This is a genomic window from Aeromonas taiwanensis (assembly GCF_000820165.1).
GTDB lineage: Bacteria > Pseudomonadota > Gammaproteobacteria > Enterobacterales > Aeromonadaceae > Aeromonas > Aeromonas taiwanensis.
Genome location: NZ_CDDD01000065.1, coordinates 1 through 41559, shown reverse-complemented (window position 1 = coordinate 41559; position 41559 = coordinate 1). Strand labels below are relative to the sequence as shown.

Below are 41559 nucleotides of genomic sequence, written 5' to 3'. Positions count from 1 at the left end.
CTAGTACCCCAGCCATTTTTCTGTTCTCTTCCACTCCGGTGGTTGATAACAATGGCTATGTAGCTCAGTTGGTTAGAGCATCGCACTCATAATGCGGGGGTCACAGGTTCGAATCCCGTCATAGCCACCATTTTTGAAAAACGTTCCTTCAATCAACTGATTGCAAAGAACACTGTTGGGGCATCGCCAAGCGGTAAGGCAGCGGGTTTTGATCTCGCCATACCTAGGTTCGAATCCTAGTGCCCCAGCCATTTTTGCTTGTGTTCGACGAAAGTCGTGCACAAGACGGCTATGTAGCTCAGTTGGTTAGAGCATCGCACTCATAATGCGGGGGTCACAGGTTCGAATCCCGTCATAGCCACCATTATTCTTGCGGAAGTGGCGAAATTGGTAGACGCACCAGATTTAGGTTCTGGCGCCCTAGGCGTGAGAGTTCGAGTCTCTCCTTCCGCACCATCGAAAGCAGTACCAAACAGACCAGCCTAGGCTGGTTTTTTTGTGTCCAGCGTTTGCCTCCCGATGTTTCTCTTCCCCCGTTCACACGCCAGCATATTCCCTGGACCCCCTCTGCCTCTGCCCCTGCGAGTCAGGCAACAAAAAGGCGACCCGCAGGCCGCCTTGGCGTTTGATGCCGTCAGAACGGGAAGAACCAGGGTATGGCGATGACGCTCACCACCATCACCAGCGCCGTGAAGGGCACGCCGATGCGCACGAAATCCACGAACCTGTAGTTGCCGGGCCCGAGCACCAGGGTGTTGACCGGCGAGGAGACCGGCGTCATGAAGGCCGCCGAAGCGGCGATGGCGATCGTCATGGCAAAGGGATAGGGCGAGATCCCCATCTGCTGGGCCGTGCCGAGCGCAATGGGCGCCATCAGCACCGCCGTCGCCGTGTTGGAGATGAAGAGGCCGATGACGGCGCACAGCACAAACAGGCTGGCCAGCATCACCCGCGGCCCCATATCCCCCACCGCCGAGATCAGCGCGCCGACGATGAGATCCACCCCGCCGGTCTGCTGCAGTGCCAGGGCGAAGGGGAGCATGCCCACGATGAGGATCAGGGTCGGCCAGTGGATGGACTTGTAGGCGCTCTCCAGATCGATGCAGCGGAACTTGCCCATCATCAGGCAGGCGATGAGCGCCGCGATGACGTTGGGCACGGGATCCGTCACCATCAGCACTATCATGACCCCGAGCGCGATCAGGGCATGAATGGCCTGGCTGCGGGCCGGCGCCATCTCGTCCACCTCGGCGGGCAGGCCCAGCAGCAGGAAGTCGCGATGATGGGTCTGCAGCTGGCGAATGAGGCTCCAGTTCCCCACCACCAGCAGGGTGTCCCCCATCTGCAGGGCGTCGTCCACCAGCTTGCCGGTCAGCGCCTCGCCAGCGCGACGGATCCCCACCACGTTGAGTCCGTAGTGGGAGCGGAACGCCACCTCGCGGATGCTCTTGCCGAGCAGACGGGAGCCGGGGATAAGCGACACCTCGGCCATGCCCACCTCCCGCGCCTGATCGGAGAAGTACTCCCCGCGCAGTATCATGGGTTCGAGCCGCGCCTCGCTGCAGAACTCCCGCACATCCACCTCGGGATCGGACATGTCGATGAGCAGCACATCCTTGGCCTGGAACTCGGTGACACCGGAGACGGTCACCATCACTCGCCGGAACTTGCGCCAGCGCTCCACCCCGATGACGTTGGCCCCGTAGCGGGCCCGCAGTTGCAGCTCGTCCAGAGTCTGACCGATCAGGGGGGAGTCGGGCCGCAGTGCCAGGCGACGCGCCCGCCCTGCCAGCCGGTAGTCGCGAATGAGATCGCGCATGGTGCTGCGCCCGCTCTGCTTGTGTTTCCCCTCCTCCTCGTCACGCACCAGGGAGGTGCGCATCAGCAGCATGTAGAGGATCCCCATCCCCAGGATGATAACCCCCATGGGAGTGAAGCTGAAGAAGCCGAAGCCGTGAATGTCGTGGCGCATCAGCTCGCTGTTCACCACCATGTTGGGCGGCGTTGCCACCAGAGTCATCATGCCGCTGATGAGGCCGGCAAAACCCAGCGGCATCATCAGCCGCCCGGGCGGGATCCCCATCCTGTTCGCCACGCTCAGCACCACGGGGATGAAGATGGCCACCACGCCGGTAGAACTCATGACGGCGCCCAGGGTGGCCACCGCCACCATCAGCAACACCAGCATGCGGGTCTCGCTGCTGCCGGCCACCTTCACCAGCGCGTCCCCAACCTGATAGGCGATGCCGGTGCGCACCAGCCCCTCCCCCACCACGAACAGGGCGGCGATCAGGATGACGTTGGGATCACTGAAGCCTGCCAGGGCCTGCGGCAGGGTCAGGGTGCCGCTCACCACGAACAGTATGATGATCAGCAAGGCCACCACATCCATGCGTACCTTGTTGGTAATAAACAGGAAGATGGCGCCCACCAGCATGCTGAGCACCCAGATCAACTCGGAATTCACACTCGCTCCTTTCGTTCCTCGCCACCCCGAGCGCACCGGGGCGGATCCCATCAGACCACAGCCAGCTCATCCCCCTTTTGTGACATATCAATAAAGGGGCAGGGCATCATCGCATATCAGGGTGTCATCGGGGGCCTAAAGTTGCCCTTCTCTTTGCTCATTCTTTGAGATGGCTCGGCCCGGGGCGGACAAAAGTCCTGCAAGCGCCCTCGCGTCGCCCCTAGAATACGCCCGGTTCACGCCCCCAATTTTCAAAGGAATCGAAAATGAGCATATTCGAGTGGTTCAGCATCAATCACACCCTGGTGACCATCCCCCTGGGCGGTGGCTACGCCATGTCGTGGATCGAGGCCATCGGCACCCTGTTCGGGCTGGCCTGCATCTGGTGCGCCAGCCAGGAGAAGACCATCAACTACCTGTTCGGTCTCATCAACGTCAGCCTGTTCGCCATCATCTTCTTCCAGATCCAGCTCTACGGCCTGTTGCTGCTGCAGCTGTTCTTCTTCTGCGCCAACCTCTATGGCTGGTACGCCTGGACCCGCCCGGCCAACGCCCAGGGGGATACCCTGCAGATCCGCTGGCTCAGCAAGTCCAAGCTCATCGCCACCGCCGCCGTGAGCGTACTGGCCATCGCCCTGTTGACCCTCTATATCGACCCGGTCTTCGCCGCCCTGGCGCGCACCTCGGTCGCCCTGCTCAACCTGTTTGGCGCCAATCTCGCCACCCCGGAGCCCTCCCCCGATGCCTTCCCCTTCTGGGATGCCAGCATGACGGTGCTCTCCGTGGTGGCCCAGATCCTGATGACCCGCAAGTACGTGGAGAACTGGATCCTCTGGGTGGTCATCAACATCATCAGCATCGGTGTCTATGCCGCCCAGGGGGTCTATGCCATGTCCCTGGAGTACCTGATCCTGCTGTTTATCGCCGCCAACGGTACTCGCCTGTGGATGCTCAGTGCCAAACGTCCGCAACAGGAAGCGATCGCATGAGCCTTCTGCCCCACCTGCAATGCCGCCCGGATCAGATCGCCGAACGGGTGGTGCTGTGCGGCGACCCGGCCCGGGTCGAGCGCATCGCCAGCCAGCTCGATGAGTGTGACGTGCTGGGCCAGCACCGGGAGTTTCGCCTGATCAACGGCCGCCATCAGGGGCTGCCCGTCACGGTGTGCAGCACCGGCATCGGCGGCGCCTCCGCCATCATCGCGCTGGAGGAGCTGGTGCAGGCGGGCGCCCGCACCCTCATCCGGGTCGGCTCCGCCGGCGCCCTGCAGCATGAGATCGCGCTGGGGGATCTTATCGTGGTGGAGGGGGCGGTGCGCAGCGAAGGCGCATCGCAGGCCTATTTGCCGCCTGAGTACCCCGCCTGCGCCGATATCCGCCTGCAGGCCGCCCTGCTCGCCCATCTCGGCACCTGCGAGCATCCCCACTGGCACGGTCTGGTGCGCTCCCACGACAGCTTCTACCGGGATGACGAGCAGGCGGTGTGTCGTTACTGGCACCAGCGGGGGGTGCTGGGGGCAGACATGGAGACCGCCTCCCTGCTCGCCGTGGGGCGCCTGCGTAAGGTGCGGGTGGCCGCCGTGCTCTGCAACGTGGTGGCCTTCGAGCAGGACGTGCAGGAGGGGGTGAGCGACTACGCCGCCAGCGAAGCCGCCATGATGGTCGGCGAGCGGCTGGCCATCGCCGCCGCCCTCCACGCCCTGACGCAATAGAGCGGGTCTGCCGGGGCCGCAACGGCCCCGGCAAAACGTTAAGCCCGGCACATTCGGGGGCACCAGCGCTGGCATCCTGCCCCCGGCCTTGTTAGCCTCATGACCCTCGTCAAGTCGGGCCTTCCCCATGCAGCAACAGCCCTATCCCCTCGGTCGCTTTCACGCCGAGCTTGCCGCACTCGAGCCGCGCTTTGCCGTGGCGCTGGCGGCCTGCACCCTCTATTCGCGCCGCTACCTGCCGGGCGACCCCATCATGCGCCAGGGGGAGCAGTGCGAGCACCTCTATCTGGTGGCCCAGGGCCGCATCTCCCTCAACAGTGCGGTGCACTCGGGGCGGCTGTTTCAGCTCGGCGAGATCGAGTGCCAGCGCCAGATCTTCGGCGAGATGGAGTTCTTCAGCGCCACCCCGGTGCAGTGGAGCGTGGTGGCCGAGACCGAGCTGGATGCCGCCGTCATCTGCGCCGACAAGCTGGCCAAACGGCTGCTGGCCGAGCCCGAGCTGACCCTCTTCTTCGCCGCGGCGCTCGCCAGCGACTATCTCGACACCCTAGACATCACCACCAGCCGGCTGCTGCACCCCATCGCCTACAACATCGCCTTCGAGCTATGGCGCGAGCGCCAGCGCACCCCCATGCTGGGCTCGCGCAAGCGGGCCCACGAGGCGGCGCGCTTCGGCACCACGGAGCGGGTCTACCGGCGCGCCCTCAAGGAGCTGATCGAACAGGGCATCGTCGCCGATGGCCCCGACGGCCCGGTCATCGCCGATCTGGCCAGGCTGCGCGCCTATCTCGAACTTTGACCTTCCTTTACCATCGGAGTCCCCATGCCTGTATCAAACATGTCCGTCTCAAACTACCCCGAGTTCACCTTCTTCAGCCGCTTTGTCGCCGACATCCAGGCCGGCCGCAAGACCATCACCATCCGCGACGAGAGCGAGGCCAACTGGCAGCCCGGCCAGCGCCTGGCCCTGTTCACCAACCCGGAGCTCCAGCCCTTTGGCACTATAGAGGTGCTGTCGGTCAAGGCGGTCACCTTCGAGGATCTGAATGACGAGCACGCCCGCCAGGAGAACATGACCCTGCCCGAGCTCAAACAGGTGATCCGCGACATCTACCCCGCCCTGCCGCCGCTCTATGTGATTGAATTCGCGCTGATTGAAGCCTGATTTTGTGAACCGCCGCATGCCAGCGCCAGCTCATCAGCCTGATCGCCACCCAGCTCAGGGGGATCTGAGTTGGCCCGGGCTCGACGCCGTGCTAAAAGTGTCTCTTTTGAATCAGGTAGGTGCCAAGCGTGTTTGAGATAGCGAGCCTGAGAGAGGCCATGATGCACGGGGTCGAGCTGTTCCAGCTGCTGCTGGAGCTCATCTCCATCGCCTGCGTGGTGATGGGGCTCGGCAAGACCCTCTGGCTGGCGGTGCGGGTGCGGGATCACGAGCCCGGCTTCCCCCGCATCCGGCTCTGTTTCGGCAGCTGGCTCATCCTGGCGCTGGAGTTCCAGCTCGCCGCCGACATCCTGGCCACCACGGTGGCGCCGAGCAAGGAGGAGCTGGTCCGCCTCGCCATCATCGCGGTGATCCGCACCTTCCTGAACTACTTCCTCGGCAAGGAGCTGGACGCCCAGACCGAGCGCCAGCAGGGGCAAGGGGCACAGGCGCGCCAGGATGCTCGGCGCCGAAAAGCGGCGCCCCGTACCGGTACAGCCGTAGCCAAGTGAACGCGAGCGCCCCTGATCGAATGGGCCTCTGGCCTGGGTCACAGCCTATTGTGACCCGGGATACGGCATCTGCGGCCCGGATCTGGTAGGGTGGGCCTTTGCCACAGAGGACGCCCCATGCCTGAACATGCCCCGCTTGAACACTCGCAGCCTGAACACGCGCCATTTGAACGCGCTCAATGTGCAGACTACGACGCCCTGATCTTCGACATGGATGGGACCCTGGTGGACTCCATGCCTCTGCACCTGGATGCCTGGGAGGCGACCAGCGCCGAGTTCGGCCTGCCGTTCGATCGCGTCCAGCTCAACGAGTACGGCGGCATCCCCACCCGCAAGATAGTGGCCATGCTGGCAGAGCAGCACGGGCTGGAGATCGACGTGGAGGCCTTCGCCCAACGCAAGGTTGCCCTCTATCTGGCACGGATCGACGACGTCCGGGTGTTTCCCGCCATGTGGGATCTGGTCAGGCAGTACCACGGCAAGGTGCCCATGGGCATAGGCACGGGTTCATCCCGGGAGCATGCGGCGCACATCTTGCGCCAGACCGGGCTCGATGCCTTCATCCCCGTGCTGGTGAGCGCCGACGACGTCGACAACCACAAGCCCCATCCCGATACCTTCCTCAGGGTGGCCGAGCTGCTCGGCGCCAACCCGGCCAACTGCCTGGTGTTCGAAGACACCCGGATCGGCATTCAGGCGGGCAAGGCCGCGGGCATGACCACCTTGCTGGCCACCGAAGGGGCGCTGCAACGGGTATGACTGATGCGGGCCCGGCCTGACCGGCGGGTCCGCACCAGCTTACTCGGCCTCAGGTTCCCCTTCTTTTCCACCCGTCGGGGCCGGGCCATCCGGCCGCTCAAACCCCAGATCTGACATGCAGTTGTCAAATTCCGACTCCCCCGGTTTGCCATGCTCCTTGCAACTCTCGAACGCCGCCTTCATCTCGGCCGACATCTCACGCGGGGGCTTGGGCGGGGTACGGCTGCCCTGATCGCCCGCGGCGGCAGTCAGGGTGGTGAGGGATAGCAGCAAGGGCAGAACAATCTTCATGACATGACTCCAAAACAGGTGGCATACGCCGCCACGGTGCGGCGATGGCCCACGGCAGCGGGCGGCATCATGCTAGCGGCTCGCCGCGGGCTGATGGGTCAAGGGGAGGTAAAGATCGTGTCAGGCCGGCGAAAATCCATAAAAAAACGCCCCGGGCGGGGCGTTTTGCTCACGGCAGCCATCACATGGCATTGGTGGATTCGAAGATCTTGTCGGCCGAGGCCTCGACGAAGCCCGGGTAGAGCACGCCGTCTGCCTGGGGGTAGCGCAGGGCGAATTCGTAGAAGCAGCTCGGGATGGCGCGCACGCCGTCGCTGAAGGCCACCTCGGCCTTGTCCGCCATGGTGGAGGATTGTTCCAGCATCACCTCGGGATCCCCCTTCACCTCGCCGCCGACGGTGTTGAGCACGAAGCCCGCCGCCTTGAGCGCGGCGTTGACCTGCTCGATGGTGTCGAAGTCAGCCAGGCGGTTGATGTTGACGGTGAAGTGGTTGGCACGGTAGCCCCAGGCCGCCATCCAGGCCGCGTACTCGCTCTCCGCCAGCAGGGTCTGGTAGTCGGAGTGGGAAACCTGCCAGGGCGCGCCGGCATAGAGGAAGGCGGCGGTATCGGTCAGGTGCTCCGGCACCTGATCCACCAGCTTGTGGATGATGGCCTGGGCCGTCTCGGAGAGCTCTTCCACCTTCAGCTCGCTGATGAACACCTTGGGAGCGTCCGGGTCCGCGTGCTCGAAGTGCTTGGCATAGAGCTTCTTGGCCTTGAACACGTACTCCCCCTTCTCCTCGTACCCCAGGGCACGGAAGTGGGCCGCCAGCTTCTCGAGACCGAGCTTGGGCAGGTTGTAGGTCCGGAACGCCACGTGATCGTTGATGATGGGCGCGCCGCCCCCAAGCAGTTGATGTACCTTGTGGGCACTGGGGGTGACCCGAATGTAGTTGTCCCACAGATGGCCAAACAGGGTATCGATATCCTTTTGCATCTCTCTTTCCTTTGATTGCGGGTACAGACAGGGGCACCTCTGGGTGCCCCTCTTTTATTTTCTTGTTATCAGAAGGTCAGGCCGGGAGACAGCTGCTCCGGCATGGCGGCCTTGCTGTCCTCGACGGAGGCAACCGGGTAGGCACAGTAGTCGGCGGCGTAGTAGGCGCTCGCCCTGTGGTTGCCGGAGGCTCCGATGCCGCCGAACGGCGCGGCGCTGGAGGCGCCCGTGATGGGCTTGTTCCAGTTGACGATGCCGGCGCGGATCCGCTTGAAGAAGTGGTTCCAGTCCGCCTCGTTGTCGCCCAGCAGACCGGCCGAGAGGCCGAAGCTGGTGGCATTGCCCTGGTCGATGGCGGCGTCGAAGTCGTCGTAGCGAATGAGCTGCAGCAGCGGGCCGAAGTACTCTTCGTCCGGCAGCGCCTTGACCGCGGTCACGTCGATGATGCCCGGGGAGACGAAACCGGTACCCGCTTCCAGGTGCTTGAGGGAGAGCAGGCTCTCGCCACCGAGGCGCTGCAGGTTGGCCTGGGCCTCGACCATGCCCAGCGCTGCGCGCTCACTGATCATGGCGCCCATGAAGGGTTGCTCGGCGGCATCATAGAGACCGACCTTGATCTGGCCGACCACGTCCACCAGCCGCTTGACCAGGGCATCGCCCCGCTCGCCGCGCTCGACGAACAGGCGACGGGAACAGGTGCAGCGCTGGCCCGAGGTGATGAAGGCGGATTGCACTATGGCGTGCACGGCACCGTCGATGTCGCTCACGTCCTTGACGATGAGGGGGTTGTTGCCGCCCATCTCCAGGGCCAGGATCTTGCCCGGCTGACCGGCAAACTGCTGGTGCAGGAAGTGGCCAGTGCGGGACGAGCCGGTGAAGAAGAGGCCGTCGATGTCCGGATTGCCGGCCAGCGCCTTGCCGGTGTCCACTTCCCCTTGCACCAGGTTGAGCACGCCCTTGGGCAGCCCCGCCTCCTGCCACACCTTGACCATGGCCTCGGCGACCATGGGGGTCAGCTCGGAGGGTTTGAACACCACGGTATTGCCGGCGATCAGCGCCGGAACGATGTGACCGTTGGGCAGGTGGCCCGGGAAGTTGTAGGGGCCGAACACGGCGACCACGCCGTGGGGCTTGTGGCGCACGAACGCCTTGGCGCCCGGCATGGGGTTCTCGACCGTGCCGGTGCGCTCGTCATGGGCGCGGATGGAGATGGCGATCTTGCCCTGCATGGCGGCGACCTCGGTGCGGGTCTCCCACAGGGGCTTGCCGGTTTCCCGGGCGATGGTCAGGGCCAGCGCCTCCTTGTGCTCGCCGAGCAGGTCGGCGTAGCGGCGCACGATGGCCAGACGCTCCTCGAGGGCCAGATCGGACCAATGGTAGAAGGCGCTGCGGGCGGCCTTGACAGCGGCATCGACCTGGGTCTGGCTGGCGGCTTCCCCGTGCCAGATCACTTCATTCCTGGCCGGATCTTTTGATTCGAACGGCTTGCCTTCACCGGCCAGCCACTGGCCATCGATAAACTGGACTAAAGACATCATCAATTCACTCCCTGTGGTGCACAGGCCGCCTCGGCAGCCTGTCTCAATGCGGATTTACCCGTTATTCCAGATCGACGACCCGTACCATGTCGCCATTTTCCACCTTGAGGGCGGCCGCCATCTTGGGCGGAATGATGGCTTCGTGCTTGTCCAGATCGACCCGGATGTTGCCGTAGCAGGCACGGTACTGTTCGAACCTGGCGTTGCAGATGAGGTAGGTGTGGCCGCCGATGGGCTCGCCCACCAGCACCGCCAGCTTCTGGCTGCGGCGCACGCTGCGAATGTTCTTCACCTCGCACTCGACGGTGGGGCCGGCATCGAAGATGTCGACATAGCCGCGGTTCACGAAGCCTTCGTCCTGCAGCATCTTGATGGCCGGACGGGTCTTTTCATGGGTCTGGCCGATGACGGCGCGCGCCTCGTTGCTCAGCAGGTTCACGTAAATGGGGTACTTGGGCATCAGTTCGGCGATGAAGCGCTTCTTGCCGATGCCGGTCAGATAGTCGACGGTGGGGAAATCCATCGAGAAGAAATGCTTTTGCAGCCACTCGTAGAAGGGGCTGTGACCGTTGCCATCGGAGACGCCACGCATCTCGGCAAAGACGGTACTGTCAAACAGCTCGGGGTGCTCGGCCATGAACAGGAAACGGTGCTTGGAAAGCAGGCGGCCATTGAGCCCCTCGCGGGCACATTCACGCAGGAACAGGGTGCAGAGCTCGGAATTGCCGGTGTAGTCGTTGGAGAGGGTGAGTGTCTCCACCACGTTGTAGATGCCGAGCTTGGGTGACGAGTGCACCACCTTGCCGATGTGATAGTTGTAGAACGGTTGGGACAGGCCGACGGCGGCGTCGATGGCGCAGGTGCCGACCATCTCGCCCGTTTCCAGATCCTCGGCCACGAAGAAGTAGAGACAATCTCCCTTGCCGGCCGGTTTGTCCAGGAAGGTCTGGGTCGAGGCATCGATCTTGCGTTGCAGCAACTCATCGTTGACCGGCAGTGAAGTCATGCCGGTGCCGGATTCGATGGCACAGGTTTTGAGGCCGGCGAAGTCGCGCTGCTCGATAGGACGGATAACCAACATAAATGACAACTCCCTTTCATTGACGACAGGTGGGGGCCCGGCTCCTGCCGGGCGGGTTCCCCACCTCAACTAGCCTCAGGCGTTGACCACCTGGGCGACTGCTTTCTCGAACCGGGCCAGACCTTCTTTGATGTCCGCTTCCGGGATCACCAGGGACGGTGTGAAGCGCACCACGTTGGTGCCCGCAACCAGCGCCAGCAGGCCCTGATCGACGGAGGCCAGCAGGAAGTCGCGGGAGCGGCCCTTGAAGTCATCGTTCAGCACGGCGCCCAGCAGCAGACCCTGGCCGCGCACTTCGCTGAAGCAGTGGTACTTGGCGTTGATGGCTTCCAGACCCTGGCGGAACAGCTGCTCGCGCTGCTTGATGCCGCTCAGCACTTCCGGGGTGTTGACCACGTCCAGCACCGCTTCGGCCACGGCGCAAGCCAGCGGGTTGCCGCCGTAGGTAGAGCCGTGAGTACCCACTTTCAGGTGAGCCGCGATCTCGGTGGTGGTCAGCATGGCGCCGATGGGGAAGCCGCCGCCCAGCGCCTTGGCGCTGGTGAGGATGTCCGGCGTGACGCCCAGACCCATATAGGCATAGAGCTCGCCGGTACGGCCGACACCGGACTGCACTTCGTCATAGATCAGCAGGGCGTTGTGCTTGGTGCACAGCTCGCGCACGCCACGGGCGAACTCGTCGGTGGGACGAATGATGCCACCTTCCCCCTGCAGCGGCTCCATCACCACGGCACAGGTATTGTCGGAGATGACGGAGGCCAGCTCTTCCAGGTTGTTGTAGGCCACGTGGGTGATGTCGGCCGGCTTCGGACCGAAGCCATCGGAGTAGGCTGCCTGACCGCCGACGCTGACGGTGAAGAAGGTACGGCCGTGGAAGCCCTGGTGGAAGGCGATGATCTGGGTCTTGTGGGCCCCGAACTTCTCGATGGCGTAGCGGCGGGCCAGCTTGAGGGCGGCTTCGTTCGCTTCGGCACCGGAGTTGCAGAAATAGACCTTCTCGGCGAAGGTGGCGGCGACCAGCTTCTTGGCCAGGCGCAGGGCCGGCTCGTTGGTCATCACGTTGGAGAGGTGCCACAGCTTCTCACCCTGGGTTTTCAGGGCTTCGACCAGCTTGGGATGGCAATGGCCCAGGCCATTGACCGCGATCCCGCCCGCGAAGTCGACATACTCGCGGCCTTCCTGATCCCAGACACGTGATCCCTCGCCGCGGACCGGAATGATCTTGGCCGGCGCATAGTTGGGAACCATCACTTCATCAAACACTTCACGTGTCACTGCCAACAACTCTGACATATTGCTCTCCTGCTATCCCGCGGCAGAATAATCCACCGCCCAAAAGTTAAATCCGTGTAAACGTGGCGGAATTATCACAGAAAAAAAGTAAAAAGTCTGTAACTTGACCGCCTATGAGGAACATTGTTCGATTGCCCGTGAGATTTTAGGCAACCGCATTGCATAACGGCTCAGGGGGTGTTGGCAAGAGATAATTTGGACAGGGAGGAGGGTGAATAAAGTGTCAGGGAAAATTTTTTTCGCCTCATCTCGATTTTGAGGCGCACGTCACAATTTTTTCAGGAAACGGCCAAAAAATTGGCCAATAGCTGGTGGCCCTGCTCGCTCAGGATGCTCTCCGGATGGAACTGAACCCCTTCCAGCGCCAGTGTTTTATGTCGCAGCCCCATGATCTCGTCCCGACTGCCATCGGCGTGCTCGCTCCAGGCGGTGACCTCGAAACAATCCGGCAACGTCTGCGCCTCCACCACCAGAGAGTGGTAGCGGGTCACCCGCAGCGGGTTGTTGAGCCCCCTGAACACCCCCTCCCCCCGATGGCGGATGAGAGAAGTCTTGCCGTGCATCACCTGGCGGGCACGCACCACCCGGGCGCCGAACGCCTGGGCCAGGGACTGGTGGCCGAGACAGACGCCGAGAATGGGGATCTCGCCGGCAAAACGGGAGATGGCCGCCAGTGAAATGCCCGCCTCGTTCGGCGTGCAGGGGCCGGGGGAGATCACCAGATGGCGGGGGGCAAGCCGGGCTATCTCCTCCAGGCTCAGCTCGTCGTTGCGCTTCACCAGCACCTCCTGCTCCAGGGCACCAAAATATTGCACCAGGTTCCACGTAAAGGAGTCGTAGTTGTCGATGAGTAGCAGCATGCAAAAACCCTGGGAGTAAACAGAGACGGTGATCGGACAGCCCATTGCGAGCGTCGGCAGACAAACGCCGCGCATTCTGGCACGTCTGCCCCGGTTAATAAACGCCTGCGGCCCGATAACCGCCGGCAGGGCCGCCCTGGGCGGCCGGCCCCTTGCGGCCGGGATCGCCCCTCCTCTTCCTTGTCGTGATGCTCGCACCTCGTCACGGTCAGGTGCCTCCTGTGGCGACGACGGGGCGAGGCGCTGCGGCCTGACAAGGATCGGCGACGAGCCGGCCCGCATACCATGGTGAATGGCGAGACGCCCCCTTGAAATTCAAAACTGCAATCTTCATCGCAAAAACATAAAACGAAGTTTCATTTTAATTTGATCGCAGTTTTTCATTTTGCTATCGTGCCTTCAACGACAGGATTTCCCGACATATCGTCATCCATGCCGCTTGCGGCCAGGCACTGAGGTTCAACATGCAAACTCGTCAAAGCATCCACAGCGATCACGCCAAACAGCTCGACACCCAGGGCCTGCGCCGTGAGTTTCTGGTGGAGGAGATCTTCACCCCGAACCAGCTGACCATGACCTACAGCCACATCGATCGCATCGTGTTCGGCGGCATCATGCCCCTCGATGCACCGCTCACCTTCTCCGACGAACTCGGCAAGGCGTTCGGGGTCACCTATTTCCTGGAGCGGCGCGAGCTCGGCCTCATCAACATCGGCGGCCCCGGCCTGGTGGTGGTGGATGGCACAACCTATGAAGTGGGCAAGGCCGAGGCCCTCTACGTCGGCCAGGGTGCCCGCGAGCTGAGCTTCGCCAGCGTGGATGCCGCCCAGCCGGCCAAGTTCTACTACAACAGCGCCCCGGCCCACACCCGCTACCCGACCCGCAAGGTCACCCAGGATCAGGCTTCTCCGGCCACCCTGGGGGATGCGGCTACCAGCAACCGTCGCACCATCTACAAGTACCTGGTGCCGGACGTGCTGCCGACCTGCCAGCTCGTCATGGGCATGACCCAGCTCGAAGAGGGCAGCCTGTGGAACACCATGCCCTGCCATACCCACGAGCGCCGCATGGAGGTCTACTTCTACTTCAACATGAAGGAAGACGCCGCCGTCTTCCACATGATGGGCAAGCCGGACGAGACCCGTCACCTGCTGGTGCACAACGAACAGGCCGTCATCTCCCCGAGCTGGTCCATTCACTCCGGCGTCGGCACCCAGGCCTACACCTTCATCTGGGGCATGGTGGGCGAGAACCAGGTGTTCGGTGACATGGACCATGTCGCCGTCCAGGACCTGCGCTGACCGGCTTCCCCCTCGCGAGCCGCCCAGGCGGCTCCTGCGAGACACTTAATCCCACGCCCTCCCGGGGCTTAGAGGTAACAACATGATTCTCAATGCATTCGATCTGAAAGGTAAGGTCGCCATCGTCACCGGTTGCGACACCGGTCTGGGCCAGGGCATGGCTCTGGGACTCGCCGAGGCGGGTTGTGACATCGTCGGCATCAACATCGTCGAGCCCACCGACACCATCGCCAAGGTCGAGGCCATCGGTCGCCGCTTCCTGAGCCTGAAGGCGGATGTCAGCAAGGTGGACACCCTGCCGGCGCTGGTGGATCAGGCGGTCTCCCACTTTGGTCGCGTCGACGTGCTGGTGAACAACGCCGGCATCATCCGCCGGGAAGACGCCATCAACTTCAGCGAGAAGGACTGGGACGATGTGATGAACATCAACATCAAGAGCGTCTTCTTCATGTCCCAGGCGGTGGCCAGGCAGTTCATGGCCCAGGGCGAGGGTGGCAAGATCGTCAACATCGCCTCCATGCTCTCCTACCAAGGTGGCATCCGGGTGCCCTCCTACACCGCCTCCAAGAGCGGCGTCATGGGCATCACCCGCCTGCTGGCCAACGAGTGGGCGAGCAAGGGCATCAACGTCAACGCCATCGCCCCCGGCTACATGGCCACCAACAACACCGCCGCCCTGCGTGCCGACGATGACCGCAACGCCGCCATCCTGGAGCGGATCCCGGCGGGTCGCTGGGGTGTGCCGGACGACATGATGGGCCCCGTGGTGTTCCTGGCCTCCTCCGCCTCGGACTACATCAACGGCTACACCGTCGCCGTGGACGGTGGCTGGCTGGCCCGTTGATCCCCGTTTCATAGACAAGGCGCCACCCGGCGCCTTTTGTCGTTGCTCTGACAGGAAGACACCATGTTCCTCGACAGTCTCTGGTTTGCCCAGGGGGTCGGCCTGCTGGCCTGCCTGGTGGGTGCCACGGCGTTCATGCAGCGCCAGGACAGCAAGCTTCGGCTCCACCTCACCCTCAATGGCACCCTGATGGGGCTGCACTTTCTGCTGCTGGGATCCTCGGTGGCCGCCATCAACTGCCTGCTCTGTGCGGTGCGCAACTGGGTGTCCGGTTACTACCGCGGCCTAGGTGTCATGGTGCTGTTTCTGACATTGGCCTGGCTGCTGGTCATTCCCCAGATTGGCCACCCGGTCCAGATACTCACCCTGATCGGCACGACCCTCAGCACCTATGCCCTGTTTCGCCTGAACGGCGTCGCCATGAGGCTGTGCATGCTGTGCAGCACCGTCTGCTGGTTGACCCACAATATCTGGGCGGGCTCCATCGGCGGCATCCTGCAGGAGAGCATCTTCTTCGTCATCAACAGCCACACCATCTTCCGGCTCTACAAGACCGCCCCCCAGGACGCCCGGGGATAAGTACCAGAGCCAGATGCCGGGGCAGAAACAAAAAGAGCAGGCCGGAGCCTGCTCTTTTGCATTGCGATGAAGCCGCCTCAGCCGCGATGGCCGAAGGGGTAGTCGTGGAAGCCGAGACCGGCAGAGATCCTGGCCGCCGCCTCATGCAGCTGAGCTACCAGAGAGGCCTTGTCCTCCTCGTGGAAGCGCACCAAGGGCAGAGACAGGGAGAGCCCCGCGATGATCCGCCCCATGCGGCTGTAAATGGGCACCGCAAAACAGCGCAGACCGTGTTCCATCTCTTCCCTGTCTTCCGCATAGCCTTGCTCGCGCACCTGGGCCAGCTCCACCAGCAGGGCATCGACGTCCGCCAGGGTGTGCTCGGTGAAGCGCTCGAAGGTCACGCCCGCCAGCATGGCGCGCACCTCGGTCTCCGGCAGCCAGGCCATCATCACCTTGCCAAGGCCGGTGCTGTAGAGCGGGCGGCGGCGGCCGATGCGGGAGTACATCCGCAGGTTGTATTCGGAGTCGATCTTGTGCAGGTAGACGATGCTGTCTTCGTCCAGCATCCCCAGGTGCAGGGTCTCTTTGGTCTGCTTGCCGAGACGGTACATCTGCTCGTCGGCAATCTGCACCAGATCCTGGTGCTCCAGCGCCTTGGCACCGAGCTCGAACAGCTTCAGGCTGAGGGCATACTTGTCCGTCTCCCCCTCCTGGGAGACGTACCCCAGGGTCTTCATGGTCTGCAAGAAGCGGTAGACGGTGCTCTTGGACATCATGATCCGCTGGGAGAGCTCGGTCACCCCGATCTCTTTCTGTTCCCCCAGCGCCTGCAGTATGCCGAATACCTTGAGTACCGATGACACCGATTCTGGTGAGTTGTCTATCATCGACATGATTCATTTCCAAAAAAAATGGTTGGCCGTTTCATTGTATTTAAAATGAACCTGGCATCATAGGGATGCTGACAATTATCCAGCCAAATCCATCATTTATAGGTAGAGAATGTGGTCTTGCTCACGCAGGGTCCCACCGCATCCCGCTCCTCCCGCCGCCTCGCCTCCCCCTGGACAACCTCTCTCCCGCCAGACATAAGACCAATGTCACAAATTTAATGAAATTACGTTTCAATAGTTTTTTATTGAAGCGCCATTAAATAAAATGGCCAGGTCACCAACGCGGATTACGCGGGAGGAGTTATGTCAGTCAAGGTCGCCGTCATCGGCGAGTGCATGATCGAGCTGTCGGAAAACCAGGCAGGCATCGTGCGCCATTTCGGAGGGGATACCCTCAACACCGCCGTCTACCTGGCGCGGGCCAATCCACAGGTCTCGGTGCACTATGTCAGCGCCCTCGGCACCGATCCCATGAGCGAGGCCATGCTGACGCAGTGGCAACAGGAGGGGGTGCACACCGCTCTGGTGCAGCGCCTCGGCCACAAGCTGCCGGGCCTCTACCTCATCGAGACCGACGACAGGGGGGAGCGCACCTTCCACTACTGGCGTAGCGATGCGGCGGCACGCTACTGGTTGCAGACCCCGCAAGCCGTCGCCATCTGCCAGCAGTTGCACGATGTGGACTACATCTACCTGAGCGGGATCAGTCTCGCCATCCTGTCACCGGATGACAGGCTGACCCTGCTGCGGCTGCTGGCCGACTGCCGCGCCACCGGCGTCAGGATCGCCTTTGACAACAACTATCGCCCGCGCCTGTGGGAGAGCCGGGAAGCCGCGCAGCAGACCTATGGCGCCATGCTGGCCCTGACCGATCTCGCCTTCCTGACCCTGGATGACGACGTGGCGCTCTGGGGCGACAGCGATGAAGACCAGTGCCTGGCCCGGACCCAGGCTCTTGGCGTGGACGAGATCGTCATCAAGCGCGGCGCCGAGCCCTGCCTCATCGTCCGCCAGGCGGAGCGCTGCGAGGTGCCGGCCGTGGCCCTGCCCAAGGCGCGCGTGATCGACACGACCGCGGCCGGCGACTCCTTCAGCGCCGGTTATCTCGCCACCCGGCTGGCCGGGCAACCCGTGACCGAGTCGGCCCGCTACGCCCATCAACTGGCCAGCACCGTCATTCAACATCGGGGCGCCATCATCCCCCTGGCAGCCATGCCGCAATCCGTCACGACAGACCAACACTCCAACGAGGTTTCCCATGTCCACACTGCTTGAACAACTCGCCCTGCTGAAAGTCATTCCCGTCATCGCCATCCAGGACGCCGACGACGCCGTTGCCCTCGGCCGCACCCTGATGGAGAACGGCATGCCCAGCGCCGAGATCACCTTCCGCACCCCGGCCGCCGCCGAGGCCATTCGCCGCATGCGCCAGGCCTTCCCCCAGATGCTGATCGGTGCCGGCACCGTGCTGACCACGGCCCAGGTCGACCAGGCCATCGAGGCGGGCGCCGACTTCATCGTGAGCCCGGGGCTCAACCCGCGCATCGTGCAATACTGCCAGGCCCGCGGGGCGACCATCATCCCCGGTGTCAACAACCCCAGCCTGGTCGAGCAGGCCATGGAACTCGGGTTGAACACCCTCAAGTTCTTCCCGGCGGAATCCTCCGGCGGGCTCGGCATGCTCAAGGCCATGAGCGCCGTCTACCCTGTCTCCTTCATGCCCACCGGCGGCATCAGCCCGAGCAATGTGAAGGACTACCTCGCCCTGCCCGCGGTCTTCGCCTGCGGCGGCACCTGGATGGTGCCCGCCAACCTCATCGACAACCGTGAATGGGACAAGATTGGTGCCCTTACCAAGCAGGCCATGATGGCCCTCTGATCCCTGCCGGGCCCGCCGCAACGGGCCCGCCTTCCCTGTTTCCCGACGCCATCCCCGCCGCGGCGATGGCCCCACCCAAGGACATTGCCCATGATCGTTGGCAACCTGAAGCAACTCGACATCGCCATGCTGCCCCCCGCCCTGCTGCGGCTCCTCTCCCGTCCCGAGCTCTCCCTGCAGCGCCTGCAGCAGCAGGAGGAAGGCAGGCACGAGGTCATCGACGACGCCGTCTTCTATCTCGTCTCTAGCCCCACCACAGACGAGGAGGCGAATCTGAGGAGCGAATTTCACGACCGCTACCTGGATATCCAGATAGTGCTGTCCGGGCAGGAGGGGATCGCCCTCAGCCCCACCGTTCCCTCCCCCCACGCCTATCAGGAGACCCGTCCCGACCTTATCTTTTTGGACAACCCGGCGATCACCAGCCGGCTGCTGCTGGCGGCCGGCGACTTCGCCGTCTTCTACCCCGGCGAGGTGCACAGGCCCACCTGCCAGGTCGGCGCCCCGGCCAGGATCCGCAAGGTCGTGTTCAAGATCTGCAAGGAGTGGCTCGCCGCCCAGTGAGGCGCCCCTCTGCTCCCAAGTTCTAGGGGCGTTCGGTGTTCCCGACCGCCCCAGAGCCAAAGCCGGTCAGCCGGCCTCCCCTCACCGCACTTTCTCCCCCCTTTCCGTTGTCCCTTGGGAGCCCAGGCTCCCCTTTTTCTCCCCCGAGAAAAGCCATCTAAAGCCCAAATGAATCGCCCTTCAATACCGGCAGCAATCTGCAATCACAAATTTTGATTTTTGATTTCCACAAATCCGGAACGCCATTTCATTAACTTGAGTTTGATCACTGAAATGGCACCGGATTCGCGTAGCATGAGCCTCATCAAAATAACCAAACCCAGAAGGGGTCACACATGCGTACAATGAATGCTCTGCCCAAGTTGTCTCTGATTGGCACAGTGGTCGCCGCGAGTCTGCTGCTGGCGGGATGTGGTGAAGACAGCAAGGCTGCTGGTCCCGTGATCTTGAAGACGGCGTTCAACCAGTCCGAACACAACCCCCAGTTCAAGGCGCTCGAAGACTTCAGCCAGAAACTGGAAGCCGCCACCGGCGGCAAGTACAAGCTGGAGATCCACCCGAACGAACTGCTGGGTGATCAGCGTGCCGCGCTGGAGCTGGTGCAGTCCGGCGCCATCCAGCTGGCGGTGGTCGCCAACCCCCTGGTCGAGAACTTCAACAAGAACTTCTCCGTCCTCGCCATGCCCTACATCTATGACAACCCGGAGCACCAGCGCAGAGTCTTTACCGGCGATACCCTGAGCGCCCTGTTCAGCTCCACCAAGGGCAACGGCTTCGAGGTACTGACCGCCTATACCGCCGGCGCCCGCAGCATGTACGTCAAGGGTGCCCCCATCCAGACGCCCGAAGACATGAAAGGGAAGAAGATCCGCGTCATGCAGTCCGACACCATGGTCAAGATGCTGGGTTGCATGGGTGGCACCGGCGTGCCCATGGGGCAGGGGGAGGTCTACTCCGCCATCCAGCAAGGGGTTCTGGACGGGGCTGAAAACAACGAGATCACCTACGCCGACCTGAAGCAGTACGAAGTGGCACCCCACTTCTCCTACACCCGTCACGTGATGGTGGCCGATCTACTGGTGGTCAACGAGAACTTCCTGGAGCAGATGGATGCCGCCGATCAGGCCACCTTCCGCAAGCTGGCCAAGGAGAGTACGGCGACCGAGTTCGACCTCTTCGCCCAGGCGCTGGAAACGGCCAAGCAGAACGCCACCAGCCAGGGGGCCACCTTCACCGAAGTGGACATCACCCCCTTCCAGGCGCGCTGCAAGCCGCTGCAAGAGACCCTGCTGACCACCCCGGAGCAGAAAGACATCTTCACCAAGATCCGCGCATTAGCCAACTGATGCCTGCTGCAGTCAGGGGCTGCCATGGTGGCCCCTCCTATAAGGATCCATCATGACATCCCCTCGCCCATCGGCTTCTCACCCTGCACCTCATGAGCACCCCCTTCAGGGCGGTTTCTGCGCCGCCCTGGCCAGGTTCAAGCAGAGGGTGGATCTCGCCGTCGCCTATTTCTGCATCGCCCTCGTGGGGGTGATGACCGTGCTGGTCACCTACCAGGTCGTGACCCGCTATCTGTTCAACAGCCCGAGCGCGGTGAGCGAAGTGCTCTCCCGCTACCTCTTCATCTGGCTGGTGCTGATCGGGAGCGCCTATGTCTTCGGCTTGCGCGAGCACATGGCCATCACCTTCATGCGCGATCGCATGCCCCACAATGTCCGCATCCTGATGGAGATGCTCGGCGAGCTGGCCACCGCGGCCTTTGCCCTGCTGGTCCTGACGGTGGGCGGCTACATCGGCATGAATCGCCAGATGGGGCAGCTCGACTCCGCGCTGCAGATCCCCGTCGGGGTCATCTACGCCGCCATCCCCCTGTGCGGCGCGCTGACCCTCTTCTATTGCCTGTACAACCAGTACGGGTTGGCCAAGCAATTCTCCTTCAAGCAAAAGGTGTAACCATGGATATTGCGGTTGTTGTTGCGCTGGTGATGTTCATCGGTGCCTTTTTCCTGCTGTTCATCGGCGCCCCCATCAGTATCAGCATCGGGCTCTCCTCCTTCCTGGCGATGGCGCTGATCCTGCCGTTTGACGGCGCCATCCTGACCTCGGCCCAGCGGGTCTTCGTCGGTCTGGACTCCTTCGCCCTGCTGGCCATTCCCTTCTTCATCCTGGCCGGCAACCTGATGAACAACGGCGGCATCGCCATCCGCCTGATCAACTGTGCCAAGATCCTCAGCAACTTCCTGCCCGGTCCCCTGGCCCAGACCAATGTGGTGGCCAACATGCTGTTCGGCTCCATCAGCGGTTCCGGCGTCGCCTCCGCGGCGGCCATCGGCGGCATCATGTCCCCGATCCAGAAGAAGGATAACTACGACCCCGCCTTCAGCGCTGCGGTGAACATCGCCTCGGCCCCGACCGGCATGCTGATCCCCCCCAGCAACTCTCTGATCGTCTATGCCACAGTGGCAGGCAGCGTCTCCATTACCGCCCTGTTCATGGGGGGTTACATTCCCGGCATCCTGTGGGGTCTGGGGGTCATGCTGGTGGCCGGCTTCATCGCCAAGCGCCGCGGCTATGTCGCAGACAAGGGCTCCCTCAAGGGGCAGCACCTCAAGTTGCTGCTGGATGCGGTACCCAGCCTGATGATGATAGTGGTGGTCATCGGCGGCATTCTGGGCGGGATCTTCACCGCCACCGAAGCGTCCGCCATCGCCGTGGTCTACTCCCTGGCCCTGGGCATCTGCTACCGCAACATCAAGGCGGCCGACCTGCCCGCCATCTTCCTGGCGACCGCCAAGATGACGGCCATCGTGATCCTGATGCTGGCGGCCTCCTCCATCATGTCCTGGGTGATGGCCTTCACCAAGATCCCGGCGCTGATCGCCTCGGGTCTGCTCTCCTTCACCGACAGCTTCCTGCTCATCCTGCTGATCATGAACCTGGTGCTGCTGCTGGTGGGCACCTTCATGGACCCGACCCCGGCGGTGCTGATCTTCACCCCCATCTTCCTGCCCATCTGCACCCAGTTCGGCATGGATCCGGTGCAGTTCGGCATCATGATGATCTTCAACCTCTCCCTCGGCACCATCACACCACCGGTCGGCCCCATCCTGTTCACCGGCTGCAAGATAGGGGAGATCAAGATTGAGGGGGTCATCAAGCCGCTGCTGCCCTTCTTCGCGGTCATCGCGCTGGTGCTGCTGCTGGTCACCTATGTGCCGGCCATCTCCATGGCACTGCCCCAGGCGATGGGACTGGTCAACTGACGCCAGAGCACGACACGGTGGCAAGATGTCGCCGACCCAGATCGGAAATCAACCGGGTGCACCATGCACCCGGTTTTTTTTCATGATGGTGCTGGCAGGAAGAGAGAACAGGCAGGGAATATGGACGGGCGCTGGCGCATGCACACGGCACACGGCACACGGCACACGGCACACGGAAGAGGATAAGGCAGAAAACTGAGCGGCGGGGAGAGACGCCCGCCACGGAGGATGCTCGGTCAGGCAGACCTCAACGGTCCAGCAGGCGTCCCTGTTCCAGCTCGCGCTCGCGCTGGCACTCGGCCAGGTAGATGGCTGCCGCGATGGCCGGGGTCTTGTGGTGCTTGTCGATGGCGTTGGAGACCATCAGCTGCAGGGTGTTGAGGTTCTTGGCCTTGCGAAACTTGCGTAGCCAGTGGCCCTTGTCACCCAGCTCTTCAGTCAGGATATGTGATTCGACAGACATGCTTTCTCTTGGGGCGATCGCCCGTGTGTGACGCTGAAAAATGTACCGACAGACCGGGGGACGGGTAAAACAAAGAAAGCCAGGCAAATACCCGGCTCTCTACGACTACACCTTCCCAGTATGTCAGGCTCGAGGAACGAAGCCGACGACATCATATACACTGGCCAGGGTTTTTTCAGCCCTTTCCCGTGCCTTTTGTGCGCCAGCCGCCAAAATGGCCTGCAGGTGAGCCTCATCCTGACGCAGCTCGCGGAAGCGTGCCTGGATGGGCTCCAGCAAGGCGACCACAGCATCCGCCGTCTCGCTCTTGAGGTGGCCGTACATCTTGCCTTCGAAGTGCTGCTCGAGCTCGGGGATGGAGCGACCGGTCACCCCGGACATCAGGGTCAGCAGGTTGGAGACCCCCGGCTTGTTCTCGGGATCGAAGCGCACCACAGCCGGCTCGTCGGAGTCGGTCATCGCCCGTTTGATCTTCTTGACGATCTGCTTGGGATCTTCCAGCAGGCCGATGAAGTTCGCCTCGTTGTCGTCGGATTTGGACATCTTCTTGGTAGGATCCTGCAGACTCATCACCCGGGCCCCTTCGGTCGGGATGAAGGGCTCCGGCAGGGTGAACACCTCGCCGTACAGGTTGTTGAAGCGGGTGCAGATGTCGCGGGTCAGCTCCAGATGCTGCTTCTGGTCGTTGCCGACCGGCACCTGATTGGCCTGGTAGAGCAGGATGTCCGCCGCCATCAGCACCGGATAGCCGAACAGACCGACGTTGACGTTGTTCTCGAAGCGGGCGGACTTGTCCTTGAACTGGGTCATGCGGGAAAGTTCACCCATCTGGGTGTAGCAGTTCAGGATCCAGCCGAGCTCTGCGTGCTGGGGCACGTGGGACTGGATGAAGACGGTGCTCTTGGCCGGGTCGATGCCGACCGCCAGATAGAGGGCGGCGGCGTCGAGGCAGGCCTTGCGCAGGGCGGCGGGCTCCTGGCGGGTGGTGATGGCGTGCAGATCGACGATGCAGTAGAGGCAGTCGAACTCGTCCTGCATGCTGACCCACTGGCGCAGGGCGCCCATGTAGTTGCCTATGGTCAGCTGGCCCGAGGGTTGGGCCCCGCTCAATACGATTGGTTTAGCCATGAATGTGTTGATCCTTGTTATTCGGCCAGCAGGGCATCGAGCTGTGCAAACTGCTCGCATACCCAGTCCGGGCGGGAATCTGCAATGGGACGGCCATAGTTGTAGCCATAGGTGAGCCCCACCACCTTCATGCCGGCAGCCTGGGCGGCCAGCACGTCATTTTCGGAGTCCCCCACCATCAGGGTGCGGGAGGGGCTGACGCCGAGCTCGTGGCAGGCGTGCAGCAGCGGCTCCGGGCTCGGCTTCTTGACGGGCACGCAGTTGCCCCCCAGCCAGAGGGCGAAGCAGTCGCCGATGCCGAGGGCATCGAGGATGGGCTGCACGAAGTGGCTCGGCTTGTTGGTCACCACGGCCTGTTGGTAACCCAGGGTCTGCAGGCGACGCAGGCTCTGCTCGACCCCCTCATACATGGCCAGCCCTTCCAGCAGGCAGGCCTGGTAGTGCTGGTCAAACAGGGCGCGGGCGCGGGCAAACAGCGTGGGCGCCTCGCGGTAATCCAGCGCGCGCTGGATCAGCTTGTCGGCGCCATTGCCGACCCAGGTGCGTACCACGGCCTCGTCGGCCTCGGCCAGACCCAGATCCGCCAGGGTACGGTTGACCGCCAGCGCCAGCTGGGGAGCGCTGTCGATCAGGGTGCCGTCGAGGTCGAACAGCACCAGGTCAAAGGGACGCTCAACGGACATGGGACAGCTCCGCCCGCATCTCGTCGATCACCGCCTTGTAGTCCGGCTTGCCGAAGATGGCGGAGCCCGCCACGAACATGTCCGCACCGGCGGCCGCGATCTCGCGGATGTTCTCGACCTTGACGCCACCGTCGATCTCCAGACGGATGTCGCGGCCACTCTCGTCGATCAGACGGCGCACCTGGCGCAGCTTGGCGAGGGTGCCGGGGATGAAGCTCTGGCCACCGAAGCCCGGGTTGACCGACATCAGCAGGATCACGTCCAGCTTGTCCATCACGTATTCGAGGCAGGTGAGCGGCGTGGCGGGGTTCAGCACCAGACCGGCCTGGCAGCCCTGCTCCTTGATGAGGCCCAGAGTGCGATCCACGTGATCGGAGGCTTCCGGATGGAAGGTGATCAGATTGGCACCCGCCTTGGCGAAGTCGGGCACGATGCGATCCACCGGCTTGACCATGAGGTGCACGTCGATGGGGGCCTGGATGCCGTAGTCGCGCAGGGCCTGGCACACCATGGGGCCTATGGTCAGGTTGGGGACATAATGGTTGTCCATCACGTCGAAGTGCACCACGTCGGCTCCGGCGGCCAGCACCTTGGCCACGTCCTCGCCCAGGCGGGCAAAGTCGGCGGAGAGGATAGAGGGGGCAATCAGAAAGTCTTTCATCAGCGTCATCCATTGGCAGCGTGGCAGAAAAAACGGCGCAATTTTATCGCAAAAGGGCGATGAAAACGACCCGCATCTACAACGGAAACAGGCCGCCGTGCTTGCCGCCGGCAGACAGGGCCCACGAATGAGGCAGACAACGCCCCTACCGCACAAACCCCATCCCCCGCCTACGCCACCGATACGACAACGGTCCCCGCAGGGACCGTTGATGACTCAGCCGACGACGACCAGTTCCGCCTCGCCGGGATAATAGCCCTGCTCGGGCTCGATGCCAGGAGGATAGAGCGCCAGCAACTCGGCCACCTTGTTGCGCCCGCCGCCGTTGCGGCTGATGGTGCGCTTGACCAGGATCTCGTCCAGCCGGGCCCCGCGATAGAGCTCCCTGGTCAACTCGATGTCGTGGTTGCTGATGAGTACCGGTACCCCCTTGTGGGCGGCGGTATGGCGTGCCAGCCGGGCCAGCAGGGCCTGATCGTCCAGGGTAAAGCCGCCCGCCGAGTAGGTGGTGAAACTCGCCGTGGTGGAGAGGGGGGCATAGGGGGGATCGCAGTAGATCACCCAGTCTTCCTCGGCGCGCGCCATGGCATCGGCATAGCTCTCGCAGATGAAGGTCGCCTTCTGCGCCTTCTCGGCGAAGGCCCACAGCTCCTTCTCCGGGAAGTAGGGCTTCTTGTAGGAGCCGAAGGGAACGTTGAACCCGCCCTTCTTGTTGTAACGGCACAAGCCGTTGAAACCGTGGCGGTTCAGGAACAGGAACAACTGGGCACGCTCGAACCCGGCCTCGGCCTGGTTGAACTGGGTGCGCAGACGGTAGTAGGCGGTCTTGTGGTTGTGCTCGGCCACGAACAGCTTGCGCGCCTCGGCGATGAAGCGATCAGGCTGCTCCTTGAGATGGTTGTAGAGACCGATGAGATCCGGATTGATGTCGTTGAGCACATAGGCATCATAATCCGTGTTGAGGAACACGGACCCCGCCCCGACGAAGGGCTCCAGCAACACACGCCCGGCCGGCAAGCGCTCGGCGATCTCTTCGACCAGGGAGTATTTTCCCCCGGCCCATTTTAAAAACGCGCGTGTTTTTTTCATGGATATCCGGTGTTGACAAGGCAATGCCCAAAAAAGGGGGGTGATTCTACCCCCTTCTCCGGGCGGCTGGCTATTGCTTCAGTTCTTTTTGTATCTGGGCAAATGACTTGGGCCAGGGTTGTCCCTTCAGCAAGGCGGGGGTGAGTTTGCGAATAGCCGCCTTGGCCTGGGTGCTGCTGGCGTAGTCTCCCTGTACCACCACATACCAGGGACTGCCACGGAAACTCGTCTTGTAGACCCAGACCTTGCCCGCCAGCCCGTGTTCCGCCACGAAGCTGTCGACGGCCTTGGTGTTGCTCGCCCCCATCAGCTGAATGCTGTAGTGACTCTTCGACTTCTGGTTGAGGGTCGCGACCGGCGTCAAGGCCACTCTGGGGGCCGGCGCCGCAGCCGTCGTGCCGGGAGCAGGCTTGGCCACACTCCCCTGCTCGGCCGGTTTGGCTGGCGGCGTGCTGCCTTGCGCCTTAGTCTGCGCATTGGTCTGCATATTGGGCTGCATATTGGGCTGCGTCGTCTGGGTTGGCACCGCCCGGGAGCCCCCCACCAGCTCGTCCACCACCGTCGTGGGCAGGGCGCCGCTGACGCTGGGCTGCTTCATCAGTTTCTCGACCACTTCGTCGGAGATAACCACACGGCGCCCCTCGTAATTGGTCGATTCCGTGGTGACCGTCTCGCTTTCGACCTTCTTGGGCAAAGGCTTGGCATCGGACTGCCAATCCCGGGCGACCTGATTGCTTGTCGAGGTGCCGGTGCTGGCGCCGCTCTCCTGGGTGCCTTGGGCTGCACTCGCCGTGCCGACGTTCAGCGGATCCGTCGTGACGGGGTCGGGCAACGCCATCCCCTGGGACGATGCCTGGGTATCATCCTTGCTCCCTTCATCGAACAGGGGCAGGTAACTCAGGGTCAGCAAGCCGGCCGCCACCAGGGCAAGCACGGTTGCCATCTTCTTGACGGGCAATGGGGCCGGACGTTTCTTGGGCCTTCTGTCGGTCATGATATCCTCCAGTAACTGCATGATGGCGGAAGGGTGTCCGCCCGCCCCACTCAGGATCTCTTCCACTTTCGGCTTGGGCAAGAGGGCCGTCGGTATCTTGAGCTCCTTGGCCTTTTCATACAAGAAGATGCGCTGCTCCGGCGCGCTCAGTGGCGCGACCTCCAGCTCGAGGGCGGGCATGGCTCGTCCCTTGAGGCCACTCTTCTGGGTGCGACACCAGTCGTCACCGCCGGAGAGCAGGATGGCCAGTTTATGGGGAGAAGCCAGGGTGTCATTGTGACGACAGAGCGCCCACAACTCCCCCACCAGCTCGGCAGGCAGCGTGTCGGCGCGCTCGATGATGAGCAGCAAGCTGGCGGGCTTGTCGCCCAGCATGCGGAAGAAACTGTCCGCCAGCGCGTCCTGAGGATTGAACAGGGGACGCACCACCACCTGCTGCAGCAGCAGCTGGCGCACATCTGCCATCTTCATGGCAGGGCTGCCGATGAGGCTCGCTACCCGCACCGACTCGGGCAGCTGGGCAAGCAGTGACTCGCAGAGCGTGCCACGACCGCTGCCCGGTTTGCCAGAGAGGAAGATGAAGGGGTGATTGAACTCAATCAGGTGCAGCAGCCGGTCGACCAGCTGCCGCTGGGAAGGCAGTTTGAGCAGTTTGTTAGTGGTCACGACCAGACTCGATCACCGCCATCAATTGCGCATCCGTCACATCGGCCACGACCTGTGCCCGTCCGATCCCGACCGGCAGTACCAGTCGCAGCTTGCCTTCCAGCACCTTCTTGTCGCGGCGCATATGGCGAATGAAGGCGGCAAAGTCCATCTCGGGCGGCGCCGTCACCGGCAGATTGGCCGCCAGCAACAGGGCGCGGACCCGCGCCACTTCCTCTGCGGTCATGTCGCCACGGGCCAGGGCCGTGTCCGCCGCCAGCATGGTGCCCGCCGCTACGGCTTCGCCGTGCAGCCAGTTACCGTAACCCTGCTCTGCCTCGATGGCATGGCCAAAGGTATGGCCCAGATTCAGCAGTGCGCGCACCCCCTGCTCGGTCTCGTCCTGCCCGACCACCTCGGCCTTGATCTCGCAGCAACGGCGAATGGCGTAGGAGAGTGCATCGGCATCGAGCTCTTGCAGGCGCGTCATGTTGGCTTCGAGCCAGGAGAAGAAGGGCTCATCCCAGATGATGCCGTACTTGATCACCTCGGCCATGCCGGCGGCAAACTCACGGGCCGGCAATGTCTTGAGGCAGTCGGTGTCGATGATCACATGCTTGGGCTGATAGAAGGCGCCCACCATGTTTTTGCCGAGGGGATGGTTGACGGCGGTCTTGCCGCCGACGGAAGAGTCGACCTGGGAGAGCAGCGTGGTCGGCACCTGGATAAACGGAATGCCTCGTTGATAGCTTGCCGCAGCAAAGCCCACAACGTCGCCTATCACGCCGCCCCCCAGAGCGATGAGGGTGGTGTCACGGCCATGGCTGGTTTCCAGCAAAGCGGACATGATCCGCTCGAAGGTCGCCAGAGTCTTGTAGGCCTCGCCGTCCGGCAGTATCAGGTGTTCCACCTGAAAGCCGGGCAACAACTGGATGATCTGCTCGAGATACAGGGGCGCGACCACGGTGTTGGTCACTATCATGACCCGCTTGCCCCTGATCGTCTGCGCCAGTACCTCGGGACGTTGCAACAGACCAGCAGCTATCTCAATCCGGTAGCTGCGTTCACCCAGTTCGACCTTCAACCTTTCCATGGACGTCCTCTAATGGATTACATGCCGATCAACTTGACGATTTGATTGGCGACAACTTTTGCACTCTGATCATCTGTCTGGATGACAAAGTCGGCGACTTCTTCATACAGGGCGTTGCGCTCGAGAGCCAGACGCTCCAGCACTTCCCGGGGCGGCTCTTCGGTTTGCAGCAGGGGGCGACGCTTGTCTCTCTGGGTCCGCGCCAATTGCTTTTCAATGGTGGTTTCGAGGTAGACAACGATGCCACGGGCAGAGAGCTTGTTGCGGGTCTCGCGGCTCTTGATGGCACCGCCACCCGTTGCCAGCACGATACCCTGATGCTCGGCAAGTTCACCGATCACCTTCTCTTCGCGGATCCGGAAACCCTCTTCACCCTCAACATCGAACACCCAGCCGATATCGGCACCACTGCGGCGCTCAATTTCATGATCCGAGTCGAAAAACTCCATGTGCAGTTGTTCTGCCAGATGTCTACCTATGGTGCTCTTGCCCGCACCCATGGGACCTATCAGGAAAATATTGCGTTTCTCAGCCATGTCTTTTCGTTAGTAATTACAAACTGTATGGCCCCGGTAAACTCTCGACCGGGGTACCTATGAACCTTATCTTGCGATGGATCAGGAGGGGGATTATCTCAATAGAAACCAGGACTGGCAACCGCAGCCCTTACGCCCCAGCCTCATCGGGGCGTAAGGTTATATGTGTTTTGCTCTCACATGTAAAGTTTTCAGAGGGCGTCGGTGACTATCCTCGGCGTCACGAAAATCAGCAGTTCACGCTTCTTGTTTTCACTGGTGGTTTTCTTGAACAGATAGCCGAGGCCAGGGATGTCTCCCAGCAGCGGCACCTTGCTGACGTCGCTCTTGATGGTCTGTTGATAGATACCCCCCAGCACCAGAGTCTCGCCATTGTTGACCAGCACCTGGGTGGTGATCGACTGGGCGTTGATGGAAACCGCATCTCCGGTACCGGTCGGCACGGTTTCCCCCTTGGTGTCCTGGGTCACGGTCAAGTCGAGGATGACCCTGTTGTCCGGGGTGATCTGCGGAGTGACCTTGAGACTCAAGACCGCCTTCTTGAAGGTGACCGAGGTCGCCCCGCTGGAAGAGGACTCCACATAGGGGATCTCGGTCCCCTGCTCGATCAGGGCCGGCTTCTGGTTGGCGGTAGTGACCCTGGGGCTTGCAATGATCTCGGCCTTGCTCTCCTTCTCGAGGGCGGACAGTTCCAGATCCAGCAGGGTGCCATTGGCCAGGCGGGCGACCTGGAACGCCAGGGTACCGGCGGCATTGGTCACCGGCAGGTTGACGTTCAGCCTGTCTTCCACACCTGGACGGGTGATGGTGGAGCTGCCGTCATTGTTGCCGGCGCCGTCATTCCCCTCTATGGTGCCCGAAGTGCCGTTGCCATGGCCGTCCGTCTTGGTCACGCCCCAGCGCACCCCCAACGCCTCGTCGAAGCCGTCGTCTATGGTCACCATGCGCGCCTCGATCACCACCTGCTTGACCGGGATGTCGAGGATGTCCAGCATCCGTTTGACATTGCCGATGACGTCTGCGGTGTCCTTGACCACCAGCACGTTGGTACGCTCATCCACACTCACCGCCCCTCTGGGAGAGAGCAGCTTGGTGCTCTCGGAGGAGAGCAGGGCGGCCACTTCGGATGCCTTGGCATAGTTGATCTGCAGGTATTCGGTGTAGAGCGGCGCGAGATCGGCCACCTGGTTGCGGCTCTCCAGCTGCTGCTTCTCGCGGGCAGCGATCTCGTCTGCCGGTGCCACCAGCAGGATGTTGTTGTCCAGCCGCTTGTCCAGCCCCCTCACCTTGAGGATGATGTCGAGCGCCTGCTCCCAGGGCACGCCGTCGAGACGCAAGGTAATGTTGCCGGAGACGGAGTCTGTGGTCACCAGGTTGAGATTGTTGAAATCGGCGATGATCTGCAACACGGTTCTCACCGGGATATCCTGGAAGTTGAGTGAAATCGGCTTGCCCTGATACTGCCTGGCCGCCGTGGTGACCACCCGCTTCTTCACCTCGATGATGAACATCTTGTCGGCCTGATCGTAACGGTAATCGAACTGGCCGTTGACCGAGAGCTCGAACAGGGTGTCGTTGCCCTGGCGGAACACCTCCACCTGGGAGACCGGGGTGGCAAAGTCCTGCACATTGATGAGATTGAGCTGATCGTCCGGAACCCGGGTGCCGTGGAACTTGGCAAACACCTTCTGACCGCGGCTGCTGACGTCCACGGCGGCCGAGCTGTTGTCCAGGGTCACGAGGAACTCCCCCTGCCCCTCCTTGCCACGACGAAAATCAACGCCCTTGACCGAGTTGAAATAGGCGCCTCCCGCGCTGGCGGGCGAGACGGACAACACGGGCTTGCTGGCAGCGGCAGGAGCCGGCACCACGGCCGGGGTCTGTGCTACAACAGGTTGTGCCTGATACTGGGCCTGGTTCTGGGCGACCCGCTGGGTGTCGATCAACGCGGATTGGGTCACCGGCTGACTTCTGACGAGCGCAGACTGGCTGGTCGCTGCAGGGGGGGGCGCAGAAGCCACCGGCTGACCGGCCTTCTCCCCCAGCGACACCAGCAGTTTGTTACCCTGCTGATGAACCTGATAAGGGGTCAGCTGATCGAGCGCTATCCTGATGTCGAGCCCCTGCCCCTTTCCCTCGACCTTGAGATTGTTCACCCCTTGTTGCTTGATGGGCAGCGGGTTGACCGTCAATGCCCCGACCGCTCCGGGCACATGCAACAGCAGCTGATTGGGTTCATACGATAGCCTGTCGGTAAAACCGCTCACGGGCTCGCTGAAACTGAGCTCCAGCAAGAGCTGATCGGCCAGCAGGGGGTTCACCTTGACCTCCTGCAACGCGGGTACCGCCCATACCTGAGTGCATCCGCCCAGACACAACAGCGCCACACCGGTCATCCTTCTTATTGTTGTTCTCATCTCTGCTCATCCCTGATCATAGTTTTGCGTCGAGATTGGCCATGGCCAGCTGGGTTTCTCGGGTGACCCAGCATCCTTTGCCATCCGGTACTGTCTCCATCAAGTCAACATGCGTATTCGTTATCTTGATGACTCTCCCCTGATCCAGCCCCATGTGCTGATTGAGCCCGACACGCACGGCTTGCCCGTCCGGGGTATTGATCAATGCCCATAACTGCCCTTGCTTGCCGATGGATCCCTTCATGCTCAGGCTGGCCAGCGAATAACGTTCCAGCACTTCCTTCTCCCGATTGGCCACTATCTGGGCACAATCAGGCTTGGCCTTGGCATCCATCCTGGAGCTGGTCTCCGGCTGGGGGGCAATGAAGGGGCTGCGCTGATCGTTGCGCTGATAGGCCATGGGCGAGAACGGCTTTATCTCCGGCAAGGGTTCGATCGGAATGGGCTTCCTTGCCTTGGTCTGTCTGACGTATTCATCCATGTCCTCCTGCCCGCCGCAAGCCGTCAACAACAGCGCCGACAAGAGGAGTGCGCTCACTCTCATGCTCATGGCTTCTGCTCCACGCTTTTACCGTTGTATTTGTAGGTTTTGGCCTGCATGGACATGCCGATCACGTCGTCCTGTCCCTTGCCCTGACTGAGCTGAAACGAATCCAGGATCACGATGCGCGGCAACGCGGCCATGTCCGCCGTGAACTTGCCGAGCTCGTGATAGGTGCCCACAACTTCGATGCGCATGGGCAGTTCGGTCGAGAACTCGTGTTTGATCTCCGGCTCCCAGTTGATCCTGTTCAATGTGAGACCGTTGTCGGTGGCAATGAAACTGATGTCATCCAGCAATCCAGCCACTTCATGGGTGTTGGGCAACTGTTTGAGCTGGGCGTCCACCAGCTGCTCCAGCTGCACCATCTGCTTCCTGTATGCCTCCAGATTGGCGGCCAGCATCGCCTTGCTCTCGAATTGGGCTTTTAGCGACGTCTCTTTTTCCGCCTCCTGGTTCAAGGCCGTGAGGGAGCTGGCAATCACATAGTAGTAAATGGCCCCTCCCAGCAGCGCACAGCAGAAGAAAATGAACACGCCCTGGGCGACCCTGGGCCAGCGCGCGATGTCATTGAGCTCCAGTTGGTTGAACTGCTGCAGATTCATTTTTGCCCCTTAGCCGCGCTCGGCATCGTCGTGGCAATCTGGAACATCATGGAAAACTGGCTCAGCGCGATGGGGGCCAACTCCGCCGTGAAGATGGTGCTGAGCTGCGATTGCATCAGCCAGCCCGAACCATCGATGCGCCTCATCATGTTGGCCACCCTGCCATAGGCTTCGGTCTTGCCCATGACATCTATCCTGTTGCTTTGCAGGGCGAGGGTATCAAGGTAGACGCCGTTGGGCACCAAGACGGGCAACTGGTTGAAGAGACGCACCGGGATGTTGCGACGTGTCTGCAACTGCTCGATGAGCTGCATGCGATCGAGCAGCTCCTTGCGCCGCTCCTTGAGCAGCCGGATTTCGCCGAGCTGGGTGTCCAGCATCGCCATCTCCTGCAACAACCGCTGGTTGCGCTGCTGCTGATTCCCAATCTGCTGCTGGACCAGCCAGTCGGCGGCAAAGGCGATCGCGGCGGTCCCGGCCAGGAAAAGGCCGAACACGATGCCAAACTGCTTCTTCTGGCGCTGGGCCCTGGCCACCCGCCAGGGCAGGAGGTTTATATTTGACATGGTGTGAAGCTCCGCAGTGCCAGCCCGAGTGCCGTCATGTACTTGGCCCCGTGGGCCTGATCCGCTTCCCCCTTGGGTTTGCCAAAGAGCACAAAGGGATCGGGATGCAGCACTTCACAGTTGAGCTCGCTGCCTAGCTGTGCGGCGAGACCGGGCAGCAGACTCCCCCCTCCCGTCAGCACCAGCCTGGAGAGCTCCTTGTTGCCCGATGAGCTGCAAAACAGCTGCACATTGCGCTTGATTTGCAGCACCAGGGTAGCGATATGCGGCAAGAGCACATCCACCTCGTAATCCACGGGCAGGGAGCCCTGGATCTTGGCCTGTTCCGCCTCCTCCAGACTCATGCTGTAGAACGAGGCCAGGGCCTGGCTGTATTGATCGCCACCGAAATTCTGCAGGCGGGAATAGATCACCTGCCCCCTGAGCAGGGCGGCAAAGGTCATGGCAGTGGCACCGATGTCGACGATGCCGACCGGGGTCTCCCACGTCTGCAGCTCGGGCAGGCAGGCCAGCACGGCACGCCCGAGGGCGTGGGATCCCACATCCACCACCATGGTACTCATGTCCGCCTCGGCCAGGGCGCTGACCCGGCCGTTGACGCTCTCGGTACGCGCCGCGCTCAACAAGACTTCCTGACGGCTGTTGTCGGCGGTCATGCCGAGGATCTCGAAATCCAGGCTGACTTCGTCGAGAGGAAACGGAATGATCTGCTCCGCCTCCAGATAAACCTGACTCTCCAGCTCGTTCTCGTTGATGCCGGTGTCGACCTGGATGATTTTGGTGATGACATTGGAGCCCGTCACGGCCGTGGCCACGTGCTGGCAATCCCCTTGCACCAGTCGCCTGAGCGACTTGAGGGACTGACCGACCCGTTCAATGTCCTGCAGTTGATAATCGACCAGGGTGCCCCTGGGCATGGGGATCTCGGCAACCGAGCCCAGATGCACCTTGCCGGGACGTCCGCTGATGGTGACGGCCTTGATGGTTTGACTGCCAAAATCAATACCCGCCAAGGAGAGGAGGGATCCTTTACTTAGTAGCCCAAACATATACACATCCATGCGTTATTGGGTTTTAGGACTTATTGTAGGACAGCGCGTCGCTGCCTGATGTTTTAACTCAATATAATGCCCTATCTATCAATGTCATAAAGTTTATGTCAAAAGTTGACCGCCCTCTCCTTTCGCCCTCGATCGCGGCCCCTTGGTAATTGCGTCATGGAGTGCTACCCTCCCGCCTCTTCTCGAGGCCCCTCGTCCACAGACAGGAAAACCTCGAATCCGCGAGGGTAAAAAGGCTATACTCTGCGCCCGTTGGCTAATTTTAAGACGATTGGTAGTTCTTCCATGCTGAAATGGCTCGTTCGCCTGTTTATTGTCATGATGCTGGGTGCAGTGCTGGGTGTTGCCAGCCTCATCGGCATCTACTTCTACATCAAGCCCCAGTTGCCGGATGTGAGCGCCCTGCGCGATGTCAAACTGGCTACCCCCATGAAGGTCTATAGCCGGGACGGGGAACTTATCTCCCAGTTTGGCGAAATTCGTCGCATCCCCCTGCGACTGGATGAAATCCCCCAGTCCATGATCGATGCCGTGCTCGCCACCGAGGATGCCCGTTTCTATGAACACCCGGGCATAGACCCCATCGGCATCATCCGTGCCGCAACCGTCTGGGCCGTGTCCGGTCAGGCGCGTCAGGGGGCCAGTACCATCACCCAGCAGGTGGCCCGCAACTTCTTCCTGAGCAACGAGAAGACCCTGGTGCGCAAGATCAAGGAAGTGTTTCTCGCCTGGCGCATCGAGCAGAACCTCTCAAAGGACGAGATCCTCACGCTCTACCTCAACAAGATCCCCCTCGGCTACCGGGCTTTCGGGGTCGGCGCCGCCGCCCAGGTCTACTTCGGCAAGGATGTCAAGGATCTGACCCTGGACGAGATCGCCATCATCGCGGGTCTTCCCAAGGCCCCTTCCATGCTGAACCCCATCCGTTCCCCGGAGCGGGCCTTCGCACGCCGCAACGTGGTGCTGGGCCGCATGCTGGAGACCGGCAAGATCACCCAGGCCCAGTTTGACGAAGCCTCCAAGATGCCGGTCAAGGCTCGCTATCACGGCGCAGAAACCACGCTGAACGCCCCTTATCTGAGCGAGATGGTGCGCCAGAAGATGGTGGAGCAATTTGGTGAAGATGCCTACACCATGGGGCTGCACGTCTATACCACCGTCACCGCCAAGCGCCAGCGCGCCGCTCGTCAGGCTCTGCTCGACGGCGTCTTCGACTACGATGTCCGTCACGGTTATCGCGGCCCGACCGCCCTGCTGTGGAAGGCCGGTGAAACGCCCTGGGATTACGACCAGATCATGGCCCATCTGAGCAAACAGCCGAGCTATCAGCCGCTGATGGCCGCCGTGGTCACCAAACTCGGCGACCGGAGCGCCACCCTGGTGCTACGCAATGGCAAGCAGGCCGAGCTGGGCTGGGATGGTATCAAGTGGGCGCGCGCCTTCATCACTGACGATCGCCAGGGCTTTGCCCCGAAATCGGCGCGGGACGTGCTCAAGGTCGGTGCCCAGATCTGGGTGAGGGAGAAAGGGGAAGCGCTGATGCTCTCCCAGATCCCCGATGTCAACGCCGCCCTGGTCGCCATGAATCCGCAGGATGGTGCCATCGAAGCCCTGGTCGGCGGCTTCAGCTTCGAGATATCCAAGTTCAACCGGGTGGACCAGGCGCGCCGCCAGGTCGGCTCCAACATCAAACCCTTCCTCTATGCTACCGCGCTGGAGCAGGGGTACACCCTGGCCTCCCTCATCAACGATGCGCCGATCAACCAGTGGGATCCCGCCAAGGGCCCCATGTGGCAGCCCAAGAACTCACCGGCCATCTATGAGGGGCCGACCACACTGCGCCTTGGCCTCGCCAAGTCCAAGAACGTCATGTCAGTCCGGCTGATGCGTGCCATCGGGCTGGACACCTATATCGACGGCCTGACCCGCTTCGGCTTTGCCCGCGACAACATCTCCGCCAACGAATCCCTGGCCCTCGGCGCCGCCGAGTTCACCCCGATGGAAGTGGTGCGCGGCTACTCGGTGCTGGCCAATGGCGGCTTCCAGGTCACCCCCTACTTCATCACTTCGGTGACCGACAGCTTCGGTACCCCTCTGTTTGAGGCCAATCCGGCCGCCGCCTGCCGCGATTGCGGCGTACTGGCCGCCGCCGGCCTCGACAGCGCCGATGCCTATGCCAATACCGCGCCTGACTGGCAGGCCCAGTGTCCGATCGATCCCGTCGTGCCCAACAACATGGCACCGCAGACCATCAGTGCCCAAAGCGCCTTCCTGATCACCGACACCCTGACCACTGCCATCTGGGGTGGCAATGGCTGGCGTGGCACCGGCTGGCGTGCAGCGCGCGACCTCAAGCGCCACGACATTTCGGGCAAGACAGGGACAACCAACGAGTCCCGTGACGCCTGGTTCTCCGGCTATACCCCGAACCTGGTGGCTACCTCCTGGATCGGGTTTGACAACCACCAGCGCGGCCTGGGTCGTGGCGAGTTCGGTGGGGGCGCAGCCCAACCCATCTGGATCGACTTCATGAAGACGGCCCTGCAGCAGATACCGGAGCGCAAGATGCCGGTGCCCGAGGGGATCATGCAGGTACGCATCGATCGCGAGACAGGTCTGCTGACCAATCGCACCGATGGCAGCACCACAGAGGAGTTCTTCAAGGAAGGTACCGAGCCGACCCGTTACGCTAGCCAGCTCTCAGATGGCAACCAGGTGTACGGCGGCGACGGTCTGGCCACCGATGGTCCCGTCTCGACCGACGATATCTTCTAATACAACACACGAAAAAACCGGCGCCCTGGCGCCGGTTTTCTTTTGTGGTGCCTGGCGGCGTTCGCTCAGCCCAGCAGGCTCTTTATCAGGCTCGAGATCCGGGCAGCCAGCTCGTTGAAACAGGGGCGGCGCACCGAATAGTGACGATAGAGCAGAGAGATGGTGCGTCCCGGCACGGGGTCAACCACGGGGCGATAGCTGACGCCCCCCTCCTCCAGGTTGGCGGGCACGGCGAGCCTCGGCACCAGCGTCATGCCGCTGCCGGCCGCCACCATGTTGCGCAGCGTCTCCAGACTGGTGCCCTTGAAGCGCTGATCCTCGCCGATGCCGGCGGCAAAGCAGAATCCCATCGCCTGGTCCCGCAGACAGTGACCATCGGCCAGCATCAGCAGTTTCTTGCCCTTGAGGTTGTGCAGGGGGACCGCCCTGGCGCTGGCCTCGGGGTGATGCTGCGGAACCGCGAGCCACATGGGCTCCTGATAGAGGGGAATGGCGCCAAAGCCCTCCATTCCCTCCAGTTCGGCGAGCACGAGACAGTCCAGCTCCCCTTCCTCCAGCCGTTTGAGCAGCACCTGGGTCTGCTCTTCGTAGAGGTAGAACTCCAGCTTGGGAAAATGTTCGCGCAGATCCTGAATGATGTGGGGCAGCAGATAGGGCCCCACGGTGGGAATGAAACCGATGTGGATCTCGCCGGACATGGGCTCGGCGAAGTGCTGGCCTATGCTCTTGAGCTCGCGCACCTCTTTAAGCACCTTGCGGGCCTGGCTGGCCATGGCGTCGCCGGCCGGGGTGAACAACACCTTGCGGGAGGTACGTTCGATGAGGATCACCCCCAGTTCATCTTCCAGCTTGCGCAGCTGGCCGCTCAGGGTCGGCTGGCTGACGAAGCAGCGCTCCGCCGCCTTGCGAAAGTGTTTCTCCTCTTCCAGCGCTACCAGGTACTCGAGATCGCGAAGGTTCATAGGTACTGCATCCTGCCAATCAATGAGGCCGATAGCATGCACAAGAATGGTGAGGGGAACAAGGGAGGCTCGCTGGCTGGCGCGCATTGCGCACATTATCAGCAATCGGGCCGCCACGGCGAGAGGACAGTGGCGGCCGGGGGATCAACCCGCCATCAGGGAAGCGAGATGATCCGCAAAGGCGGTCGGCTCCCCCAGGAAGGTGGAGACGGAGACGGGCAGCAGGCTCCCCCCACGCATCAGCCCCAGGGTCGGGAATCCCTGACCGCCGAGTCGCTGCAACCAGGCCTGGCTTGTGGCCAGGTGGTCGGAAAGATCTGCCCGGCCAAAGGCCAGGGCGAATGCCTCCGGTGTCACCCCCTGCTCCAGCGCGAGCGCCGCCAGGCGCGTCGGGGAACCGACCCACTCCCCATCCCGGTAGTGGGTCTCCTGGATGCGGTGCAACAAGGTAAGGCCGTCGCCACCAAGCTCGCTCACGGCCAGAACGGCGCGAATGGGCGGCTCGGAGTCGAGGAGCCGCGATTCATCGAGCAGAAGCTCGTCGAAGTAGGGCTTCCCGAAGGGCTGGCCAGTCAGTGCGTGGATGCGCTCGTCATGGGGACGGACATAGTCCCGCAGCGCCTGGCCCATCCGCTGGCGCCGTGCCCCCAGCCAGAGACCGCCCGCATGCAGGACGACTCGCAGATCCGGTATTCCAGCCGCGGCCTGCAGCAGGGGGGCGGCGCCGTAGCACCAGCCACACAGAGGGTCATACACGTAATGCAGGGTGGTGTCGTTCATCGGTTTGCTCCGGGCAGATTGCATGAAAAAAACCGGGCAGCATCTGCCCGGAAAAACACAGGGAAAGGGGCTTGGCCCATCACCATTTCATCTCGCCCGTGTTGACCTTGGCACCGATGTCCAGGCCGTCGTCCACCGGCAGGGAGGGGTAGGCTTGCTTCAGCGCATCGATCAGCGGCCCGGACCCCTTGGTGCTCGCCAGCGCCTGCTCAAAGCGCAGGACATAGTCACGGGTGAAGGTTACAGCCTGGGTCCCCTTGGGGGCCTCTCCCAGGAAATGGCCGGGAATGACCCGCTCAGGCTTGAGGGCCAGCATGCGATCCAGGGCCTTCACCCACTCGGTTCGCGCCGCCTTGCTCTGGCTGTCCGCCATCCAGACATGCACGCCGCTGTAAACCGGCACGCCGCCAAACGCCGTCTTGATGGATGGAGCCCAGAGGTAGGCATTGGGCGTGTTCATCTCCTTGATCTCGATCCGCTCCCCCTCCAGGGTGAGATGGCTGGCGGTCATCACCTGCGGCACTATCAGGGTCTTGGGTGCCTGTTTACCCAGGATGGGGCCCCAGTACGCCAGCTTGGCATCCTTGGTCTGCTTGATGTGATCCACCACGTGCTGGCTGGCCAGTACCTTCACGTCCGGGAAGGCGGCCTTGATGGGCTCCAGCCCGAAGTAGAAATCCGGATCCCCGCCGCTGATGTAGACGGTGGTCAGCTTCTTACCGCTCTGCTTGATCAGCTCGACCAGCGCCTGGCCGTCGTTGACCCCGAACTGGGCGTCGATGAGGATGGCCTCCTTCTCGCCGCTCACCAGCTCGGAGGAGACCGGGAAGATGGCCTTGTCGCCGGGGGTGTAGAGGGTCACGGTCAGGGGCGCCGCCAGGGCGGTGCCCGCGATCAGGGTGATGGCCAGGGTCAGGGTGCGCAGTGCTGTGTGCATGGTATCTGTCTCGTCAGGTCGCGTGTTCATGGAATGGACACAGTTTATTGCAATATTTTTAGCGCAAATACCGCATAATAAGCGCATCACTGTTGCACAAATCGAACATATAGAGGCATGCATGGACAGGTTGACCGCATTGCGGGTCTTCGTCTGCGTGGTCGAGCAGGGCAGCCTGAGCGGGGCAGGCGAAAAGCTGGAGATGTCTCGCGCCATGGTTTCGCGCTACCTGGCCGAGCTGGAGCGCTGGATGGGAGCCCGCCTGCTGCACCGCACCACCCGCAGGCTGAGCCTGACCGGCCCGGGAGAAGAGGCGCTGAACCGTGCCAGGGCCATGCTGGCACTGGGGGATGAGATGGAACAGCTGGCCGTGCGCGGCGACGACGCCCCCAAGGGACAGCTGCGCGTCACCAGCAGCTACTCCCTCTCCGACGCCCTGCTGGTCAAGATGGCGAACGACTATCTGGGCCGCTACCCCGGCACGGCGATCGACATCCTGCTGCTGGACAGGACGGTCAACCTGGTGGAGGAGCGGATTGATCTCGCCCTGCGCATCACCAACGACCTGGATCCCAATCTGGTGGCACGCCGTCTCGGCACCTGCCACTCCGTGGTCTGTGCCAGCCCCGCCTACCTGGCTCGCCATGCACCGCCTCAGCAGGTGCAGGATCTGGCGCTGCACAACTGCCTGACCTACACCTACTTCGGCAAGAGCCTGTGGGAGTTTCAGGGGCCACATGGCCCCGAGTCCGTGCCGGTGAGCGGCAACCTCAGCGCCAACATCTCCAACCTGCTGCTCTCGGCCACCCTGGACGGGGCGGGGATCAGCCTGCAGCCCCGCTACTCGGTACAATCCCATCTGGAGAGCGGCGCCCTGGTGCCCCTGTTGAGTCAGTGGCAACCCAAGCGGCTCGGCGTCTACGCCGTCTACGGTACCCGCAAGCAGATGTCCCCCCTGCTGCGCAGCTTCCTCGACTTTCTCGTCGCCCGGATGGCGGACGACCCTCTGTGGCAGGAGCAGTGAATGCCCATGAAAAAGGGGCCCCACGGCCCCTTGCTCTTTGGATGACGAATCAGGCTTCGAAGCCAAACTCCCTGGACGGTTCGTCCTTGGCACTCCCCTGCTCCTCCAGATAGATGTCGCGATAGGCGGCATAGATGGAGTAGTTGATGGCGGGCAGCACCACCAGCAGGCCCACCAGCATCAGGAGCGCCCCGAAGAAGATCAGCACGGCCCCGAGCAGCCCCCACCAGAGGAAGGGCCACATGTTGCACAGGCACCCCTTGAAGCTGAGCCTGGCCGCCTGCAAGACGCCGACTCCGTGGAAGAAGATCAGGGCGGGGGCGAAGGTGATGGCCATCAGCACGGGCACCAGCAGGGCCAGCCCCAGCAGCATACAGAGCAGGAAGCCCTGTGCCTGGCCGGGGGTCAGACTCAGGGTCTCCGGATCCTGGGACAGCAGGCCGGTCAGCCCCCAGAGATGCAGCAGGAAGGCGCAGATCATCAGGATCCCCATGAACAGGGCGAGCACCAGCAGGCCGCCCAGCATCAGCGGGGTCAGCCGCTGACGGAAACCGGCGAAGAAATCGGCAAACTGCAGCGCGCCCCCCTGGTAC

Annotated in this window: 42 protein-coding genes and 4 tRNA genes; 21 read left to right on the top strand and 25 right to left on the bottom strand. The window is 62.4% G+C overall.

The genetic code is table 11. From position 1 onward, the window contains the following. The first annotated feature begins 53 nt into the window (after positions 1 to 53). The 4 genes from BN1136_RS12100 to BN1136_RS12085 all read left to right on the top strand — a co-directional run bounded on the left by BN1136_RS12100 (position 54) and on the right by BN1136_RS12085 (position 456). A tRNA-Met gene (locus tag BN1136_RS12100) sits at positions 54 to 130 on the top strand. Positions 131 to 176: 46 nt separating this feature from the next. After that, positions 177 to 251, top strand: a tRNA-Gln gene (locus BN1136_RS12095). Between the two features lie 36 nt (positions 252 to 287). Continuing rightward, positions 288 to 364: transfer RNA gene (locus BN1136_RS12090), tRNA-Met, on the top strand. 8 nt (positions 365 to 372) lie between these two features. Then, positions 373 to 456, top strand: a tRNA-Leu gene (locus tag BN1136_RS12085). A gap of 178 nt (positions 457 to 634) precedes the next feature. Here the strand turns inward: BN1136_RS12085 and BN1136_RS12080 are convergent. Further along, positions 635 to 2467, bottom strand: coding sequence for an SLC13 family permease (locus BN1136_RS12080; protein ID WP_043762080.1), 1833 nt, complete (start codon positions 2465 to 2467; stop codon positions 635 to 637). A 266-nt stretch (positions 2468 to 2733) separates the two neighbouring features. Between BN1136_RS12080 and pnuC the strand changes: the two genes are divergently transcribed. From pnuC to BN1136_RS12050, 6 genes are all read left to right on the top strand, one after another. Next, positions 2734 to 3456 (top strand): nicotinamide riboside transporter PnuC, encoded by a 723-nt coding sequence (gene pnuC, locus BN1136_RS12075; RefSeq protein WP_043762081.1) that lies wholly within the window; start codon positions 2734 to 2736, stop codon positions 3454 to 3456. Then, on the top strand, positions 3453 to 4178 hold the full coding sequence (locus tag BN1136_RS12070; protein WP_043762082.1) for a nucleoside phosphorylase: 726 nt from the start codon (positions 3453 to 3455) through the stop codon (positions 4176 to 4178). Before pnuC ends, BN1136_RS12070 begins: the two co-directional genes overlap by 4 nt. Before the next feature lie 127 nt (positions 4179 to 4305). Continuing rightward, positions 4306 to 4977, top strand: coding sequence for a Crp/Fnr family transcriptional regulator (locus BN1136_RS12065; protein ID WP_043762083.1), 672 nt, complete (start codon positions 4306 to 4308; stop codon positions 4975 to 4977). Positions 4978 to 5016: 39 nt separating this feature from the next. Next, positions 5017 to 5343, top strand: coding sequence for a N(4)-acetylcytidine aminohydrolase (gene yqfB / locus BN1136_RS12060; RefSeq protein WP_043762084.1), 327 nt, complete (start codon positions 5017 to 5019; stop codon positions 5341 to 5343). Between the two features lie 128 nt (positions 5344 to 5471). Then, positions 5472 to 5894 (top strand): DUF1622 domain-containing protein, encoded by a 423-nt coding sequence (locus tag BN1136_RS12055; protein ID WP_167332236.1) that lies wholly within the window; start codon positions 5472 to 5474, stop codon positions 5892 to 5894. Positions 5895 to 6011: 117 nt separating this feature from the next. Next, positions 6012 to 6653 (top strand): HAD family hydrolase, encoded by a 642-nt coding sequence (locus BN1136_RS12050; RefSeq protein WP_081843806.1) that lies wholly within the window; start codon positions 6012 to 6014, stop codon positions 6651 to 6653. Positions 6654 to 6692: 39 nt separating this feature from the next. On the opposite strand, the gene BN1136_RS12045 is transcribed toward BN1136_RS12050, so the two are convergent. From BN1136_RS12045 to BN1136_RS12020, 6 genes are all read right to left on the bottom strand, one after another. Then, positions 6693 to 6944 carry a hypothetical protein gene (locus BN1136_RS12045; protein WP_043808550.1) on the bottom strand — a complete coding sequence of 84 codons (252 nt, stop codon included), beginning with the start codon at positions 6942 to 6944 and terminating at the stop codon, positions 6693 to 6695. Positions 6945 to 7125: 181 nt separating this feature from the next. Next, positions 7126 to 7923, bottom strand: coding sequence for a DUF1338 domain-containing protein (locus BN1136_RS12040; RefSeq protein WP_043762087.1), 798 nt, complete (start codon positions 7921 to 7923; stop codon positions 7126 to 7128). A gap of 68 nt (positions 7924 to 7991) precedes the next feature. Next, positions 7992 to 9461, bottom strand: coding sequence for a succinylglutamate-semialdehyde dehydrogenase (astD, locus tag BN1136_RS12035; protein WP_043762088.1), 1470 nt, complete (start codon positions 9459 to 9461; stop codon positions 7992 to 7994). A 61-nt stretch (positions 9462 to 9522) separates the two neighbouring features. Then, positions 9523 to 10542 carry an arginine N-succinyltransferase gene (gene astA, locus BN1136_RS12030; RefSeq protein ID WP_042078978.1) on the bottom strand — a complete coding sequence of 340 codons (1020 nt, stop codon included), beginning with the start codon at positions 10540 to 10542 and terminating at the stop codon, positions 9523 to 9525. 75 nt (positions 10543 to 10617) lie between these two features. Then, entirely contained in the window at positions 10618 to 11835 is a 1218-nt protein-coding gene (locus BN1136_RS12025; protein ID WP_043762089.1) for an aspartate aminotransferase family protein, read from the bottom strand. A 278-nt stretch (positions 11836 to 12113) separates the two neighbouring features. Continuing rightward, positions 12114 to 12695: an aminodeoxychorismate synthase component II gene (locus tag BN1136_RS12020; protein ID WP_043762090.1), complete on the bottom strand. Its 582-nt coding sequence runs from the start codon at positions 12693 to 12695 to the stop codon at positions 12114 to 12116. Positions 12696 to 13159: 464 nt separating this feature from the next. Here BN1136_RS12020 and kduI point away from each other — a divergent pair, with 464 nt between their 5' ends. The 3 genes from kduI to BN1136_RS12005 all read left to right on the top strand — a co-directional run bounded on the left by kduI (position 13160) and on the right by BN1136_RS12005 (position 15419). Further along, complete coding sequence (kduI, locus tag BN1136_RS12015; protein WP_043762092.1) at positions 13160 to 13996, top strand: 5-dehydro-4-deoxy-D-glucuronate isomerase; 837 nt, start codon at positions 13160 to 13162, stop codon at positions 13994 to 13996. 82 nt (positions 13997 to 14078) lie between these two features. Then, positions 14079 to 14840, top strand: a complete 762-nt coding sequence (gene kduD, locus BN1136_RS12010; RefSeq protein WP_043762093.1) for a 2-dehydro-3-deoxy-D-gluconate 5-dehydrogenase KduD — start codon at positions 14079 to 14081, stop codon at positions 14838 to 14840. Positions 14841 to 14903: 63 nt separating this feature from the next. Then, complete coding sequence (locus tag BN1136_RS12005) at positions 14904 to 15419, top strand: YgjV family protein (protein WP_043762095.1); 516 nt, start codon at positions 14904 to 14906, stop codon at positions 15417 to 15419. Positions 15420 to 15496: 77 nt separating this feature from the next. Here the strand turns inward: BN1136_RS12005 and kdgR are convergent, their stop codons facing one another. Beyond that, on the bottom strand, positions 15497 to 16288 hold the full coding sequence (gene kdgR / locus BN1136_RS12000) for a DNA-binding transcriptional regulator KdgR (protein WP_152552636.1): 792 nt from the start codon (positions 16286 to 16288) through the stop codon (positions 15497 to 15499). A 309-nt stretch (positions 16289 to 16597) separates the two neighbouring features. Here kdgR and kdgK point away from each other — a divergent pair, with 309 nt between their 5' ends. The 6 genes from kdgK to BN1136_RS11970 all read left to right on the top strand — a co-directional run bounded on the left by kdgK (position 16598) and on the right by BN1136_RS11970 (position 22006). Then, complete coding sequence (kdgK, locus tag BN1136_RS11995; protein ID WP_043762098.1) at positions 16598 to 17569, top strand: 2-dehydro-3-deoxygluconokinase; 972 nt, start codon at positions 16598 to 16600, stop codon at positions 17567 to 17569. Further along, positions 17553 to 18173, top strand: a complete 621-nt coding sequence (locus BN1136_RS11990; protein WP_043762099.1) for a bifunctional 4-hydroxy-2-oxoglutarate aldolase/2-dehydro-3-deoxy-phosphogluconate aldolase — start codon at positions 17553 to 17555, stop codon at positions 18171 to 18173. The genes kdgK and BN1136_RS11990 overlap by 17 nt, the downstream gene beginning before the upstream one ends. A gap of 90 nt (positions 18174 to 18263) precedes the next feature. Then, a complete protein-coding gene (locus tag BN1136_RS11985; RefSeq protein ID WP_043762101.1) occupies positions 18264 to 18737 on the top strand; it encodes a NanQ anomerase/TabA/YiaL family protein in 474 nt (157 codons plus the stop codon). Between the two features lie 335 nt (positions 18738 to 19072). After that, on the top strand, positions 19073 to 20083 hold the full coding sequence (locus BN1136_RS11980) for a TRAP transporter substrate-binding protein (RefSeq protein ID WP_043762103.1): 1011 nt from the start codon (positions 19073 to 19075) through the stop codon (positions 20081 to 20083). Positions 20084 to 20135: 52 nt separating this feature from the next. Then, positions 20136 to 20696 (top strand): TRAP transporter small permease, encoded by a 561-nt coding sequence (locus BN1136_RS11975; RefSeq protein ID WP_081843807.1) that lies wholly within the window; start codon positions 20136 to 20138, stop codon positions 20694 to 20696. Positions 20697 to 20698: 2 nt separating this feature from the next. Further along, entirely contained in the window at positions 20699 to 22006 is a 1308-nt protein-coding gene (locus tag BN1136_RS11970) for a TRAP transporter large permease (RefSeq protein ID WP_043762104.1), read from the top strand. A 247-nt stretch (positions 22007 to 22253) separates the two neighbouring features. On the opposite strand, the gene BN1136_RS11965 is transcribed toward BN1136_RS11970, so the two are convergent. The 13 genes from BN1136_RS11965 to tapM all read right to left on the bottom strand — a co-directional run bounded on the left by BN1136_RS11965 (position 22254) and on the right by tapM (position 34476). Continuing rightward, positions 22254 to 22469: a hypothetical protein gene (locus tag BN1136_RS11965; protein WP_043762105.1), complete on the bottom strand. Its 216-nt coding sequence runs from the start codon at positions 22467 to 22469 to the stop codon at positions 22254 to 22256. A gap of 123 nt (positions 22470 to 22592) precedes the next feature. Then, positions 22593 to 23597: a tryptophan--tRNA ligase gene (trpS, locus tag BN1136_RS11960; protein WP_043762107.1), complete on the bottom strand. Its 1005-nt coding sequence runs from the start codon at positions 23595 to 23597 to the stop codon at positions 22593 to 22595. Between the two features lie 17 nt (positions 23598 to 23614). Continuing rightward, positions 23615 to 24280, bottom strand: a complete 666-nt coding sequence (locus BN1136_RS11955; protein WP_043762108.1) for a phosphoglycolate phosphatase — start codon at positions 24278 to 24280, stop codon at positions 23615 to 23617. Next, positions 24270 to 24941: a ribulose-phosphate 3-epimerase gene (gene rpe, locus BN1136_RS11950; protein WP_043762110.1), complete on the bottom strand. Its 672-nt coding sequence runs from the start codon at positions 24939 to 24941 to the stop codon at positions 24270 to 24272. The genes BN1136_RS11955 and rpe overlap by 11 nt, the downstream gene beginning before the upstream one ends. A gap of 216 nt (positions 24942 to 25157) precedes the next feature. Next, positions 25158 to 26030 (bottom strand): Dam family site-specific DNA-(adenine-N6)-methyltransferase, encoded by an 873-nt coding sequence (locus BN1136_RS11945; protein WP_043762112.1) that lies wholly within the window; start codon positions 26028 to 26030, stop codon positions 25158 to 25160. Positions 26031 to 26100: 70 nt separating this feature from the next. Continuing rightward, positions 26101 to 27690, bottom strand: coding sequence for an SPOR domain-containing protein (locus tag BN1136_RS11940; RefSeq protein WP_043762114.1), 1590 nt, complete (start codon positions 27688 to 27690; stop codon positions 26101 to 26103). Next, the gene (aroB, locus tag BN1136_RS11935; protein ID WP_043762115.1) at positions 27680 to 28762 is read right to left on the bottom strand and encodes a 3-dehydroquinate synthase; all 1083 of its coding nucleotides are present in this window, start codon (positions 28760 to 28762) and stop codon (positions 27680 to 27682) included. Before aroB ends, BN1136_RS11940 begins: the two co-directional genes overlap by 11 nt. Before the next feature lie 17 nt (positions 28763 to 28779). Next, on the bottom strand, positions 28780 to 29298 hold the full coding sequence (aroK, locus tag BN1136_RS11930) for a shikimate kinase AroK (RefSeq protein WP_043762117.1): 519 nt from the start codon (positions 29296 to 29298) through the stop codon (positions 28780 to 28782). Positions 29299 to 29489: 191 nt separating this feature from the next. Further along, the gene (locus BN1136_RS11925; RefSeq protein WP_043762119.1) at positions 29490 to 31715 is read right to left on the bottom strand and encodes a type IV pilus secretin PilQ; all 2226 of its coding nucleotides are present in this window, start codon (positions 31713 to 31715) and stop codon (positions 29490 to 29492) included. A gap of 16 nt (positions 31716 to 31731) precedes the next feature. Then, positions 31732 to 32259, bottom strand: coding sequence for a pilus assembly protein PilP (locus BN1136_RS11920; protein WP_043762127.1), 528 nt, complete (start codon positions 32257 to 32259; stop codon positions 31732 to 31734). Between the two features lie 2 nt (positions 32260 to 32261). Continuing rightward, positions 32262 to 32861, bottom strand: coding sequence for a PilO family type IV pilus biogenesis protein TapO (gene tapO, locus BN1136_RS11915; RefSeq protein WP_043762120.1), 600 nt, complete (start codon positions 32859 to 32861; stop codon positions 32262 to 32264). Further along, positions 32858 to 33427 (bottom strand): PilN family type IV pilus biogenesis protein TapN, encoded by a 570-nt coding sequence (gene tapN, locus BN1136_RS11910; RefSeq protein ID WP_043762121.1) that lies wholly within the window; start codon positions 33425 to 33427, stop codon positions 32858 to 32860. The genes tapO and tapN overlap by 4 nt, the downstream gene beginning before the upstream one ends. Continuing rightward, positions 33415 to 34476, bottom strand: coding sequence for a PilM family type IVa pilus assembly protein TapM (gene tapM, locus BN1136_RS11905; protein ID WP_043762122.1), 1062 nt, complete (start codon positions 34474 to 34476; stop codon positions 33415 to 33417). Before tapM ends, tapN begins: the two co-directional genes overlap by 13 nt. Before the next feature lie 297 nt (positions 34477 to 34773). On the opposite strand from tapM, the gene BN1136_RS11900 reads away from it, so the two are divergent. Continuing rightward, positions 34774 to 37263 (top strand): penicillin-binding protein 1A, encoded by a 2490-nt coding sequence (locus tag BN1136_RS11900; protein ID WP_043762123.1) that lies wholly within the window; start codon positions 34774 to 34776, stop codon positions 37261 to 37263. A gap of 65 nt (positions 37264 to 37328) precedes the next feature. Here BN1136_RS11900 and oxyR read toward each other — a convergent pair whose 3' ends face one another. The 3 genes from oxyR to BN1136_RS11885 form a co-directional block, all read right to left on the bottom strand. Beyond that, positions 37329 to 38225: a DNA-binding transcriptional regulator OxyR gene (oxyR, locus tag BN1136_RS11895; protein ID WP_043762124.1), complete on the bottom strand. Its 897-nt coding sequence runs from the start codon at positions 38223 to 38225 to the stop codon at positions 37329 to 37331. Positions 38226 to 38369: 144 nt separating this feature from the next. Continuing rightward, positions 38370 to 39005 carry a DsbA family protein gene (locus tag BN1136_RS11890; protein ID WP_043762128.1) on the bottom strand — a complete coding sequence of 212 codons (636 nt, stop codon included), beginning with the start codon at positions 39003 to 39005 and terminating at the stop codon, positions 38370 to 38372. 79 nt (positions 39006 to 39084) lie between these two features. After that, on the bottom strand, positions 39085 to 39942 hold the full coding sequence (locus tag BN1136_RS11885; protein WP_043762125.1) for a Vmh family MBL fold metallo-hydrolase: 858 nt from the start codon (positions 39940 to 39942) through the stop codon (positions 39085 to 39087). A 121-nt stretch (positions 39943 to 40063) separates the two neighbouring features. Between BN1136_RS11885 and BN1136_RS11880 the strand changes: the two genes are divergently transcribed. Next, positions 40064 to 40966, top strand: a complete 903-nt coding sequence (locus tag BN1136_RS11880) for a LysR family transcriptional regulator (protein ID WP_043808547.1) — start codon at positions 40064 to 40066, stop codon at positions 40964 to 40966. A 49-nt stretch (positions 40967 to 41015) separates the two neighbouring features. Here BN1136_RS11880 and BN1136_RS11875 read toward each other — a convergent pair. Then, the coding region (locus BN1136_RS11875) for a BPSS1780 family membrane protein (protein WP_043808545.1) at positions 41016 to 41559 on the bottom strand (544 nt) is incomplete at its 5' end.

Excerpts from the sequence above, each read along its gene's own strand:
- trpS (WP_043762107.1), bottom strand. The coding sequence starts at position 23,597 with ATGGCTAAACCAATCGTATTGAGCGGGGCCCAACCCTCGGGCCAGCTG.
- rpe (WP_043762110.1), bottom strand. The coding sequence starts at position 24,941 with ATGAAAGACTTTCTGATTGCCCCCTCTATCCTCTCCGCCGACTTTGCC.
- BN1136_RS11985 (WP_043762101.1), top strand. The coding sequence starts at position 18,264 with ATGATCGTTGGCAACCTGAAGCAACTCGACATCGCCATGCTGCCCCCC.
- BN1136_RS11920 (WP_043762127.1), bottom strand. The coding sequence starts at position 32,259 with ATGAGAGTGAGCGCACTCCTCTTGTCGGCGCTGTTGTTGACGGCTTGC.
- BN1136_RS12070 (WP_043762082.1), top strand. The coding sequence starts at position 3,453 with ATGAGCCTTCTGCCCCACCTGCAATGCCGCCCGGATCAGATCGCCGAA.
- tapO (WP_043762120.1), bottom strand. The coding sequence starts at position 32,861 with ATGAATCTGCAGCAGTTCAACCAACTGGAGCTCAATGACATCGCGCGC.
- BN1136_RS12045 (WP_043808550.1), bottom strand. The coding sequence starts at position 6,944 with ATGAAGATTGTTCTGCCCTTGCTGCTATCCCTCACCACCCTGACTGCC.
- BN1136_RS11990 (WP_043762099.1), top strand. The coding sequence starts at position 17,553 with ATGTCCACACTGCTTGAACAACTCGCCCTGCTGAAAGTCATTCCCGTC.
- BN1136_RS12020 (WP_043762090.1), bottom strand. The coding sequence starts at position 12,695 with ATGCTGCTACTCATCGACAACTACGACTCCTTTACGTGGAACCTGGTG.
- kduD (WP_043762093.1), top strand. The coding sequence starts at position 14,079 with ATGATTCTCAATGCATTCGATCTGAAAGGTAAGGTCGCCATCGTCACC.
- BN1136_RS11885 (WP_043762125.1), bottom strand. The coding sequence starts at position 39,942 with ATGCACACAGCACTGCGCACCCTGACCCTGGCCATCACCCTGATCGCG.
- BN1136_RS12050 (WP_081843806.1), top strand. The coding sequence starts at position 6,012 with ATGCCTGAACATGCCCCGCTTGAACACTCGCAGCCTGAACACGCGCCA.
- tapM (WP_043762122.1), bottom strand. The coding sequence starts at position 34,476 with ATGTTTGGGCTACTAAGTAAAGGATCCCTCCTCTCCTTGGCGGGTATT.
- aroK (WP_043762117.1), bottom strand. The coding sequence starts at position 29,298 with ATGGCTGAGAAACGCAATATTTTCCTGATAGGTCCCATGGGTGCGGGC.
- aroB (WP_043762115.1), bottom strand. The coding sequence starts at position 28,762 with ATGGAAAGGTTGAAGGTCGAACTGGGTGAACGCAGCTACCGGATTGAG.
- BN1136_RS11900 (WP_043762123.1), top strand. The coding sequence starts at position 34,774 with ATGCTGAAATGGCTCGTTCGCCTGTTTATTGTCATGATGCTGGGTGCA.
- BN1136_RS11970 (WP_043762104.1), top strand. The coding sequence starts at position 20,699 with ATGGATATTGCGGTTGTTGTTGCGCTGGTGATGTTCATCGGTGCCTTT.
- tapN (WP_043762121.1), bottom strand. The coding sequence starts at position 33,427 with ATGTCAAATATAAACCTCCTGCCCTGGCGGGTGGCCAGGGCCCAGCGC.
- BN1136_RS11925 (WP_043762119.1), bottom strand. The coding sequence starts at position 31,715 with ATGAGAACAACAATAAGAAGGATGACCGGTGTGGCGCTGTTGTGTCTG.
- oxyR (WP_043762124.1), bottom strand. The coding sequence starts at position 38,225 with ATGAACCTTCGCGATCTCGAGTACCTGGTAGCGCTGGAAGAGGAGAAA.
- kduI (WP_043762092.1), top strand. The coding sequence starts at position 13,160 with ATGCAAACTCGTCAAAGCATCCACAGCGATCACGCCAAACAGCTCGAC.
- BN1136_RS12025 (WP_043762089.1), bottom strand. The coding sequence starts at position 11,835 with ATGTCAGAGTTGTTGGCAGTGACACGTGAAGTGTTTGATGAAGTGATG.
- BN1136_RS11880 (WP_043808547.1), top strand. The coding sequence starts at position 40,064 with ATGGACAGGTTGACCGCATTGCGGGTCTTCGTCTGCGTGGTCGAGCAG.
- BN1136_RS11890 (WP_043762128.1), bottom strand. The coding sequence starts at position 39,005 with ATGAACGACACCACCCTGCATTACGTGTATGACCCTCTGTGTGGCTGG.
- kdgK (WP_043762098.1), top strand. The coding sequence starts at position 16,598 with ATGTCAGTCAAGGTCGCCGTCATCGGCGAGTGCATGATCGAGCTGTCG.
- BN1136_RS11975 (WP_081843807.1), top strand. The coding sequence starts at position 20,136 with ATGACATCCCCTCGCCCATCGGCTTCTCACCCTGCACCTCATGAGCAC.
- BN1136_RS12040 (WP_043762087.1), bottom strand. The coding sequence starts at position 7,923 with ATGCAAAAGGATATCGATACCCTGTTTGGCCATCTGTGGGACAACTAC.
- BN1136_RS11955 (WP_043762108.1), bottom strand. The coding sequence starts at position 24,280 with ATGTCCGTTGAGCGTCCCTTTGACCTGGTGCTGTTCGACCTCGACGGC.
- BN1136_RS12065 (WP_043762083.1), top strand. The coding sequence starts at position 4,306 with ATGCAGCAACAGCCCTATCCCCTCGGTCGCTTTCACGCCGAGCTTGCC.
- BN1136_RS12005 (WP_043762095.1), top strand. The coding sequence starts at position 14,904 with ATGTTCCTCGACAGTCTCTGGTTTGCCCAGGGGGTCGGCCTGCTGGCC.
- yqfB (WP_043762084.1), top strand. The coding sequence starts at position 5,017 with ATGTCCGTCTCAAACTACCCCGAGTTCACCTTCTTCAGCCGCTTTGTC.
- astA (WP_042078978.1), bottom strand. The coding sequence starts at position 10,542 with ATGTTGGTTATCCGTCCTATCGAGCAGCGCGACTTCGCCGGCCTCAAA.
- BN1136_RS11945 (WP_043762112.1), bottom strand. The coding sequence starts at position 26,030 with ATGAAAAAAACACGCGCGTTTTTAAAATGGGCCGGGGGAAAATACTCC.
- pnuC (WP_043762081.1), top strand. The coding sequence starts at position 2,734 with ATGAGCATATTCGAGTGGTTCAGCATCAATCACACCCTGGTGACCATC.
- astD (WP_043762088.1), bottom strand. The coding sequence starts at position 9,461 with ATGATGTCTTTAGTCCAGTTTATCGATGGCCAGTGGCTGGCCGGTGAA.
- kdgR (WP_152552636.1), bottom strand. The coding sequence starts at position 16,288 with ATGATAGACAACTCACCAGAATCGGTGTCATCGGTACTCAAGGTATTC.
- BN1136_RS11965 (WP_043762105.1), bottom strand. The coding sequence starts at position 22,469 with ATGTCTGTCGAATCACATATCCTGACTGAAGAGCTGGGTGACAAGGGC.
- BN1136_RS11980 (WP_043762103.1), top strand. The coding sequence starts at position 19,073 with ATGCGTACAATGAATGCTCTGCCCAAGTTGTCTCTGATTGGCACAGTG.